Genomic DNA, 57,671 nt, shown 5'->3' with positions numbered 1-57,671 from the left:
GCTCGTCGATGTTTTAAGATCTGAAGAAATCCAAACCTTTATGGAAGAAGAATATGACGGTGCTATAGTACCTGTCTCCGAATAAACGAAACAAGCTGGCGTTTCACAAACGCCAGCTTTTTACGTTTACCCTACATGATCTCTATAACGATATTTGGCCATACTGATCCACGTGCCTATCGCCCAAACGATAATCAATACAACAAGTGAAAGCCACGTCACATTTTCCACGGGTAATTGAGGAATATGCGAATAACTCGAAACATTGACTAACCACTCTGGTATATCAATGAGATCACCGAGATATACAGTAATAAATGAAAACACGACATATACCCACACGATTGATGTCCATTTAGGAACAAATGCGAATAAGAGACTCGCAATGACAAGAACGACCCAGATCGCTGGCACATAAACCATACCCGCTTTCATAAAGATCGAAAAAGAGAGTGGATCAGCCATAACCATCATAGAACTTAACCATAAGCCAATCACCGATAACAATAAAGCCAACGGACCGACTACACATCCTATGCCGACATACACGAAGAATAAGCGTATTCGTGAAACGTTTTTCGTATATAAATGTTCTAGTCTTTCCTTCTTCTCTTCGCTACGAATGTTTAAAAAGGACGTGACTGCCGGTATCGTTGCAATAATTGCCAGTATGACCATCAACTGAGTGATAAATTGTTCGGTAACTGAATAATCTGGATGACTCGCGATGATTTGCTGAATCATGTCATTATTTTTAATAAAACTTTCTAAATCGCCAAAAATGGATCCATAGGAGATACCTAACAAGAACATACCGACTGACCAAGCAATAATCATTGTCCGCATCATTCGTAACGTTAAGCCTAAAGGTGAACAAAGGAAACGCGATGCCGTTCTTCTCCCTTGTTTTGATGGTAGTAATCCAGCTCCCATATCTCGTCTTTGATGCAAATAAAATGCAACGAACACCGTTATAACAAACAATAACACCCCTACAAGCACTGGCCACCACTGATTGTTCACATATACTTCTGTCCTTAATATCAGCCCTAATGGTGACATTAAACTTAACGGCTCACTCGCGACATCACCAATTGCGCGGATGATATATAGCAGTATCAGCCACCCAATCGACATTCCTAATGTGCCCCGGCTCGTTTCACTCAATTGGGCGAAAATCGCAGTACATCCAGTAAAGATTAGCCAGTCACTGCTAATGAAACCCCATATAAAATCGAGCCTTCTACAGGAATTCCTTCAATATTGGCGACAGACAAGCTACCACCAATCAATACACCGACTATAATATTCAATGCACTCACAAGTATCACTGTAGCTGTTAATGGCGCTAAACGACCAACTGGTAATGAGCGTAGCCATTCATTTCTCCCGTCTTCCTCTTCTGCTCTTGTATGTTTACTCACAAATAAAATACTCATGATGGCAAAAACCATTGCTGTAAAAAGGAACATTTCATGAGCCATCATTGCCCCATTTGTATAGTTATCAACACCATACCCTGGTCCAATCATGGCGATCATTGCTGGATTTTTCATCGTTTCTGCGGCAGCTTGTCGCTCAGCATCTGACTGATAAAGCCCAGTAAATGCCGATGCTGTGACTACAGTTACAAAAACAAGCGCAACTGACCACACTAAGAAACGAAAACGATTGAGGCGCCACTGGAAAGCGAGCATTTGCTTATATTGAAAAAACATCAGCCATTCATCCTTTCTATCGTCTTATCTTTGTTGATTCTCATAATGGCGGATAAATAAATCTTCTAATGTGGGTGGAATGCTTTCCAATTTTATAATTTGATAACGACTCAACGCCTCCATCACAGTAGCCATTTGTTTCTGATCGACTTGAAACGTCCATTCTCCTCCATTTTCTTCTGCCTCATATACACCCGTCCAATCATGTAAATCTGCAATCGGATCTCTTGTTTTGATAACTAAGTTGGTTCGCGTTAAATGTCTTAATTCCTCTAAAGTACCTGTCTCAATGATTTCGCCATCTTTAATAATACCAATTCGATCACAAAGTTGTTCGACTTCAGAAAGAATGTGACTCGATAATAAAACCGTCTTCCCTTTTTGCTTTAATTCTTCTACCGCTTCTTGAAATGTTCTCTCCATTAATGGATCAAGACCTGATGTCGGTTCATCAAAAATATATAAATCCGCATCTGAAGCTAAAGCTGCCACTAAAGCGACTTTTTGCCGATTCCCTTTTGAATATGTACCGCATTTTTTCGTCGGGTCTAGTTGGAATCGCTGAATATAATCATCACGTTTCTTTCGATTCATATTTCCATGTAATTGTAGAAAAACATCAATCACTTCTCCCCCAGTTAGATTTTCCCATAATTGAATATCACCAGGGACATAAGCAATACGTTGGTGAATGGCTACCGCTTCTTTCCATACGTCTTTTCCAAAAATCGTCGCTTTACCTGACGAACGCTGTAAAATTCCTAGTAATATCCGAAGAGTGGTTGATTTACCGGCGCCATTAGGTCCGATAAAACCGTACACTTCGCCTTGTTTCACTTCTAAATCGACACCTTGTAATGCCGTAAATGAACCAAATCGTTTCGTTACATTCTCTGTATGAATGACATTCATGGAAGCCCTCCTCATAATAACATTATGTTATGCTAAGCATATGCACCATTATGCGAAAAATCAATACCCAACAAAAGAAACTATGTATATTCGCAATATTTATTTTTCTGCTATAATAGGTTAAAAGGTATTAGCTTACATAAGATTTGAATCTATTCAGGAGGAACAACATGAATCAACTATCAAATGATTCGCAACCATCCTTTTATCATTTTTTTAAACAGATGCCTGATCCTATCTTCATTATAAAAATTCATCACGATGGATCACAAGAAATCGTTGATGTGAATGAACGCGCCACTGAACATACGGGTTATACAAGGGATGAACTGATCCATATCAGTCCTTTCGACATCATAGAAGATGCGTTTCTTCAGAAAATGACGATTGATCATCAATATTTACGCGAACAACAGTCGATGCAATTTGAAGCGGTACATCTGACGAAAGACCACCAACAGATACCCGTACGCGTCAAACTTCAAGTCGTTTCATTTGCAGATGAGGATTATATGATCGCATTGTTTCAGGATATTTCAGATAAACGCCAAACCGAAAACGTTTTAGCCTATACCAATCAACAATTGGAATCCCTGTTTCATTTCAATCCTGATTTAATTTTTATGTTGAATACGGAAGGTTTTTTTACGAATATTAATCCAGCAAACGAAGCTATATTACAATACTCCAAGCAAGAATTGATAACGAAACGGTATATTGACTTGATTCATGACACTGACATATCCCGTGCTAAAGAAAAATTCAAACAAGTGCTCAAAAATGAAATCGTACAATTAGAATTAAAAATTTACAATAAGGCGAATGAAATCATTGAGATGGATGTAACAGCCGTTCCTGTCATTATCGATGAAGAAATCACGGGTGTTATTGGTATTGCACGAGATATCACGGAACAAAAGCAAGTCAAACAACAATTGGAAACTAGCGAACAACGATATCGCTCTCTTTTTGAGAACAATATTGATGCAGTGCTTACTCTCGACCTAGAAGGAAATTTTCTATATTTAAACCAAGCAACGGAAGCACTTATGGGATACAAAGCTGAGGAATTACTTCACACACCATTTCTTCCTCACATCGTTCCAGAAATGCAATCATACACGTATCAACAATATCGAAAAGTACTACGTGGTCACCCGATTCAATATAAGACATGTATGTTTCATAAAAATAAGCAACGAGTGTATTTACATGTTACTGTGATCCCCATTGTTATTAACAGAAAAGTAACGGGGGTACACTGTATCGGAAAAGATATAACCGAAAACCAGCATTTAGAAGATCAATTAAATTATATGGCTTATCATGACTATTTAACAGAATTACCGAATCAACATCATTTTCAATTTCAACTGCAAGCATTAATCGAACAATCAAAGTTAAACGATAACCAATTCGCCTTATTCTTTTTAGATCTCGATCGCTTTAAAAACGTAAATGATTCATTGGGACACGAATATGGTGATCTTTTACTAAAAAAAGTAGCGAATCGACTACAACAACAACTGACTGCTACGGAAACAGTGTTTCGCTTTGGCGGAGATGAATTTATCATTCTTCAAGAAGAGACTAATGATGAGAAAACAAATCTACTCGCTCAGTCATTAATGGATCAATTATCACAACCATATGAGATAAGAGGATTGGACATTGTAACCACTGTAAGCATCGGTATCAGCATGTTTCCACATGACGGAGACTCTAGGCAATCTTTAGTAAAAAAAGCAGATAATGCGATGTATCATGCCAAACGGTCAGGAAAAAATATGTATCAGATGTATCAAGAATCATTAGGTTATCAAATTTATGGAAATATTGAATTAGAAACATTATTACGAAAGGCGCTCGAAAGGAATGAATTTCAGTTATTTTATCAACCAAAAGTTAGTGGAAACACTGAGGAAGTCATCGGTGTCGAAGCCTTGATCCGGTGGAATAATCGCGAACATGGCTTAATCTCACCAGGCGAGTTTATTCGATTAGCTGAAGAAAGTGGTTTAATTATTCCGATTGGCAAATGGGTTCTATATGAAGCCTGCCGCCAATTGAAAGAATGGCATGCCAATGGATATTCGTCTATCACAGTATCCGTCAACCTATCGATGCGGCAATTTCACCAATCAGACCTAGTGACAACGGTCGAACAAATTATTCATGAGACACAAATCGATCCCATGTATGTAGAACTTGAAATTACTGAGACAATGACGATGGATGCTGAAGCCGCACTGTCCATTTTGCGTGATTTGAAACAAATTGGAGTCAAAATTTCGATGGATGACTTTGGTACTGGGTATAGTTCACTTAGCCATCTAAAGAGATTTCCAATCGACTATCTAAAAATCGACCAATCATTTATCCGTGATATTATTATTGATAAAGATAATCAAGATATTGTGGATACGATCATTATGTTAGGACATAACTTAGACATGCAAATTGTTGCTGAAGGTGTCGAAACAAAAGAACATGTCACCTATTTACGTCAACACCATTGTGATATACTACAAGGTTATTATTTTAGCAAACCATTAACGCATGAAGCCTTTTACGAATGGCTAACACAGGAATCAGAATAAAAGGAGCTATCTCTTCTTATGTATCATATACCAAAAGACAGCATCATCACCGTATCTGGAACAGTCGGTGTCGGAAAAACAACGATGACAAAAACGTTAGCAAAAGCGCTCCAGTTTAAAACTTCGCTCGAAGAAGTGGATACGAACCCCTACTTAGAGAAATTTTATCAAGATTTCGAGCGTTGGAGTTTTCACTTGCAAGTTTATTTTTTAGGCCAGCGTTTTAAAAAGCAGCAACAAATCGCAGAAGCTGGCGGTGGCTATGTGCAAGACCGCTCCATTTATGAAGACCATGATATTTTTGCACGAATGCACTACGATAAAGGTACAATGACACCGACCGACTATCACACTTATTATCAGTTGTTTGAGTCGATGGTGATGACACCTTACTTTTATCATCCAGATTTATTAATCTTTTTGGATGGTTCGTTTGATGATATTTTGGCAAGAATTAAACAACGCGGTCGAGACATGGAAGTACATACAGCAACTAGTTACTGGAGAGAAATGTACGAGAGATACCAAGAATGGATTGAGAATTTCGATGCATGTCCAGTATTACGAATTGATATTAATGAATATGATCTTACAGAAGACCCTCAATCGATCGATCAATTTTACAAAAGATAGAGAAAAGATTAGCTAAATGATGAAAGGGAGAACTGATAAATGACTACGATTTGTCTAGTAAGGCATGGGGAAACGGATTGGAATGTCGCTGAACGACTGCAAGGAATGACTGATATACCGTTAAATGATCGAGGCATACGTCAAGCTCAAGCGTGCGCTAATTATCTGAAAGACGCTGCTTGGGATGTAATCGTAACAAGCCCATTGCAACGGGCCCGAAAAACCGCGGATATCATCAATCAATCATTACAAGTGCCATTAACTGAGCTAGATGAATGTAAAGAACGTAGCTTTGGTGATGCTGAGGGGATGACGATAGAGAAGAAAAATCAAAAGTATAAAGATGCACCCATACCTAATCAAGAAGATCGGGCCACATTTCGCAAACGGGTATTATCTGGTATCAGTAAAATCAATCAACGGTACCACGGTCAAAAAGTCCTTCTCGTCGCACACGGTGCAGTAATTGGCACCATTCTGCGTGAATTTACAACGAGTGAAATGAATGCAGGTCATACAAAATTGCTTAATGCTTGTATCAGTAACATCGCTTTTCACAGTAATCAATGGGAAGTAAGAAACTTTAACCAAGTCGACCATCTGTCAGAGTAACTTGATTTTTTCCTTCAGACAACAACCTCGATCACCGCTGTTTGAAGGGAATCGAAGCTGTATGATGCAAACAGGGAATAGCACGCTTCATGTTTGCATCATATACTCATTATTCATGCAAACAGTCGATTTCTTCAGTTCTGTTTGCATGATAAATGCTTACGAAACGAAATTATTCATAAATCCCCATCGTCTGGCTCACTTCTTGAACAAATATGATTCCTTTCCCTGGCTCATCAATGTTTAATTCATTTCTAATCGAACGAACGATATCATCTGTTTTATCTTCTTCAGAAAGAATCATGACTAATTCTTTTTCGGGTTCAATATTCATTGAGAATAACTTACCCGTTTCATGGACACCAGATCCCCTTGCGTTCATGATTGTGCCACCCTTTGAACCAGCTTTCATCGCCGCATCGATGACATCTTCAGCATTTCCTCTGTCCACGATTACACTAATATTTTGATACATGGTTTGATCCTCACCACTTTCTTCATCTGTAGATTTTTCGTCATACTGCACCGTACAGCTCCTTGTTCCTAAGAGGCTTGAAATAGATGTTGTAAAAACAATCCCATGATTCCGTTTATCAAAATGAAATACGTTATTTAAATGATGTAATACACGAGTTGTCCTTCGTTTGTCCGTTATCATAAACACAATTTCTTTGCGTATATCGGATACACCAAGTAAATTGAGAATTCGATTACTCACTGTTCCCCGACCGATAAAGATCGTTCCACCTGAAACACCTTTTTTCTTGGCGGCCTTTATCACTTTACTGCCTAATCCAAATTTAACGACTACACATACAAGGTCATGCTGAGACATATCCTCCATCTATTCCAAACCTCCTTTTTTCGACTTCGCCCGATATAACAACCCTAACAATTGCAACGTAATCAGTGGTGTCAAAGCGACCATCGCGATCATACCAAATCCATCTACGATTATACTAGCACCTTCAGTCGCATCTGCTGCTCCATGCGTGAACGCCAATACAAATGTAGCTGTCATCGGTCCCGAAGCCACACCGCCCGAGTCAAAGCCGATACCGACAAACAATTTTGGTGCGAAAAACGTGAGTCCCACAGCAATTGCATATCCTGGCAATAAATAATGCCATAATTGCAGTTCAGGAATTAAGATCCGAATCATCGATAAAGCAATCGCTATACCGACACCAATGGCTAGTGTAAATAAGACAACTTTACGTTTCACATAACCGCTGGTAACGTCTTCGATTTGATGTGTTAAAACATAGACAGCTGGCTCTGCTAATATCGTAACTACACCTAAACAGAAGCCAACGGTAACCACAAATAGTTTATTTTCCATTGAAGCAATACTCGAACCTAATTGACTGCCTAATTCCATAAAGCCAGCATTGACACCAACGAGAAATAGCACTAAGCCAATAAAGGTAAATACTAAACCAAATAGTATCCTTTGAAAGGTTCTCTTAGATAGCTTAAAGGATATTTTTTGAAAAAGCAAAAAGATGAAAATAATTGGGCATAACGCGAGTAAGACTTCTTGTGATATGGGCAGTAATTCGTGAAGGAACGGGCTCATAACGGCATCACCCGTTGTATGTGCTTGCTTCATACTTCCGGTTAAACCATCTGTTTGAGAGAACATACTCATTAACATCACAGTGATAATGGCTCCCGTCGACGCAATCGCAACGAGACCGAAACTATCCTTTTCTGAAGCCTTACTATCTTTCTTTAATGTTGAAATACCGACAGACAAAGCGAGTATAAACGGAACGGCCATTGCACCAGTAGTCGCACCAGATGCATCAAATGATATAGCAAGATAATCAGGAGGTGTAAATATCGCAATAAGAAAAATGACGCTATATAACATAATCAAGATTTTATATAGTGGTATACTGTAAACAATACGGACTAGACCTAGTGATAAAAGGATTGCAATGCCAATCGCAACCACAATAACGATCGATAATTTAGACAGATCGCCACCTGTCACACTATCCACTTGACCAGCAAGAATATGTAAGTCTGGTTCTGCAATTGTAATAATAAAACCTAAAATCAAACCAGCGATAATCACAATTGATAATCGATTTGATTTTGCTATTGCCTTTCCCATTCGATTCCCAATTGGTGTAATGCCGATATCAACACCATACAGAAAGATACCGAGCCCTAAAACAATACTAGCTGCACCTATTAAAAAGCGGACAATTAAAATGGTATCAAGTGAAGTAAGCGTAAAATTCAAAAAAAGGACAATGATGGTAATCGGAAGGACAGCCATCAATACTTCCAGAAGCTTGGAGAATAAAATATTCAATTTCGTCACATTCCTCTCTTCCGTTGTCTCTAATTATATTCTGTTCAACATGTAGGATTTCCATTAATAGAATGAGGCGAATGATGGAGATATAAACTGTTATTTATCATTATAACATAGCGACTCTTTCTCAATACAGTAAGACGCAAAGGCAGTCTAGCCTAAATACTGTTTCATTTATGATTGACGAATGGATTGGAAATATTTATGATAATTATGTAAGCGCTATTTACAAGTGGAAGGAGGATCAATGATGATTCGTAAAGCCTTTGTTATGAAAGTATATCCTGACAAACATGAAGAATACGAACAAAAGCATCGCGATATCTGGCCTGAATTAGTTACAGCATTACGCCATCATGGTGCAAAGAATTACTCCATTTTTTTAGATCCATCGACAAGTATGTTATTCGCTTATGTTGAAATTGAAAATGAAAAAACATGGGAACAATTGGCTCAGACTGAGGTTAACCAAAAATGGTGGCGTTATATGGAACCACTTATGGAAACGAATTCAGATAACAGTCCCGTGACCGTTAACTTAAACGAAGTCTTTCATATGGATTAGTGATACCGTAGCTGTTATCATGAGGAGTAAGAACAGATTCAATGGAGGACTATTATTGTGAAACAAGGACACGATAAACCATTTAATGACGTTATCGATCATCAGCAAAAAATTACTGGGAGTGTCACGTCAACTGGTGGTCGCTTGCCTCGCGCTATTCGTGTACTAGGCATGGTTTTATTCGGCAGTTTCTCTATCCTGATTATCTTCGGAATGATTTTACAATACTTTTTCTCATAACCATACAAATGAGAGACATGAGAGTTGATAACATTTTAACGATTACTAGGAAATGTTCTATTACAGAGAGAACATTTCCCGGTAATCCGTGTAATAACTGGGAAATCCGTAATGACTGAGGAGGAGATTTCCCAGTAAAATATGAATTACTGGGAAATCTATTGATTATTTCATGTCGATTTCCTTGTAATATCAAAATTACCGGGAAATCGTCACATAACGCAAACTAGTTTTCCCGGAAAAACTTTATGATCTCCATTTTCTATGCAAATAATTACTTCTGCTTCTTCTGTTTGACGCATATCATGCTGTCACATGTCTGGTTCATCTTGACGCTGGCGCAGGAAAAGCACCTCATGGCATTGATATTAAAGCCTTACCTGGTATTAGTGGAAGTTGTTAAATAATTATAAAAGCTGTTGTGCTGATTGAATCAGTACAGCAGCTTTTTTTTGATCAGCGTAAATCCATAAAAAGCCTGTTTTTTTGCACATTCTGCCTATTAGGTGAATATCCTATAATTGTTAGAAAGGAGAGTGTTGAACGTGTATCATCAACAACATCAGCAAGAAATGGTACATCCAGAACAATTTAAACAGATGTGCGAACAATATATGAATTACCACGTACTTGGTGAACTGAATGACGGGACACAGTTTGAAGGGATCATCGTTTCGATCAATCAAACAAATGTAACGATATTAGTAGCAGAAGATGTAGATGAACAACAAATCACGATGAACCGACAATTCGGATATGCACCCGGTAGACGCTATCGTCGTTATCGCAGAAGAACATATCCTTTTAATCTATTTAGAGGATTATTCCTTTATCCATTTTTTTATCCGTCTTACCCTAATTACGGCTACCCGTATTACTACTAGCTATACAAATAAGGTTATATGTCGTTTAAAAAGATTAGCAAATTATTTTTGCTAATCTTTTTTCTCATTGACGGAAAGGATTATGATCCCAGATACATTTGTCGATTTTTCTTTAAAATCATAAAAATATAATCATTAATGATCTTCTGTCATGTCAAAGGTGTTTGCGATTACAGTCTTTTTCATATAAAGGTTGAGCTGTTTCCATGAAAAGTAGAATATGTTATTTTAGAGTAGGCCTTTTTATTTATTCAAAAAATATTGCAATTACATAAAGGAAGGTTTTATATGAAAAAAATACTAGGCAATCTCTCAATGTTTTGGAAGATCATGATCATTGTCCCGATTATTGTCGTTTTTCTTGGTGTGCTTACGTTCATTAGTTATAACAACGCTTCAACTGAACTAAACAATGCAATTAATGAACGCATGGGGCCAAACTAAACCAAACAATTGAAGAAATCGACAAGAAAATGACGCGTCATGAACGAAATCTAGTTACGACAAAAGCACTACTTGAATCTCAAGACGGTCAATACAATCGTCAACAGTATCGTGACTATTTTGAATCGTTACTCCCAAGCAACGAAGAAACTTATGGGTTAGGCGTATGGTACGAACCGTATGCTCACAATGAAGACGATGAATACTTCGGCCCATATGTATATAAAGGTGAGGACTCTCTTCAATACACCGAAGATTATGAAGAGCCGTCTTACGACTATCACTCACAAGGTTATTATACACAAGGAATTGAAGCTGATACGCCTATTTGGACGACACCGTACTATGATGAAACATTGGATCAAACATTTATCACAACGGCCGTTTCTTTTGCGAATCAAGAAGGCACAACACAAGGGGTGCTAACTAGCGATTACGTATTAAATTCCGTACAATCATTAGTCGCTGACATTAAAGTAGAAGACACGGGGTATGCAGCGTTAATTGGAAAGGATGGCACATTTCTATCACATCCCGACCAAGAGAAGATTCTCTCCGCTAGCTTAAGTGATGAAATTAGTAACGAAAATGTCATCTCTCAAATCAACGAAAATAGTAACGGAGATGTAACTTTATCACTAGATGGAACAGAGTATGAAGTCCATTACGAAACATTACCAAAAGTCGGTTGGAAACTAATGATGTTTGCACCAACTGATGAATTGTATGCGTCACTACCCGCTTTGCTTAACAAATTGATTATAACAAGTGTTGCATTAGTTATTCTAATTGTGCTTCTCGTCTTTTTCATTGGACGAACCGTTTCTAAGGACGCTAAGAAATTAAACACCTATTTAGAAGGACTAGCACAAGGCGATTTAACCGACCGAATTGATGTTCAATCGTCTGATGAACTTGGACAGATGGGGCAGTACTATAACCACTCTGTCAACTCCTTACATCAGATGCTACAAAGTATTACAAAGAATTCAGAACATGTTGCATCAACATCTGAACAGCTATCCGCAAGTTCACAGGAAATTAACTCATCGGTTGAAGAAGTCGCAACATCGATTCAAGAAGTAGCGAATAATGCAACATCACAAAATGAAATTGCCAATCAGTTATCAGGGTCTAGTGAAAAAATGCATGAAAATATGAATGATATGGCTGACTCTATGAAAATGATGAATCAAGAGGCATCTCAGTCTACAGACCGAGCAAGTCAAGGAAGTAAAAATGTAAAAGATGTCGTAGAAAAGATGCATGAATTAAATAAACAGATCAAATCATCATCAGACAAAATTTACTCCTTAGACAAAAAATCGGATCAAATCGGTGAAATGTCTAGAATGATTACGGAAATTACAGAACAAACCAACTTATTGGCATTAAATGCTGCGATTGAAGCAGCACGTGCTGGTGAAGCTGGTAAAGGTTTCTCCGTTGTCGCTGAAGAGGTACGTAAATTAGCTGAACAAACCGGACAAACGTCTAGTCAAATTAATGATATGGTTGAAGATGTTCAAAAAGAAGTATCAGAGTCTGTTACAATGATGGAACAAAGCCAGACGATTGCTGATGAAGGTATTCAATCTGTTGAACGTTCTGGTGAATCATTCGATACAATTACATCTTCTATCTATGACTTATCTGAGAAAATTACAAGCATTACTTCAGACATGGAAAAAAGTCTGGCAGATATGAAAGAAATGAAGGAACTTTCGGATAAAGTACAGAATTATTCCCATGACACAAGTGACCATGCGAATAATGTTTCTGCTACAACTGAAGAACAACTATCAATGATGAACGAAGTAGCTAATGCTTCCGAATCATTAGCCGAAATGGCTCAACAACTTCAAGAAGAAATGAGCCAATTCAACATTTAGTTTTAAAAAACGAAGAAGGATTCATGAGTAGTTCAATTTTGGAGTGCAAGATCGCAAATTGCACCCTTAATTGAACTACTTTTATATACGAATAGGATAAGTCGTATTTATATGATAAAATAAGTGAAAGAACGTTAGAATGATTTTGTTAAATTTACGCGAGCACAACTAAAATAAGTATTTTCGATTCATTGCATATATGAATTGTTATGATAGTATAAGATAAAGGATATTGGTGGTGATTAATCCGTATGGGAAAAATCCAATCTGCAAAAGAGCTTATGAAATATATTGAGAAGATGAATAGTGACAACTCTGTATTCCAATTTTCGATGCCTGGCAAAGGAAAGTTTACACTTGTTTTACAAGAAGAAGATGATGAAAAATCTATACAGTTTGAAGTTGATAAAAATCCCGAACTTAAACGAATGCTAAAAGAAAGTCAGGAGCAGTATGATACAGAAAGGAGTATGTCTACTTCAGAATTATTAAATGCTGTGTCTAAAAAGGACTTTATGTAATGTATGACCGAAATGTTATTTGGACCCTGCTGTTAAAGAAAAACTTACTCTGTTTAGAAGTGAAAGATTTACACCAAAAGAGACTCTTGATTTTATCTCTCAGTTTATCATCGAAACTGAAGATCTATTAAAGAATCGGATAATTGGAAAAACATACACTGAAGAAGTCGGCAAATATAAAGGTGTTACTAGGATAGTGATTAAAAGGTTTAGAGTTTATTATAAATGGATAGAAAATGATGTTGTTATTTTAGCTATCCTTTTTCCAGGTGAAGACTAAATAAAATCCTAATCGTTCAGGAATTTTCACCATACTCCTTCATTGACTGATAAATAAACGATTGAGTGTCGTCTGCACTTCTTATATCATCCACCCACACTAACCATTTCCTTAAATATTCTCTACATTGATCAGTTAATTTAAAAATCTCTGGTGCATCCGCTCGTTCCACTAATTTTAAAGATAATTCGTCGTCCACTTTATGTACAAACATAAGCATCACCTCTTCTTTATTCGGTTCATTATATATTCGATATATGAACATCAAACACCTTTTTATAAAACAAATTCTTATGTACATCGAACGTGAAAGCACTTTCTAGTGATAAAACTCATGTTTTCTGCTCTCATTCGTGCTATGATGACTTATAATCGACCTACATACAGAAAAAATGCCTTCATTGAAACTATGAAGACACTTTAGAACGATTCAAGCTTATTTTTTTGCTTTCATTTTATGCTATGTTCATTGGACACATCATAGGACACAGAATATATCCTATGTCCCATTCTTCATTAATTTTACTTTTTCTTTCGTTAAATGGTAGATTCCTTTAAAGAAGTTGCCATTGACCATGGTAAGGATTCCGTCTAGCATAGGCATGTTGACGATACCGCCAGTCATACGAGCAATACCTCTAAATGGCATATTATACACAGACATCATCATTAAATTCGCCTGGCTTCTTTTGCCAATTTTCCTTAAAAACCAGTGTGTAAAGACAATAGAATGATATAATAATTTTCCAAATATCCCTTTTGCATAATGGCATTGTGCAATCATATCATTGTAACCAAGCGGTTGCGTTCGATCCCAATATGGAGACGGTACGGATCTACCAAGTAAGGATTCAAACTCTCTTTGGCTGACATTCTTAATATTGCCTGAATAGTAAGATGGTAGTTTTTCTTTATCATAAGGTATAGGAGCATTGGTACCTTCTATAAAAATCGTGTCATTTAACTTAATATCCGCACTAGAAGCACCAATTAAAATTTCATATTCGGCCGTTTCGATTTCCCATTGATTTGTTTGTACATTGAAATATCGAAATGTTTTATCATCAAATGATATTGTAACCGTTTTGGTTTCTCCAGCATTGATAAATACTTTCGTAAAACCTTTCAATTCTTTTGTTGGTCGAAATATTTGATCAGATTGGCAGCGTACATAGAGCTGTGGAACCTCCATACCTGCCTTCTGTCCAGTATTGGTTAACTGAAAAGTCACAGCGTCTTTTGACACTTCAATATCTGAATACGCAAACGTCGTATAACTGAGACCATAACCAAAAGGAAACCTTACATTTACATTCGCTGTATCATAATACCTGTATCCAATGTACATACCTTCACGATATTCTACCGTTTTCTCTTTGCCTGGGAAATACTTAGCTGATGGTGTATCCTCATAACGAATTGGATACGTCTCTGCTAATTTTCCTGAAGGATTCACATCACCAGACAACACCCTTAAGATGGCTCTTGCCCCTGCTTGTCCACCTAAATATCCATGCAATAGACCTTTTACTTTATCTATCCAAGGCATTTCAACAGCAGAGCCGCAAGAGATGATTCCAATGATATTTTGATTCACTTCAGAAATGGCATCAAGTAATTCTATTTGGTTCTCAGGAATGTTCATGTGTTTTCTATCTAGTCCTTCTGCTTCTGTTACTTCATCCAATCCAATATATAACAGTACAGCATCTGCTTTTTCAGCGAGCGCACAAGCTTTATCAATTTTTTTCTGATTTTTCTTTCCATAACGTTCAAAACCTGGTTCATAGCCAATACTAATGATTCCAGACTCTTCAAAACATTCCATTGTATGGTCAAGGATCGTTGGATTGACAATAGAAGAACCAGCACCTTGGTATCGAGCATCCTTAGCAAAATCACCTATGACAGCTACCTTTTTACCAAACGTTAATGGTAAAATATTGTTCTCATTTTTCAACAAAACAATCGATTCTTCTGCTACTTTTTGCGATACACGATGATGTTTCTCAACATCAAATGGACGAGGGTCCTTCTTTGTTTTCGTCTCAGTGAAATATATCAAATCTAACAACCGGTCAACTGATTGATCCAATATTTCCTCACTTATTTCTCCATTATGAACGGCTTGAATAATTTCTTGATCTGTTTCACCAGCTGTTGTGGGCATTTCTAATTCATTGCCAGCTCGTAAGCCCGCCACTCGATCATTACTACCACCCCAGTCTGTAATCACAGTGCCTGTGTAGTTCCATTCATGACGTAAAATGTCCTGCATTAAATGCATATGTTCATTTGTATATGTACCATTTAATTTATTATAAGATGACATAATAGATTGTGTTTGGCCTTCTTTTACAGCCATTTCAAATGCCGTTAAATAAATTTCTCTCATGGTTCTTTCATCTACAATGGTGTCTATCGTCATTCGTTTTTCTTCTTGATTATTGACAGCAAAGTGTTTCACACAAGCAGACACCCCATATGACTGTATTCCTCGAATATAACTAGCCGCCATTTTCCCTGTAAGATAAGGATCCTCACTAAAGTATTCAAAATTCCGGCCACATAAAGGGTTTCTTTTCATGTTAATCCCTGGTCCTAGCAAGACATTTACGTTTTGGGCAATCGCTTCTTCGCCGAGAAATTCACCGACTTTTTCTCCTAATTCAGCATTCCAACTATTTGCAACGGTAGCGGCTGTTGGGTAACAAGTGGCAGGAACCCCTTGGTTTAAACCAGGTTTGTTCGCTGCTGCTGCTTGTCTGCGAATACCATGTGGACCATCTGCAAGAAAAATACTATCAATGCCAAGACGTTCAATCTCTTGTGTCTGCCAAAAATCCTTCCCAGACATTAATGACGCCTTTTCTTCTAATGTCATTTTTTCGATAATATCGTTATACTTCATGTTCATTCCTCGTTTATTCAATATAAAAAGTATGTTAAACGAATGCTCGTTATTCTATATGTATTCTACTATAGAATATCATTATTTGCTAATACGGCTGATTACACATAAAACAATGTTCATTATAGTTGAAAAAGCAGGAACTCCGGATAGAATCCCTACTTTCATTAACAGCACAACCACGAGATATTCTTTCTAATTGAACCCGACTAATCTTTGAGAAATTTTATAAGCACCAATGGAGATCTGACGACCGATTCTACCAGGTAAATTAATCAGCCTTCCCATAATTCCATATTTTAAGTTTCGGTATAACTGAATATCATTATGTTTAATGTAGTGCATTAAGGCTTTTTTCTTTTGTATGTTTTCTTTTGTACCAGAACGAATTAACAAAATGGATGATACAACAGTTACGATTTCTAAATGACGGAGCAAATAGTGACGAAGATGATCATTTTCGACATACTTATGTTGTGCTTCGTCAATCATCAGTTTATTCACTTTCAATTGCTGGTCAATTCGTTTAATCATCATATGTTCTTGTACCGACTGATCTTCTCTTCCAATAAAATAACGATAAAAGTCAACATTTACATAGTACATATTTTTAACATACGCTAGTGGCGTATATACGTATAAATTATCCACGTAAAACGTATGCTTCGGTAATTCTAAACCACATGATTTTAATAATTGTGTCCGATACATCACAGAATGCATTAAAAGGTATTGCCCTCTGCGGAAATTTTTCGTCTCATCCCAAGTAAAAACTTTTCCTTCAGGAAGGACATTTTGATACTTCATAATCTTTTTATATTTTGCTCCTTCTTTTTCATACACAAAATTACTGATAAGCAAATCCACGTACTTTCCTTTACCATACAGATTTCTGATCGTATCAAGGATTTTTACATACGAACGAATGTCCACCCAATCATCACTGTCTACTACTTTAAAAAACAAGCCAGATGCATTACGAAGACCTGTGTTCACCGCTTCCCCATGTCCGCCATTTTTTTGATGAATCGCCCTTACGATATATGGATACTTTTGGGCATACATATTGGCTATTTCCGCAGTTTGATCACTAGATCCATCATTGACGATTAACACTTCCACCTCATCTCCACCCGGCAAAAGTGATTCAATACAATACCTCATATAATCTTGTGAATTGTAACATGGTATAACGATAGATAATAGTTTCATAGATGTTCACAACCTTTACTCCGCTTGTTTTTCTGGCTCTTGCTTAAAAATGATTTTAAAGATCGGGAAGAATACCCAGAATGAAATGGCACTATTAATAATCATTGTAATCACATCGGCTGTGGTCTCTCCTAAGGATCCCATTTCCCAAGTATTCATTAATAGATTATATATCGGCGCTTTATAAAAACCTTGTGCAGCAGCGGCACCAATTGTAATAATGACATAAGCCACAAAATACCAGAAAGCCGCTCTCCATATATTACTGTTTGACTTAAATGTAATACTTCTTTGGGCAAAGAAGTTGATAATCTGTGCAATAGCAATCGTAATTTGAACAGCTAAAAAGTAAGCAAGTCCACCTCCGCCACCAGAGGAAAGCGGACCTGCCATATAATCAAAGATATAGTAAGGACTGCCATCAAATGTTTCCCCTACTTGCCATATCTGAAAATTCATATGAATTAACGACGTTTGCGCAAAGATACTCTTAAAAATCGGCATTAACGATAATTGTAGCACTGTTACCCCATTACTCAAAAGGAAAAAGACTAAAAATTGCGCAAAATGTGGGTGTTTCTCCTTGTACCTTGCCCAAAAGCCAAGTGGACCTGAAGCTAACTTATCTTGATTTGCTTTCTGATTACTCATTTTACCTCTCCTTTGTCGCATTAGCTACTTTTTGGAACTTGCTTTTGTGACTGACGCATTTTTCTTCTCTCTTTTAAGAAGTGACGCAAACCTTTGAAAAATTGACCGTTTACCATTTGCAAAATGCCATCAAGCATCGACATGTTTATGACGCCACCTGTCATTCTTGCCATGCCTCGAAACGGCATATGATAAACTGACATCATAATAAGATTGGCTGTACTTCGTTTTCCTATTTTCCTTAAAAACCAATGTGAAAACACGATAAGATGATACGCAATTCTAGCTATTGCGCCTTTAGCATATTGACATTGAGCAATCGTATCATTGTAGCCAAGTGGTCGCGTTCGATCCCAATGGGAAACCGGTACACGCCGACCTAGTAACTGTTCAAATTCTTCCTGTCTGACATCGTTGACCTCTCCAGAATAATAGGATGGCAACTGATTTTTTTGATAAGGTTGCGGTGCTTGGGAACCTTCAATATGGATGGTGTTTTTGAGTCGGATATCTTCAACAGATGCACCAATTTGAATCATATATTCCGCCGATTCTACTTCCCATCGATTGGTTATTACATTAAAATAACGGAAGGTTTTATCATCAAAAGCTATCTCAACTTTTTTTGTTTCTCCAGGCTGAAGAAAAACTTTTGAAAAACCTTTTAACTCTTTACTTGGCCGAAAGATTTCTCCGGATGAGCAACTAACATAGAGTTGCGCGACTTCGCTACCAGCTACTTCTCCGTTGTTTGTTATAGTAAAGGTGACACCCTGTTGAGTCACTTGCAAGTCGCTATACTCAAACGTCGTATAACTTAATCCATAACCAAAAGGAAAAAGAGCATCTACATGGGCTGTATCATAATAACGGTAGCCAATATACATGCTTTCTCTATATTCTACACTTGCTTCTTCCCCTGGAAAGTGGTTATAAGCAGGTGTATCTTGATAACGAATCGGATACGTCTCAGCCAATTTACCGGAAGGATTTACTTCACCTGTTAGCACTCGTAAGATCGCTTTTGCTCCCGCTTGTCCGCTTAAATAGCCATGAACTAGTCCTTTGACTTTATCAATCCAAGGCATTTCAACTGCCGAACCACAAGATAAAACAACGACAATATTTGGATTCACTTCATAAAGCGCATGTAACAACTCAATTTGATTCTCAGGTATTTTCATGTCATGCCGGTCAAGACCTTCTGCTTCCGTCGCTTCATCTAATCCCATATACAACAACACAATATCGGCATTTTTCGCTAATTGACAAGCATGCTTGATTTTCCTTTTACTCCGTTTACCGTAACGTTCAAATCCTTGCGCATAACCGATGCTTTGTACATTGACATCTTTCATAAATTCTAGTGTCGTATCTAGTTTTGTTGGATTAACAATCGAAGAACCTGCCCCTTGATATCGTGGATTTTCTGCAAAATCTCCAATTGTCGCTACCTTTACATCCTTCTGTAATGGCAATATATGATCTTCATTTTTCAACAACACGATTGATTCTTCTGCTGCTTGTTGCGCTACTTGATGGTGTTTATCTTGATCAAAGTTATTTTGTGGATTACCTTGTAACGATACTTCAGTCGATTTCATCAATTCTAGTAATCGATCGACACATACATCCAATACTTCTTCTTTTATGGTGCCATTTTTTATTGCTTGCACAATATCCTTATTGGTTTCCCCGGCTGTAGTTGGCATCTCGAGTTCATTGCCAGCAATTAGCCCAGAGATTCGATCATTACTTCCTCCCCAATCAGTAACAACAACTCCGTTATATCCCCATTCATCTCGCAAAATTCTTTGCATTAAATGAAGGTTTTCATTCGTGTATTCACCATTTAATTTATTATATGAGGACATCACCGTCTTGGTTTCGCCTTCTTGAATCGCAATTTCAAAGGCTGTTAAGTAAATTTCGCGCAATGTTCTTTCGTCGACTACTGTATCAATTGTCATCCGGCGCGCTTCTTGATTGTTTGCTGCAAAATGCTTCACACAAGCAGATATGCCGTGGGATTGAATCCCTCTAATATAACTAGCAGCTAGTTTTCCAGCATGATAAGGATCTTCACTGAAATATTCAAAGTTTCTTCCACATAAAGGATCTCGCTTCATATTTATCCCAGGCCCCAATAAAACATTCACATTTTGAGCTACGGCTTCTCTCCCTAAATAGTCACCGATCTTCTCACCTAAATCAGGATTCCAGCTATTGGCAACTGTCGCTGCTGTTGGAAAACATGTAGCAGGAATACTTTCATTTAACCCTAGGTGATCCGCTGCTTCAGCTTGTTTCCTTATACCATGTGGTCCATCAGCAAGAAACATGCTATTAATTCCTAAACGGTCAATATTTTGTGTTTGCCAAAAGTCTTTGCCTGACATTAAAGATGCTTTTTCTTCTAATGTCATCTTGTTGATAATCTCTTTATGTTTCATCGTTGATACCTCTTTTTTGCTTTAGACAGCACCAGAGTGGGCTGTCTAAAGCTAATTTTGATTATTTGCTATTGATTTGCGACCTTTTCAACTGCATCAGCTTGTTTGTTTTTTCGATGTGTCAATTTGTAGAATCCGAGTGATAATAGAGTGAGTAGAATAATATCCCCCAGTCCTAACAACAATAGCCAATTTGGATAAGATTTTTGATTAATTTCTAGCGCATTACTATTAGCAACTGTATATAAAATGTTGTGAGTTGCTTGTCGCATCGCCTGTCTACCCGTATTTGTTTCTGTACTTAATTCTGTCGGTTCGTCACCTAGCGTTGTCAGCATTAGATCATTACCAGCACGAATTGCGCTATCTGGACTCATATGTGGAAATTGATCCCAATCGGTTATTACCATTCCTTCAAATCCCCACTCATCACGAAGAACGGTTGTCAACAATCCATAATGGTCACCAGCCCATAACGTACCCAGTCGATTAAAGGAAGACATAATCGCTGTAGAACCGCCTTCTTTCACAGGTAATTCAAAGGCTTTTAAATAGATTTCGCGAATGGCTTGTTCATTAGACCAAACGGCTACACCATCACGGTTTGTTTCTTGGTCGTTTAATGCATAGTGTTTAATATACGTATAAACACCTTGATCCATGGCACCTTTCACAGTTGCTGCGCCCATTTTTCCAGAGATAAATGGATCTTCAGAATAGTATTCAAAGTTTCTTCCTGAAAATGGTGTACGATGAATGTTCATAGCAGGTGCATAAATACCGCTAACACCGTATACAGTGGCTTCATTCGCTAAGTATTCACCCATCTTCTCCGCAAGATCAACATTCCACGTAGAACCTAATACGACTTCAGTCATATATTGTACGCCATTCACGCCGCTAAGCAGATCATTGATCCCTGCTGGTCCATCTAAATCGGTTGTTGCTGGTTTATTAATCGATTCAACTTCTTGTGTTTCATAACCGCCATAACCGATCAGACGAGCCATTTCATCAACAGATATTTGTTCAAGTAAATCCTGCCATTTGGGATCATCATAATCCAATCCCTTCATATCTGCTAATTCCAATCCGTGATCGGCAAATGTAATATCTTCGTCTTCTGGATTATCTTCGATTGGATTGGTTTCTAATGCTTCAACTAATTCAGGAGATGCCTCCTTATCCTGTGTACGTTGTGTCGGCAAAGTACCTTCCCAATCTGCTCGTGATACATATTGAATGTCACCTTGAGCATCTTCAAATTGATTGGTTGCAACTACTTGATCAGAAGCGCGTTTGTTTCCTTCGTTATAGACAATAGTTTCTCCTACTTCATACTCTCTTGTATCCAGTACGTCATGAGCGTTATTCATTAATTTAATATCATATGTTCCTTCTTCCAACACATAAGCTTCTTCATTCTGATAGTCATAAGAAGCCATATCTTCCGCGGCAATCTCTAATGTAACGGTTTCAGACGAACCAGGTTCTAACATTTCTGTTTTATCAAAGGCACCAAGTTCGACATGCGATTTCTCAATACCACCTTCATCATATGGCGGTGTATAATACACTTGTACGACTTCTTTACCTGCTTCATTACCTGTATTCGTTACTTCCACATCAACGGTAATCGTATCTCCATTTGACTGATAGTTTGTAATTTCTTGCGTAAAATCGGTATAACTGAGACCATAACCAAATGGATATTGCACGGCATTTTCATAAGCTTCTTCATCAACTTCACCTGTTTGATTATCGACATAACGTGTTTCATAATAGCGATAACCTACATAAATGCCTTCTTGATAATTTAAAAACGTATGATACTTTTGACTTTCTTCACCGAACTTGTCGACTGAAGTGTGCTCAGTATTCGAATATTTAAAATCACCTGCGTTATAATAGGCTGGGGATGATGTCGCATCATAAGCATAAGTGTTCACTAATCGCCCTGAAGGATTCACTGTTCCAGCTAATACTTTGCCAACACTATTATTGCCAGTGGATCCTGGGCCACCTATGACCATAGCGGCGTCAATTCCCTCATCTTCTAAAAATTCAAGTTCCATGGCATGACTCGAATTGATCATGACAACAACTTTTTCAAAATCCATTTCTTTAACCATTTCAATCATGGTTTCTTCTGCTTCAGAAATTTCTAAATAATGACGATCCTCTGTTCCTCCATACTCTGACGTTTCAAACGGAAGATCACCACCTTCACCGCCAGCTCGTGATAAAGTAATAAGTGCCACATCTGAAAACTCTTCTGCATTCGTTAACATTTCCTCAGAGAAATCACTGGTTGCTGGTTCACTTAATCGATAGTCCCCACCATCCAAGTTAAACACATCTTCTTCTTCCTCTTCAGGCTTATGTTCTTCATAAAATTCTGTTAATTCATCGTTCACGTTGAAACCGGCATTTTCAAGACCTTGTTGCAGTGTAACGTTTTCACTTTCGTCACCAGAACCTGAACCGCTTCCACCATAAACCATCTTCACCGAAGCTTGACCAAAGACATTAATATTTGTTTCTGTTTCATTTGATTGATTCAGTGGAAGAGCATTATTTTTATTTTCTAATAGAACAATCCCCTCATCTTCAATTTTCTCTGTAATGCCTCGAGCGTCTTCTGTTACTTTCGCTAACTCCTCTTCATCCATATCCACTTTTGTTAAGTATTGGTTAATGACGACATGATAGTTATAAACAGCTCCATTTAATACAATAATTGCGATTAAACCTACACTTAACAAAGCAAATAAAACTCTTCTTCTTCCTTTTCTCTTCGGCGTATGCTTTCTTGCCCATATAAATCCAAAAATAACAATACCTATTGCAAGAATGATGACACCGATAAGTAAGATTTTCACCATTTCTGGAACGCTTACAAAAGACACAGTAATTGCTGTACCAATCATAAGGCTAAGCTAATCAGCCATATTGTCCAAACTTTCTTCTTGCTTCCTCTCGCATTACTCATGTAGTTCCCCCCTGAACAAATGTCATACAGGCGTGACTTGTATCTGTTTTCACGACTGTATATTTAGATTAACGTATTGCGTATCAAATGACTATCAACGAAAAGTTAGGAGGTAGTAACGAACGGTTGAATACATACCGGAATGGTGTTATATATTAGAAAAAAATAGTCGTTTTAAGGTTATGTGATTCCTTTAAAACGACTATTACATGATATCTCTTATGTATTGTTGAAATAAAGCAACTGCTTTGGATTGAATACCACGTTTGCGATAGACTAAATAAACATTTTGAGGTACCGATTCACTGATTCGAATCGTTTTTAACTTTGGATTTTGTACAGATTCTTCCACGAAATCAATCGAAACGCCTACATAATCATTCATTTCACATAAACGATGTGCTGTTAAAATACTACCAAATTCATGGATCACATTTGGTGTAAAACCATAGTCAAAACACTTCTCCATGAATATATGCTCTTGCTCGCTCTCGACTGCTTTAAGAACAATAGACTCTTCTTCTAAATCAGCAATCGACACTTCATCTTTTTTTGCAAGTGGATGGTGATGCGAAACAACTAAGACGACTTCCCCATGCGCAATGATTTCATACTCACAGTTATCAATGTTATAAGGTTCCATTACAATGCCAACATCGACTTCTTCCTCAAAAAGTTGTTGAATTGGATGTTCGTCGGGATACTCTTTTAATTTCATTTGAATATCGGGATACTGTTCAGAAAAACGAAACAAATCTTGTACTGGTAAAACGGAAGTCGTCGAATAGGTTACCAATACATTTAATACTCCCTTACTACCACTGATAATGCTGATTTCTTTTTTTATATCTTCTATTAAGTATCTCAAGTGTCTCGCACGGGCATGCAATAATTCCCCAGCCTCTGTCGCTTCTACTCCGCGCGGTCCTCGATAAAATAATTCAGTTTCCAATTCTAGTTCTAGTTGTTTGATCGTTTTACTAATACCTTGAGGTGTAATATATAATTCTTTAGCTGCAGCAGTAACACTCTTTTTCTCATAAACTTTGATAAAATATTCTAATGCTTCTGTATTCATAAAAGATCCTTTCATGTCATAACGCGCAATGGTAATGTTGTCAGTATAGCACAAATATGCAACCGAGATCACCATACTGTTGTCATAATCTATGTCATTTCAATGATTCGGTTGATATATGACTAGGAGTATGAAAAAATAATCTTGATATAAAAACAATAGATCATCATTTAACGTATAGGTTACCATAAATAGATGATGGCTTGTTAAAAATCAGCATCAAATAATCGTTGATACGTCCTATGAAATTCTAACTAAAGGAGCGCTTACTATGTATGACTACCTCATTGTAGGAGCAGGATTGTTTGGGTCCGTTTTTGCTTATGAAGCAACGAAGAGAGGAAAAAAGTGCCTCGTCATTGACAAACGAAATCACATTGGTGGTAACATCTATACCGAAGAAATGGACGGCATCCAAGTTCACAAATATGGCGCTCATATTTTTCATACAAATAATCAAGACATATGGAACTATGTGAATCAATTCGTTACCTTTAATCGTTACACTAATTCACCTGTCGCTAATTATAAAGGGGAGATATATAATCTACCATTCAACATGAACACATTCTATCAATTATGGGGCGTAACATCCCCTGACGAAGCGAAGCAAAAAATTGAAACACAAAAACAAGCAGCACATATTACCGAACCTAGCAATTTGGAAGAACAGGCGATCTCTTTAGTAGGTTCCGATATTTATGAAAAACTGATCAAAGGATATACCGAAAAACAATGGGGGCGACCTGCAACTGAATTACCACCGTTTATTATTAAACGTTTACCTGTTCGATTCACCTTTGATAACAATTATTTTAATGACCGTTTTCAAGGCATTCCGATTGGTGGTTATACAAAAATAATTGATCAAATGCTTAAAAATGTAGACGTTCAATTGAATACTGATTACTTTGATAAGAAACAAGCATTTAAAAATTTAGCCAAAAAAACAGTGTATACGGGAATGATCGATCAATATTTCGACTATATCTATGGGACACTAGAATACCGGAGCCTTCACTTTGAAACAAAACGTTTAGAGCATACAAGCAATTATCAAGGAAATGCTGTTGTTAATTATACCGATCGCGAGACACCGTACACACGTATTATTGAACATAAACATTTTGAATTCGGTACACAAGATCAAACGGTCATAACTGAGGAATATCCACAGGAATGGAAACCTGGCGATGAACCTTACTATCCAATTAACAATACGAAAAATAATGAACGCTACAAGCAATACAAAGCCTTAGCTGATCAAGAAGAAAATGTCATATTCGGCGGTCGATTAGCAACTTACAAATACTATGATATGCACCAAGTGATTGGCGCCGCACTCGCAACCGTGAGAAAAGAGTTTGATGACAATTAGAAAACCATCATCCTCCTCCGCACTAACACCTATCCCCCACGATTGATCATATAACTGGCAAATTGTTTTAAAAAACTAATGTGGTGCGGGATTTTTTGTAGCGATTCCATGGCTCGGCAATAATGTTCCCACATTTCCTTCTTCGCTCCTTCTATACCTAATATGGATACGAAGGTCGCACTTTGATTCGTTTGATCAATACCAGATGGTTTCCCTATCGCCATCTGGTCCCCTTCAACATCCAGCAAGTCATCTTTAATTTGAAAGGCAACTCCTGTGTGATAGGCATATGTTTGGAGTGCCTCTCGTTCGTCTTGTGATACTCCTGCTAAGATAGCTGGCATCATTAGGCATGCTTCAACACCAATTCCCGTTTTATAAAAGCACATGGTGCGTAATTCTTCGACAGTTAATCTTTTATTCTTTGACTCCAAATCTATCGCTTGTCCTTTACACATCTTTTGCGTCGTTTGCGTCGAATACGTAATTAACTCTAAAATCGTGTCTGCATCAAAGGATGACATCGATGCCTGCTCTTGAACGGCCCTTTGTGTCATAAATAATCCCGTTAATTCAGCTATAGCCGGATTGTACGCTTCATGTAACGTTTGACGCCCACGTCGAATCGGAGCATTATCTTGTGACGGCAAATCATCATAAATGAGTGATGCCGTATGCATATATTCCAATGAACGCAATAATGGGATGATAGTATCTTCATCCAATTGATAGGCTTGTATAGCCATCACCCATGTCATAATTGGTCGTATACGCTTCCCGTCACTTTCTAGACTATAATTGGCTGCATCTGTAATCGGATCGGTCCACAGCATAGCATGTTCATTTGTGTCGATAGATAACATTTGATTGATTGATTGTCGAACCGATTCAATCGTCGATTCGAAAGCTTTTTTGTCTTCTTTTTCAGTCCGTATCGTACGTAGAAAATGATCACGTAGCAGTTTATCAAAGAAATCAACATCATTTGCCTTTTGTACCATATGTTGTATCGTTTGTTGGAACCGTTGATCGCTCAACCCAAACACTCGCATGATTTGATTATATTGTTTTTGACCCAATTTATCCTTTAATCGCTTTAACCCGTTAATGGCTCGATTTAATAAAAGATCACGCGATTTCTTATCCTTATGGTACACTTCGTCAATCAAATACGAAATGACAGCCCAATACAGTTCAAAAGGGTTGATGAGGTCAGGCCGCGATTTATGATACTTCCAGTAGTATGTATAAGGCGTCACCGTACCTGTTGCCATATCATCAGCCATATCAGCTAAGTCATCGGCCAATTGGTTATATATCCCATAAAAAAAGAGTCGCTCATCTCGCCCCGGATCATCTGCGCCATCAATAAAGTAACGTACAATCATTCGTGATGCAGACGATTTAATCATAACGGGAATATATAGCTCTTCATTGGTATATTCAGTATTCGACAAATGTTTATTGCGATCAATCTCTTGTGAATGAAAGAAAACATAGGACTGCTCAAAGAAGTCTTTTACCATTGATGCATCTTGATAATCCTTCATATAAGCAAATGCCTCTCTTAATTCAAGATGTATCGCTTCCATTAACTCGTAATGATTACCATTCCATTCTGCTAATGGTGGCACTTCACCTGTCGTCACACTCGTCCGAATAAACGACGCAAATTGTTCCTTTTCTTGTGCTGATAACACATTAGCATCAAGCAAATCATCAATAAACGGATAACTAAGACCGTAACAATAACCTATTCGTATCGCTCTGGCCAATCGATTTGATCGTTCTTGATAAGGAATGCTTTGGTCCATGCCATCCAATTCTTGCATCACAACACCGGCAATTAATTTGATCAGCTTACGTTGCGCATTTTCCTTGTCCATTTCATCTGGTAACACGCTGGACACCCACTGCAATTTAGCCATCAGCCAAAAAAAGGTTGACTCAATCCCCTCTTTCTGCGCCCAACGATAAACTTCTTTCATATGAAAAGGATTTTGGTGTTCCGTTTGTATCAGATATTTTTTCACTTGATTAACAGCTTGATCAATTTTCACTCGCGTCTTGTTTGATTCAAGTGTTTGTCCAAGATCTCGCATATAAATATACGAAATACTGCGATCAAGATAATCATCAAGCTTCCCTGTCCGTTCCAACCATCTCAAATAAGAATGGTAATCGTTCCGAGGGGCGGATGGTCGCTTCAGTTTCAAAAAGTGTGAGAAGGTACGGGAAAAGTGACCCCGTTTCCAGTCATTAAAATAATCCATGAAACAACTCGTGTAATGTTGATGATTGATTCGCTCCGATAATGCTTGAAAATATTGCTTTGCCTTCATCTCTGCTGTCATATAACTCTTGCTAGTATTGATCATACATGGGTCTGTCATCATTTCATTACTCCTATTTTTTTATCCAATAACTTCATTATAACATTGATACACAGACCATAAGCATCCATATCCACAACAATTACTAGGAAGTCATTTTCTCTAGTTGAATCTCATGATATCGGTTTCGATACCATGTTCTAAACTCGTCAGCAAATCCATACGGTACATCATTGATGGTTTCTGTATGCACCGGTTGTGAACGATTGGTTGTTGTAATGGTAGCGATATCAAGCAGCCGTTGCAACCGATTTTGTTGTACCGCTATTTCAATTACTTTGGAACGTTTCGTGATAAATAAATACGTCGTTAGACCACCTTTTCTTAGTTGAAACTGGTCGTCTTTTATGGAACAAGACGTGTGAATATAATCGAGGCAGCGATTCAGATAGATATAGGCAAACAATAGCAATGATAGCATCCACCATGCCTGTTCAATGCCAAAAATCGGACGTCGAAATATGAACAAACCGATCGTTACTATGATCCAAAACCAACTTGGCGTAAATAGACGAACCCATAATGATTTTTTCGGCAAGCGCTGCATCGTTTCATACACCTGATACTCAGGAAGTAGTTCATGTATCATTTGATACGCTTGGCGAATCGGCAAAAATGGATAAAGAGCATTGACATTTGTCTGTTCATCAGTGCCTGAAGGATTCGAACTACTCACTAATTTGACTTCAGCCAAACCGAACAATCGCTTTAATAAGGGCTGTTTTACTTCAAGAGCTTGTACCTTTTTCTTTTCAATTGAAAACTCACTCTCTTCCAATAGACCTTTACGGATAAAAATATGTGTTGCGTTCGATGCAATCTCGTATCTTCCATATTGAATGACCGTTTTCACCATACCGATAATCACAGCTACAATAACAGCTATCACGATGACAATTGCCGTCATCCATCGACCATTCGAGAGCAAACGAAACATCCCCTCAATCTCGAATCGATCGGAAAAAAGCACTTGTAGATAATCTATTACACCGAACAAAATCGGAACAAACGCCAAAAAGCTTAACGACGTCATACTCGCTTTTAACGTATCTTTTTTATTCGGCCTAAAATGAATAACAGATTGATCTTCTGTTACATTTTGATGATCTGTTTGTACGTTTGCATCATGCGTAGACTCTTTATTTGTTTCCTCTTCACTCACGTTTTCTTCTTCTTGTTGATGAATGTGATGATTCAAATTGGCATCTTTCTCAACCAATTGGCGTAAATCTTCCGCTTGTTTTTCAGTTACAACTTGAAAGACAACCGCATCATCATCTCCATCCATTGCAGTTTCAAACGTTATCGAAGTCATGCCAAATAACTTGTGAAATAACGTTGTGTGGCGAGTAATATTTTGAATGTTAGAAAACGGAATCGTCTCCGTCTTGCGCACAAAAATTCCTTTATGTAAATAAAAGGTATGATCCTCCCACTCATAGGTTTCTTTCAGCCAACTGATAACAATATGAATCGGGCGCCAAATCAGAACAAAAACGAATACATATCTACCATATTCAAACACCCAAAATTCTGAACCTGCTTTCACGAAAAATAATAGAAGTGCAAACACTAGAATATTTTTGACGAATTGATACATTTGATAAAGTATTGTTAGCGGATGATATCTCATGATTGATCGACTTCCTTTATCTTCGCAAATTTTGCAATATCATCCCGCACATCCAAGGCCAATTGTTCGTCTAACGCTGGGATGTTGTGTGATGAGCCCATCGTTTCTACATGAATCGTACGTAGACCGTAATATCGAAGAAACGGTCCTTGGCTCACTGTGACAGATTGAATTTTGCTCATCGGAATGGTCACCCAGTGTTCTTTCCAAATGCCTCTCTTCGTTTGCAAAAACTCCTCATCAACTTGATAGCCCCAACTTCGATACAAATATTTTGGCTGTATCATGCCCCATATCGTAGCAAGGACAGCTAGTACGGTTATCCCCATTAAAATCCATTCGATCCAGTAAACCCATGAGAAGTAAGTATCAAGAAAAAAGAGTACACCCAATATCACGAAAAAGATTAAATTACCTAGTAACTCGGTGACAAACCACAATTTGGGAGCTTTATCAGACAATTTTTGACTTAATAGATCATTCATAAATTGCATCCTTTCTTTTCATTACAACAGATCCTAATCTTTCCTCAAACGGATCTGTACATCAACATTCAATATATACTAAAAAATATGTTGATTCAGTTCTTCTCTTAGTTTTTCTCTCATCTCTTGTGTCAGCACGATACAACTCACCGATCGGCATGTGGCTTTTATTTTTAATTCATATTGGTGATTCACTTCTTTTGAAAAGCCAAAATATTTATGGTTAACGTCGATCGGAATAAACTCAAAGCTTTTCACCTTATCCCAAGGAATAAATGTCGTTCCAGACAGGATACCATCACGTTGAATCGCAAATTGATTGATAAGATTCGTTAAGCCTGTAGATATAACCAAAAAAAGGGAGTATGCTGCCGCGAAAAGGTTATCACCATTGAAGATTATCCATAAAAACAATGCCAAAGCGAACAAAAAAATAAAACTGATAAGGATGATACCTAACTTTTGTTGTCGATATATAGGCGCATTTATTTTTCGATCCATTTGTAATTGTAACCCCTGCCTTTCTTCTTCAGTTACTGGAAGAAGAACTGGTTGTTTCATCTTCACTAATACAAGTATGAATTGAAATAGATAATACCCGAATATACTGAGAAATAACAAGGTAAAACTAATATGTATGATATTACTTCCCATCAAGTCACCTCCTCTCGATTACTGATGATGTAAAATCCATGAATGCCTTGGCTATTCCGCCTTTTTCATTTTTGTTGTCTTACATATACTATGACATAGGGAAAAAAGGGAGGCGATTTTTTGTCTAACAAAAACACCTATGACATGACCCCAAATCTAGCAAAAAAACTATTAAATGATAAAAACGTATATCTAACAAAGGAAGGAAAACAACGAATTCAGGAAATCACACAAACTAAACATTTTTTTAAATCCTAATATTGGACGCAAGGACAGGTCCTCCGTCTCACATAATGGGAACGGAGGTCTCCTTCTCTATCCAAATCCAAAAAACACTATACACTTAGCCAAATATTCAATATAATGATCATATAGATTTATAATATCTTATACAATTATAACATATTTTTCCTAATTCAGCATCGAGATAAGGAATAGAACACCTGTCTACTTGTCTTGCAAAAAGGTGAACAACATGAGAAAACAACGAAAAAAGAAACCCATTTACATTCCCGTCCAATTGAAGTTTTGGCTGAGTCATGGTTTCGCGATCGGCTGGATGTTATTTTCCATTTATTTATCTTTCCCGTGGGTTCAAAGCCTTGCAGAGATTTTCACATTTCCAATCGCATTATTTATAATAGGTGGAATCGCCTATGTTCCTGGTTATTTAAATGCATTCTTAGTCATCACATTGATCTTAGACCGCCAACCCGCATTTAAACAAAAATGGCCAGATATACCTGTCTCTATTTTAATCGCATGTCGTAATGAAGCTGATACGATTGCAAATACGTTACAATATATTAAAAATCAGGATTATCGCTCATTGATCCAGGTCATTCTTATTGACAATGGCTCCACAGATAATACGGCAGAAATTGCTCTTGAAGCTGCCCAAAATCTTGATATGCATATACATGTGATTCACGAAAGTAAGCCTGGGAAGTTTCATGCATTAAATCGTGGCATTCAAGAAGTGACATCAGATTTTCTAATTACATTAGATGCTGATACGTTACTTCACTCCAAAGCCGTGCGTTATCTCGTTGCCCGAATCATCAGTGCACCGACAGATGTATGTGCTGTGGCTGGTTCAGTGCTCGTCCGTAACAGCAGATATAATCTAATGACCAAAATTCAAGAATGGGATTATTTTTTAGGAATCGCATCAATTAAACGATTACAAGGATTATATCAAGGTACACTCGTAGCTCAAGGTGCATTTAGCATTTATAAAACGGAAGCGGTAAAAGACATAGATGGATGGCCTGATGCCATTGGGGAAGATATTGTATTGACGTGGAAATTTCTTAGAAAAGGTTGGAAAGTGTTTTTTGAACCATTAGCCGTCGCTTTTACAGATGTACCGACATCTGTAGGAGATTTTACTAAGCAGCGTTCACGTTGGGCGCGTGGCATGGTCGAAGCACTAAAGCTATCCAAACCTTGGGAACAACCGCAAATTTATACAAAATATTTAACAGGAATTAACTTTATCATGCCTTATATGGATGTTGTATACACATTTTTTTGGCTACCCGGTCTCATCTTATCGTTATTCGGTTACTTTTGGATTGTTGGTCCAATGACATTATTTGTATTACCACTAACTTTTATCAGTTATGGTATCCTCTACCGTTATCAAAAAAGCGTGTTCAAGGAACTTAACCTACGTGTTAGAAAAAATATGAGCGGTTTTATTTTATTTACCTTGTGCTATCAAATGTTAATGGCTCCTGTGTCAGTTTGGGGTTATGTTCAAGAAACCTTCAAATTAAAAAGGAAATGGAAATAGTTTAAAACAATAGAACAGGTTCCTCGACCCAGTATAGGACGAGGAACCTGTTCTATTTTGTTGGTTGAATGGTGCCGTATGGGTGTTCTGGTGGGGCATAGATCGAGTATAATTTTAACGGACGATTCCCTATGTTAATTAAATTGTGCCATTTACCAGCTGGAACCATAATTGCGTTATCTTCAAACACATATTGTTGATAATCTAACCTGTTTTTTCTGTCTCCCATTTGCACAAGTCCTTGCCCCGATTCAATGCGTAAAAATTGATCAGTGTCTGGATGCACCTCTAAACCGATACTATCCCCAACACCTATAGACATTAATGTGACTTGTAAATGTTGCCCCGTCCACAAAGCTGTACGAAATGTTTGATTCTGTTTTGTCGCTTTTTCTATATTGACGATAAACGGACGTCCACCGTGATCCATTGATTGATGCTGCCAATGAGGTTGTTGATAGGGTTGCGGATATCCCCAAGGATGTTGCATCTGCCTTTGCCAAAATGGTTGGTCATATGAATGATACATAGCATTTTCCCCTCTCTAAGAAACTCATTCCATCTTATGCAAACACCCATATAAATGTACGAAGGAGAGACCATTATCTTATTTTTCTAGCCTGAGATTATTATTTCTAGCGTCACAATTATTTTTCTCGTTTGAGCCTACATGAGTAAGACAGGTTTTATAGTCCTGCCTTCCTCTGTGTCTTTTACCGCTTGTTGAATGTCTTCAAATTTGTAGGTCTTGATGAATGTATCAAATGGGAATTTTCCTGCTTGATACAGGCGAATGAGTTTTGGCACGGTAAGTTTAGGAATACTTGCACCTTCTACCAGCCTGATACCGTTCGATTGGGTGGTACTAAATCATCATGGACACGAATATCCGTTTCACCTGTCGCCCCTACTACCACCAAATGGCCAAGCACACCTAGCGAATGCAACGCCTGTTTAAAAACTGGTGGTGCTCCTGTCGTATCAACACCATAGTTCACGCCGCCATCGGTAATATCTCTGATTGTTTCCACAACGTTCGCTTCATTTCCATTGATGATATCTGTAGCCCCTAATTCTTGTGCCAATTCCAACCGATTTTCCTGTAAGTCGACCGCAATAATATGCGAAGCTCCCGTTAATTTCGCAGCCATCACAGCGCTTAATCCGACTGTGCCACATCCAAAAATAGTGATAGATGAGTCCACTTCCGGTTGCAAATATTCAAGCACCGCACCGCTTCCAGTTTGTATTCCACAGCCTAATGGGCCGACAATATTCAGATCAATGTCTGAATCAACTTTTACCACATTACGTTCGTGTGCAACGGCATATGTACTAAACGATGATTGTCCAAAAAACGTTCCTAACTCCTGACCATCTTTACTCAGACGTTTTGTTCCATCATTTAAGTTCCCGCCGAAATTCAATTCAAACATATTGACACAGGCGTAAGGTGCACCCCTTCTGCAACTTTCACACTTCCCACATGAGCTAAAAGACAACCCAACATGATCGCCTGGCTCAACTTCTGTTACATTTTCTCCTACTTTCTCTACAACACCAGAACCTTCATGTCCTAATACAGCTGGCAAGTGACCCGGTACATGCTGATCTCGAACAATTAAATCCGTATGACATATGCCAGATGCGACGACTTTAACTAATACTTCATTAGCTTTTGGCTCTTGTAAATCCACTTCTTCAATTTCAAAAGCATCACCTTCACTATACGTTACCGCTGCTTTTATTTTCATAACATCCTCCTTCACTTTACACATAGTTTCTCAAGTTTAGTATGTACTCGGCTCTACTGTTTATTCTTAGGTACAAAAAAACCAGTCGCTTCCTATACGACTGGTTGTGATGCACTATTCAGTTACATGGTTATAACAATCTTTCCTTTGGCATGATGACTTTCACTTACTTCATGTGCTTGCTTGATTCCTTCTTCGGTTAATGGGAATTGGTGGCCGATAGTAACTCTTAATTGACCTTGTTCCATCAAGTCAGCCAACTTCTTCAGATTTTCACCTTTTGGAATTAACCAGATAAAATCAGATGTAATATTTTTTTCTTTCGATTTCTCTTCATCTGGTTTACTAGCAATCGAAGCTAGTGTACCGCCACTTTTCAGCACGGAGAAACTTCTTTCAAGAACCTCGCCGCCAAGTGCATCCAGTACAAAATCATAGTCTGTGAGTTCTTTATCAAAATCTTGCTTTGTATAATCGATCACTTCATCAGCACCAAGTGAATATAAAAATTCAATATTCTTCGTACTACCGGTTGTCGCAACAAAAGCTCCTGCGTGTTTGGCAAGTTGAATCGCAAACATGCCAACACCACCAGCCCCTGCATGGATCAGTACCTTGTCACCTTCTTTAACACGACCGAATTCAAACAAACATTGGTACGCTGTTAAACCAGTCAGAGGCACAACAGCTGCTTCTTCATATCCGATATTGTCTGGAATCTTTGCTAACAAATGTTCATCAACTGCTGTGTATTCAGCATACGTTCCTCTATTCGTTGTATCAGGACGGGCGAAAACTTTATCGCCAACTTGGAAATCTTGCACATCTTCGCCTACTTCGTCGATAACGCCTGCCGCATCCCATCCTAAGATAATTGGGAAATCAAACGTAAGCATTTCTTTCAAATAACCCTCGCGCAATTTCCAGTCAATGGGATTAATTGAAGTGGCATGTAGTTTAACGACAACCTGTTTGTCACCAGGTACAGGCTTGTCCATTTCCTTTTCTTTTAATTGATCTTTCCCACCATATTGGTTAATCACAATAGCCTTCATAATTATCACCCCACTAAATGTTAACATGCACACCACATACACGTTAGCATCTTGCTTAGGGAAGTTAATCATTCATAGAAAAAAATGGAACAAGGTCTTATCCCTCGTCCCATTATCTCCGTTCATAATAAAAATAATCGTAGTCGACGAAACCGCCGCTTTCAGTCGTAGCATAATTAAATAATCCGATCCGATACCCCATAAAATGATCCAAGGTATACTTCATCGATAACGTTTCACCAATAGCGTGCCAATTGAAACCATCTTCTGAATAAAAAAAAGTGGCTTCATCGATCTGATTTTCAAAATTATAGACAATCTTTACATAAATTTGATTCTTTCGATAAGGAAGGGATTCCACCACTTTTTCCTGACCGTTCCCGTCGTTTACCGTCATGGTTACATGATAATGATGATTGTCATCTACTTTCAATCCCACCGTTCCAAAAGCATTCTGCAAAGCCACCAAGCCCGCATAGTCGCCTGGTTTCATATTGGATACATCCATGACAGTCGACGCACGACAACCTGGCCCTTCGGTGCGCTGAGTCAGCGTATTGCGAGCAGTGAGAACGCTACTCGTCACATGCCCTGTCTTCAAACGTAAATGTCCAGGTCGATCCGTCACAGACCAGAAGCGATGATCAGGATTATGATTCCATTGCCACTGTAATGCTAATGAATGTTCTTTATAATCAAAATCATCACTCGCAACAAGCGGTTGAGTGGCTTTATGTGTACCATTCACTTCAAATTCACGTTTGACTTCTATCACCGGCCATTGATGTTGCCATTCGACCGGTAAAATATAAGGAATTCTTCCAACTGCACCATGATCTTGAAACAACATGGCGTACCAATCACCGTCAGGGGTATCGAAAATCGCACCTTGTGCAATCCCTTGATTATGATCACCCAAATCATCATCAAAAATGATTTTTCGTTCATATTCACCTAATAGATGATTGGAACGGTAACAAATTTGTCGTCTACGTTTGTTTCCATCCGTTGGCCATTCAATAAACAATAAATAATATCGTCCATTGATGATATAAGCATGACAGCCTTCACAACGCAAACCCATATTTTCTTTTTTCGTTTCGAGTAATAACTGATTCACACCACCAGGCTTCACTGCAGTCACATCTTCGGTAAGCTCTGTTATATGTATATCGCCACAACCATAAATGACAAATACACGATCTTGATCAAACAGTAAACCTGGGTCATGATAAATTCCGTCAATGACTGACCGTTGCCATGGTCCATTTTCGATATCTTGCGTCTGATAAATATAAAATTGATTCATGTCATTGCTAGAAAAACAAACATAAAACGTTTCGTTATGATAACGCAAACTTGCCGCCCATGATCCCTGTCCATAGATTCCTTGTCCATCTAATAGATTATGAGCATTGTTATCTTCCAACGTATCAAAAACATAGCTTACGATTTCCCAATTAACCAAATTGTCTGATTTCATAATTGGGCACCCTGGCATAGTGTGCATACTAGTGCTTACCATATAATAGACGGTCCCTACTCGAATGACATCCACATCCGGCACATCCGACCAAAGAATAGGATTGGTTAAAACTGTATTCGCTTGTGTCATGTACATTTCCTCCATAAAGTATGTATGCCCTTACATTATGTCAAAAAAGGATAAGGTAATCAAATGTTTTGTAGATTTTATCTTTCAGGCTAGATAAATTTGCTTCAAGCCAGAAATATTTTACTGAGGCTAGAATTTCACGAATGAGACTAGAAATATTAATCTCAGACCAGATATCCACAACTGAAGCTAGATAAATTCGTACCCTTCTTGAGTGCTTCAAGTCATAACTATTGGCTTTATAGGGTAAAATAGATAACAAAGGAGTGATCAAATGACGTTATCGATTCCTGAGGTGACATTGCATGATGGTGTTCATATGCCCATGATCGGATTAGGATCTGTGAAATTAAAAGGGATGGAAGGTGTTACTGCCATCAGTAGTGCGATTGACAATGGCTATCGTTTGATAGATACGGCTTATAATTACGAAAATGAAGGAACTGTTGGCACTGCCATCCGTCGTAGTTCTGTTTCAAGAAAAGATCTGTTTATTACCTCCAAATTACCTGGGCGTTACCATAACTATGATGACGCCGTATTAGCCATACAAGAATCACTGTTCAGGGCAAATTTAGATTATTACGATTTATATTTAATTCACTGGCCAAATCCGATTCAAGATCAATACCTAGAAGCATGGCAAGCCTTAATCGACGCCAAAAAATGGGGACTGATTCGATCCATTGGGGTCAGTAACTTTTTACCAGAACATCTTGAACGATTAATCAACGAAACGAGCGTAACACCGAGTGTGAATCAAATCGAACTTCATCCTTTTTTCAATCAACAAGAGCAACGAAAGTGGCATGAATCGCATCTCATTGTGACAGAATCATGGAGCCCGCTCTATCGTACTGGAGAAATACTTCAGAATGACATACTTCAACCGATAGCTAACAAATATAATAAAAGTGTCGCTCAAATCATTTTGCGCTGGCACTATCAATTGGGTACAGTTTCCATTCCCCGATCTTCCTCACCCATAAGACAACGGGAGAATTTGATGATTTTTGATTTTTCCTTAGACAGTGAAGATATGGAAGTAATCAATCACATGTCAATACAAGACGGTCGCATCAATGATCAAGACCCTGCCGTTTACGAGGAATTCTAACTAAGTCACACTCAGCTATCTACTTGTTAGCTGAGTTTTGGCTTGTCTGAATGTCATGAGTCGCTACGTTTTTTCTGGCATCACATAAACGTTTCTAGCCTGACATTCTTTTTTCTCGTCTCACATCACAAAAAAGGAGAGCTACAATCACTTAGCTCTCCTTTAACACTGTTTATAAATTATCAACTGCAGCGCGTTCGATACTGAGTCCTTTCTTGTATCGCGCCATAAACTGTTCAAATCCTTGCACATCTTCTGGATCAGGATTGATTGTTTTCACTGATTGATTGCCAAAGACATTCTCATTTAAGTATGCTTCTAAGGTTTGACCTTGTTTTTGATGTTTTAAGTAGGCGCCGAGTAAAGCAATGCCCCATGCACCGCCTTCTCCTGCAGTTTCCATAACAGAAACAGGGGTATCAAAGGCCCCAGCAAGCAGACTCTGTGCTACACCTTCTGTCTTGAAGATACCACCATGGCCTAATACTTCATCCAACTTTACGTTTTCCTCTTTTAATAGGATATCCATACCGATTTTCATAGCACCAAATGCTGTAAATAAATGCGTTCGCATAAAATTAGCTAAAGTAAACTGACTTTCGGATGAACGAGCAAATAACGGGCGTCCTTCTTCGAAATGGGTCATGTGCTCACCAGATAGGTAACCATATGATAGCAAGCCGCCGCCATCAGCATCTCCTTTCAGTGCTTGATGAAATAACGTGCTGAATAACGTGTCTGCGTCAACGTCTGCACCGATCGCCTTAGAAAATTCTCCAAACAAACCGACCCATGCATTTAAATCAGATGTACAGTTATTCGAATGCGCCATGGCAACTAAATTTCCCGTTGGCGTCGTGACTAGATCAATTTCGGGATATACTTTCGATAAATCCTTTTCAAGTACAACCATGGCAAACGCAGATGTACCAGCTGAAACATTCCCTGTTCGTTTCGCTACACTGTTTGTCGCAACCATACCAGTGCCAGCATCGCCTTCTGGTGGACAGAGCGGTATACCTGATTGTAATTCGCCGCTCACATCAAGTAACTTCGCCCCTTCTGCCGTAAGCGTTCCAGCATCTTCACCTGCCACTAATACTTCAGGTAAGATGTCTTCGAGCTTCCATGCGAAATTTCGTGAAGCGACTTGTTCATTAAATTGATTGATCATATTCTGATTAAAGCTTTTTGTCTCTAAATCAATTGGGAATACACCTGAGGCTTCGCCGACTCCTAGCACCTTTTCCCCAGTTAGTTGCCAATGGATATAACCAGCTAACGTTGTTTGAAAATCAATTTCTGATACATGATCTTCTTTGTTTAAAATCGCTTGGTATAAATGAGCAATACTCCAACGTTGCGGAATATTATAGTTAAACAATTCTGTTAGTGCTTTCGATGCTTCTTCTGTAATATTGTTACGCCAAGTACGGAATGGCACAAGAAGTTCTTCATCTTTATTAAACGCCATGTAACCGTGCATCATCCCGCTAAATCCGATCGCACCAATCGTTTGTAGTTTTACATCGTACTGTTTTTTTACGTCTGCTACTAAATTTTGATAACTATCTTGCAACCCGCTCCAAATGTCATCTAAACTATATGTCCAAATATTATCCACATAACTATTTTCCCAATCATGACTTCCGGACGCGATCGGTTCATGATTTGCACCAATCAATACCGACTTGATTCTCGTAGAGCCTAGTTCAATCCCCAGTACTGTCTCACCATTTTCAATCATTTGTTTCACATCATGACTCATACCATTTCCCCCTACTCTCATCATTTAATCACCATCACACGAGTTGATAGTAGCGCTTTCATAGATTTTGAAAAAACAAAGCTTGCTATGATTATAAACTTGTATGTACGACTAGTTACGTATACATCTATTAGTAATATTAACGAATATATCTATATATTATCATTCGTCCATTCCCTCGTCAAATAAAATTGTACGTACGTGTTAATGAGCAAAAAAAGAAGAGCCTCAAAGACTCTTCATTGGGAGAGATAAATCGCACACATATTAGTGGTTATGCATTTAATAGAATGAAGCGCCAACGATAATTAACAAAATAAATAGAACAACAATTAACACAAAGCTATTATTGTATCCCCCACAACTCATTAAGAGTCACCACCTTTTCACAATGTCTAATACATATTATGAAAAGATTCACTTTTTGACTGGGCGTTCATTGATTCATTCCCTAACCGCCTCTACATCCCTTATACTTAGAATTCGGATACAAAATATGGTATATTACTTATAAAGGAGTGGATACTTTGAACACGTCAAACCGTTTCTTCCAATTTATTGGTGGAAAAAATATTTTTTACATATTAACTTTCTTTATTTTAGTTGGCATCACCATTTTTATTTATACGAAAATCTCATTTGTCTTTTATCCATTACAGGTGATCATTACGACCATTGCACCTCCTGTTATACTAGCCTTTATCGCTTATTACTTACTAAACCCTATTGTCAATTTATTAGAACGTTTCCGCATTCACCGGCTATGGGGAATTATTTTATTAATTCTCGGTATTAGCGGTGGATTAACAGGTGTCATTTTAATATCAGCGCCTGCAATTGAGTCACAAGTGAACGATTTAATAAAAACCTTTCCTCATTATGTGCAACAATTGGGGCATGAAATGACAAATTGGATCCAGCATTCCTTTTTAGCGCCATATTATGATGATGGATATAACTGGGTCATGGACAGGCTAAGTGAGTTACCTGAACTGATTGGAAGTTCGATTTCAGACGGTTACCAAGGAATACAAAACATTGCTAGCACCATTACGAGTACAGTTGTATCCATTATTACGTTTCCGTTTGTTTTGTTTTTCCTACTCAAGGATGGGGAAAAATTTCGTAAAATAACAATTAAAGTGTTTCCACCAAGGTTCCGTGACGATATCAAAGAAGTCTTGGCAAAAATGGATACACAAGTGGGTTCATACATACAAGGACAAATCATTGTAGCCACAGTCATCGGTATCCTTCTATTTATAGGATATTTGATCATCGGTCTTGATTATGCATTCACATTAGCGATTGTCGCTGCGGTTACTAGCGTAGTTCCTTATATCGGCCCAACGATTGCCATTATTCCAGCTGCGATTATCGCCATCGTCAACTCGCCATTTATGTTATTAAAACTGGCTATTGTTTGGATCGCTGTACAGTTTTTAGAAGGAAATTTCGTATCACCGAATATCATGGGCAAAACAATGCACATTCACCCATTAACCATTATTCTCGTCTTGCTCATCGCGGGTAACTTATTTGGTGTTATTGGTGTGATTCTCGGAATTCCAGGTTATGCGATTGTACGAGTTCTTGGTGATTATTTATTCCAGAAATTTAAGCAACGATATAACAAATACTTCGGCGAAGAAAGTGGAGCCTATGAAATGGACGAATAACATAAGTGCGAACTGCTCCATTTTCTTTCTTTTTTATTGTATGATAAAGAACAGAAACTGAAAGCGATAACGAAAAAGGGAGTCGAGAGAAATGAGTCGATATACAAATTGGGCAGGCAATTATACGTATCAAGCATCAAACTGGTACGAACCTGATACCATTCAACAAGTACAAGAGATTGTAGCGAATTGCCATAAGATCCGTGTGGTTGGATCACGTCATTCGTTTAACGGAATAGCCGATTCTACAGAAAACATTCTGTCGCTCGAACGTCTGAATCAAGTCATTCGCTTTGACCATCAACAGCAAACAATTACTGTTGAAGGTGGCATGAAGTATAGTGATCTAAGTACATATGTCGATCAAAAAGGCTTTGCGATTGAAAATTTAGCATCACTTCCACATATATCCGTGGCCGGTGCTTGTGCCACAGCAACTCATGGATCTGGTGATAACAATCGCAATTTATCTTCAAGTGTACGAGCGATGGAAGTCGTCAATGCTAGCGGTGAAATGATCCATTTTTCACGTGACAAACATCTAGAAGAAATGCATGCTGCTTCCGTTGGACTAGGTGCATTCGGTGTCATTACAAAAGTGACGCTTGATTTAATTCCTGCATTTCAAATGAAGCAAGATGTTTATGATGATTTACCTTTGGCACAATTAGAACAACATTTAGATGACATTTTTTCAAGTGCTTATAGTGTCAGTTTATTTACTGATTGGAAAAGCGAAACGTTTAATCAAGTGTGGTTAAAAGATGTTTGTACCGATGATAAAACAATGACTCTGCCTGATGATTTCTTTGGGGCTAAACGAGCTAGAGACAGTCGCCACCCGATTCCTGGACAAGGAACAGAAAACTGCACGGAACAGTTAGGTGTTCCAGGGCCATGGTATGAGCGATTGCCACATTTTCGCATCGATTTTACACCTAGTAGCGGTGAGGAATTACAAAGTGAATATATAGTTCCACGTAAATACGCTTACGATGCGTTGGCTGCGATCAATACCATTCGCGAGCTGATTGCACCACATTTGCACATTTCAGAAATACGTTCGATTGCCAAGGACGAACTATGGATGAGTCCATGTTACCAACAAGATTCCATTGGCCTTCATTTCACATGGAAGAAAGATTGGGAAGCTGTTCAGCAAGTATTACCAAAAGTCGAGGAAGTGCTTCAACCTTTCCATGCTCGTCCGCATTGGGGAAAACTTTTTACGATGAACCCAAGTCATGTACAATCATTGTTTGTTAGATTACCAGACTTCAAGAGATTCCTACTAACCTATGATCCAAGTGGAAAGTTTCGTAATTCGTTTATAGATACCTATATTTTCGGAAAGTAACAAATATGGGACAAGATCCAGTCTTGTCCCTATATTAATACGTAAATAACATGGCGATGATGACATGATCGGTAATGAAAAGAGATGGTGAAAAATGATACATATTTATCTGGTTTGACGTGAGGGATTCTAGCTTCACGTTTTTTTATCTGGCGTGACGCGAACAATTCTGGCTTCACGTTTCTTTATCTAGCGTGATGCAAATAATTCTGGCTTCACACTCTTTTTTCTAGCGTCATTCAAAATACGGTTTGATTTCTCCTGTCGTAGCATTCACGCCATATGAGGTATCCAGTTTTCCATATAGGCGAAATTGCCTATGTTCTGGTTGATACACGTAGTATGGTTCTAACGTCAAATATGGTTTGATTTGCTGAAAGGTTGTTTGATGACTGATGTTCACTTCGCCTTGGTGATGAAAATCTTCGATCATTTCCTGCATAACATGGTTATCGAATTCATTTACTAAATGTTGACCATCACTGTCAAAAATGAGAGAGACTTTTCGCGGAAAGAGCTGTAGACCACTACTCGACTTCAAAATTTTCGCAATCAGATAACCTTGTGTTCGTTGTACTGCGCTAAGTATCCAGCCACCCGATTCATTAGGAAATGTCTGACTAAAGTATCTTTGTGACAACTGGACGATACGATCGATTTCATCTAATGAAATTGGTGTCAAATCAGGATGTGGATCTTGCCTAAAAGCTTGATCAAGCGTTACTTCTTCAGTCAACTCAACCTTTTGGAATTCAAAAGTGGTTGTCGATGATTCACGCCAAGTTAGAACTTGATTTACCGGTGTCTGTCCATATGAATAAGGTAAGTATTCTTGCGTCGATTCATTATCATTTCCAATAAATATTTCTTCAATGCCATAAACGGGGGTAATGGTTTCAGCTTCATAGTCAGGATAATCAATGAATTGCCACTGTTTTTCAGCAATTTTATCAACTTTATGTAATGTTAGAGCAAATGACTCTTCATAAACATCACCGTCAGATGGGAACGGTTCAATCACCGAATAGAAAACAATCCTCCCCTCTTGATCCAGTCTCACATCTATAGAACCTCCTGGATATATAGCAGTTCCATTCCAGCAAGCCGTAAATAAAAATTGACGATCTTCTTGTTTTGTTAGTTTAAATTGTTTTTCATAAGACAAACCTGTTTCTGTTTCAATCCAAGAGATAATTTGGTTAAGGTCGTTACTTTTGAATGTTGGTCCACTCGAATATGTGAGCCCATTAACAAATATCGCCGAATACACTTGTTTCGTGTGTATGTCTATGTCGATTGAGGCCGTTCCATCTGGGTTACTCCCATCCTCTTCTACCGATGCATGTTCAGGGAGCCATTCGATTGTCAGTGAATATACCGTTTCATTAAAAATATTCACTTTTCGGCTCAAATGGTAGTCTTTAAATGTATAATTTTTTAAATCAAATTTCTTTTCAATAAGGTCGAGATATGGTTTCAATCGTGCATCCATTTCTTACCACCTTTTTCTAAGTTTTCTCAGCCATCTGACTAGACTTCGAAATCTTTCCTAATATAAAACGCAAAATAAAATAGAATACAAGGAAGTTCAATAAAATGCCAAACATACCTACATTCACTCCTCTTCCTCTGTTAAAAAACAAGTTCGGAATAACAAAATGAGCATCAACTACGCTGTAAATCGTTATGAACGGAAACGGAAAACCATAAGAATATACGAAACGGTCAGAACCAAAATGATCAGGAGTGAAATCTGGAATTAATGTCGCTAAAAGGATCACCATCACGAGCGAAAGAAAAAGGATTTGTTTATTGAAAACACCTTTCCCCCATTCTTTTTTTCGATAGAGAAAAAACATAATCACTAAGGAACCAATAAATGCTGTCCATCCTATATAACGTTCGGCATTTTCGCCAAATATGGGATAGTACATCAGGAAACTTATAAAATTTAACAGTACTGCCATCAGAACAAATATAACGACAAATCGCAATGACTCTAATGCAACTCGCACTCTGTTTTCCCCCTTATTTAGAATAAATCATGTAAAAGCGTACTTTTGCGTTCATAGTAATTGAATACTTACATCTATAATAACATAATATTCCAGTCATTAATAAATACATTGCAACTTCCCACTTATGGAGCAAATCCATAAAAAATCAAAACAAACATATATAAAAATACTAAAGAAGCTACTAGTAATAACAGAAACCAAACCGTGTACATTCCTATTCTAATCCATTTTTGTTCAAACGTGATCGTAGCCATTTTGAATAGGGAGTATGAAAAAAGAAGAAATGTAGGGACGATATACAAAAACGCGAAAACAACTACCCAATTATTTAAAACCTTAAATCCCCCGTCTACGGGAGCTTCATACAATCGATATGTGGATGAAATATAAAATATACCGGACAGAAATACAATCGATTGCAACATAAAGTAAGTAAAAATTGTAAATCGAACAGCCTTTTTTTCTCTTTTTAACGCAAAATACATGAAAACTAAAAATACTAACACTACGATAACTCTAAACATTCGTTCACTCTCCACTTATTCATACGACATATAATCTATAGGTGCATACTTTCATTATAACAGATATTTTTCCTAAACAATTAAAATTAAAGAAAAATATGTAAGTCCAATTGTGTTTTACTGGTATTTAAAGTAAAATAAAAGCCATTGAGGGGGGATAAATTTATGAAAGGATTTAAAAAACATTTTATAGACATTCCCACTTTTGAAACGGGGCGACTCTGTTTAAGAAAATTGACTCTTGCTGACTTAGATGACGTCTTCAATTTCTGTTCGAATCCAAAAGTAGCAGAACCTATGACTTGGGAAACCAATAAAACGAAAGAAGTGACGCATGAATTCCTAAAAAGCGTTGTTAACGGTTATGAAAAAGGCGAATCAGCCGAATGGGCCATCGTTTGGAAGACAAATCAGCGAGTCATTGGCGTCGTGGCCATAATCAATTGGAGTAATACACACAAAAGTATTGAAGTTGGATATTTCCTATCAGAGTCTTACTGGGCACAAGGAATTGTCACGGAAGCATTAATCAAAGTAATTCAGTATGGCTTCTCAGAGCTAAAAGCAAATCGAATCGAGGGTAGATGTGACATACATAACGTAGGTTCTCAAAAAGTATTGAAAAAAGTAGGCATGACTTATGAAGGGACACTGCGTAAAAACGAATTTATAAAAGGTGAGTTTAGAGATACTCAAATCTATTCCATACTTGCCGATGAATTTAATTGGAATGAACAGATATGATTAAGCGATACTTTTTAGCAGTTGCGCTTCCTTTCGTCTAGCTTCTCTAGAATGGTAGGTATTTCCCCTAAATCTTCCACTACTGAATCAGCTACAACATTTCCCCAATAATCATCTTTCTTCCATATCGTTTTCATACCTACGTTCTGTGCTGCTTGTATATCTTTTTCTGGATGATCACCGACAAACATACTTTCTGAAGGCAAAACACCAAGATTGTTCAGGGCGTTTTTAAATATTTGAGGTTCAGGTTTCTTCATCCCTTCCCATTCAGAAATAAGAATTGTGTCAAAGTAATTTTCAATACCGAGTGCTATCATATTGTCCTGTTGGAATTGCCCCTTACCATTTGTGATCATTCCTAGCTTCCTATGGTTTTGCTTCAACTTTTCTAACATATCTATAAGGTTGGGAAAAGGTACACAGCAATGTTTGAATTCCTCCGTATAATCTTGAAGCAACTCTGTCCAAGCCAACGCTGTAATTTGAAACTCATCAACTAATTTTGGATACACTTTATCCTTCGATACATAACCATGATGATCAAGTTCAATAAACCTTGATACGTATTGAACTTTTGAAACATGAGGAAACCATTGACAGAATCGCTCATATTGATTTTGAATAAAATACTTCACAGACGCTTCTCGATTTAGCAATGTTCCATCCAAATCAAACACAGCCGCTTTGATCATATTCATCATCTCTTTCACTAAGATTGTTTTTTATCGATAAGTATCCCAACAATTAATCCCAATAGAATATTTGTGACAAGAATTGGGTCAATGGGGTTATGGGCACTCATGAAAATAAATGTTAAAACACCTGCAATAATGGCAAATAAGAACGCATTGTATGACATTATGAAATTCTCCTTTATGAATCGACTATTTACGATATTTTCTAAGCTGTATTGCTTGAGTTAACGTGACAATTAAAAATCCTAGCAAAAAAATGCTTCATTCTCAATTCATAATGTTTGTCACTAATGGTGCTGAATCACCCTTTCGTAAAAATGCTACTGAATACCAAAACAGTTACATCTACGAATAGTTTATGCGTTCTCATCATTTCTTTGACTTGTAAACAGATTATCTCCCGCCCACCAGAAAAAAGCATATAAACAAGAAACAGCCAATATATCAATCCATTTCTGAATATCAGCATCGCGTAAAATAGCAAAATGCCATAGTGTTTGTGAGAAAAACATGATTAAAAAATGCCGATAATATGGTTTCACCTTCTTAATCGTAAACTTCATTATTCACCAATCCTACCTCACCTTGTATAATTACAATCCCTCACTCACGATCATCATTCAACAATGATATTAGATGAATGGCTTTCCTATTTTCTTTACGTTTAATACAGACCGAACATACTCAGTTTGCCATAAAATGGTAAACTTTTTATTTGATAGAATTTCCTTAAACAAATTTTTTTGTTAAAATCATACAGAAAGGAGCTTTTTTTATGGGGGAGAAAACGAAAAAGATCATAAGAGTTATTTTCAGCATCAGTTTTATTTTTTATGTATTCATATTGCTTAGGCTATTATTTTTAAGCAGAGTTAGTGGCATTGGGACCACAGATCTTTCATTATTAGAAAGTATACGGATAAATTCTAATTTCATTCCATTTAAAACAATAAATACATACCTTCAAGCAATTTTTGATAACAGTATGAATATGGGTATACCTATAAAAAACTTATTCGGTAACTTGTTTATGTTTTTACCAATGGGGATATACTTGCCATTTTTCTTTAAATCCGTTCATCAATGGCGGAAATTTACTCTTTTGATGATCGTCATTTTATTGTTCGTAGAAATACTACAATTGTTCACAGGAAGAGGAAGTTTTGACATTGATGATTTCATACTTAATATGGTCGGTGCTTATATAGGTTTTGGCATTTGGAAAGTAAAATTTGTCAGAAGCACACTAAATTAATATTTATGTATCCTTCAACGAAAGATCTCATTTTTGTTGAAGGATACGCTTATACCTCAATATCATACTCCATTCTTTTAGCCGTTTCTTTTGCAACTGATCTTCCGTGTAGTCGAGAAATGATATGGAAAGACATATTGATACCTGCTGAAATACCACCAGAAGTAATAATTGATCCTTCGTCAACAAACTTTACATCACGCTGTACTGATACTAAAGGAAATTCCTTTTCTAGTCTTTCGATATCCATCCAATGTGTGGTCGCCCTTTTACCATCTAAAAGCCCTGCTTTCGCAAGGAGAAGAGCTCCTGTACAAACAGAAGTCATCAATTCTACCTCTAATTTCTGTTTATTTATCCACTGAATTACTTTTGGATTATTAATCTCTATTTTTTCAGCACCGTAGCCACCTGGCAAAATAACGATATCTAATTCAGGATGATTCGCAAAACTATAGTCTGGCGTTACATTAAGACCATTTCTGGTTGAAATCGTTTTTCCCTCTTGTGAAATAGTTGTAACTGCAAATGGTTTAATATCTGAATCAGGAAAAGTTGCAATAGAGAAAACCTCAAATGGTCCAGCAAAATCTAGTACTTCTACTTCATTAAAGATGAAAATCCCCACTGTACGCGTTACCACCCTAATCTCTCCAATACTTATATAATACTACTCGTTTGTTACTCTATCATAAAAAACAACAAAGGACCTAAAATTACTGGTAAACTCACCATAAAGATTATCTAATCAATGTTACTTCTTATTCTTCCTTGTAAGTCTGTTAAACTAAATATTCTCTGCTACTTTCCTTTCAAAAAATGAAGTTAATTCAGGAAAATGAATAACATATTTTTGTTGCCCTGTTACATCTATAATTGTATTATATATTTTATCTCCATCATACTGTATACGAATCTCAGTTTCCTGCTTTAAATCTATAACAATACCTGTTTTTAGTTCAGAAGGGACTTGTTTAATTTCAATAATTCTTTCTTCTGGAACAGCATTATATAAATCTAAAAACTTATTAATCTCATCCTGTGTGAACGTAATATCTTCTTCATTGTAATAACCATCTGCCATTATCATCATAGTCATTCTTAGTTGTGCAATCTCATCAGATTCCAAATTATTATAAATTTTTGATGACCCCTCTACGTTTGAACACCCTATTAATGCCAATATAATGAAAAAAGCTAAAACAGTGAACATTTTTTTCACAAACATATAATCACCTCCCTTAAATTGTTCAATATATCCGCTATTTTGCCGGATAATATTGTGTATATTTTACATATACATGTTATGATTTACAATAAGATAAATAACTGTAAATAAAAAGTAAGAAGGAGGTTCAATAAATTGGTGCAATATTCTTATAAACTTCGACTAACTTCACCTACAAAGCCAATAGATTTATTTAAAGGAGAAAGTAAAATTGGTATTTTACAAGGTTCATATAAAAATATCTGGACTAAAATGTTTGATTATTTCATTTTAAAAAATTCCACTTTCATTAGATTCGAAATAAAGGATAGTAATCATAACCACAGATTAACTTCTTCCAGTGTAACAAAATTAGGCAATAAGAAAGTCAAAATTATATACACACCTTCAAAAAATGAAAAAACAGAATTAGTCATCAAAGATAGTAAAATGTTTGATATAGGTGACGAAGCTACTTTTGAATATAACGAGAATACTTTTGTTATAAAAAAGCCATCTCTTAAACCTGCTAAACTTTTATTAAACAATCATCTTATAGCAGAATGGAAAGATTATCATTTGAATCGTACGGTTACCCTAGATATTTTCAACTACGATTACATACAGGATGAATATTTAATACTGGGCATATTTCATTGTTACTTTTATACAATAGATAGATAATAAAGAAACATTTCCGGCATTCACGCATGGATAAGTTGACGTGTATTGGCGTCGAAAGACATAGGAAGGGTTTAGTTATTATGGAGATTTCTTTAATTAGACATGGTAAATCTAAATTTACAGATAATCACCCTATAACAGGTGAAGAGTTTAAGAATTGGGTAAAAAGTTATGATGACATTGGAGTATTTAAAGAACACCTTTATCCTCAAGAGACACTTAACAAGATACAATCAGTAAATATAGTCATATCGAGTGACTTAAAAAGGTCAATTGAGTCAGCTAAACTTTTACATCAAAATATTAACATCACCTCTATGCCATTATTTCGAGAAACGGAACTGCCCATTCCTTTAATAAAAGGTATTAAGTTAAATCCTAATGTTTGGTTATTTACTTTAAGATGTTTGTGGTTTTTGGGGTATTCGAGGGATTGTGAGTCTATATTTAATGCTAAGCTTAGAGCACAAAAAGCAGCTCAAGTATTAATTGAACAAGCTCAAGAACATAAATCTATTGCTTTAGTTGGACATGGAGTTTTCAATATGTTCATAAGGAAGGAATTACTAAAAAAAGGGTGGATTGGTAAAAGAAAAACAAGTAGTAAACACTGGAGCTGCATGACGTATTACTTTAATAAAACCAATATTGTTAAAAACAAACATGATATTTGAACAACTGTAATCTTTGTAAACCAAATATATGTAGGTGATATTTATGTTTCTTAAAGAGATAACGTTAATTAAAGGAAATAGCGACCATAATAAGTTTCCATTTTCTATTCCCTCTATTAAAGCGTTAGAACAACTGCAAATTAAAAGTGATGTTACTTTTTTTGTAGGTGAAAATGGATCGGGCAAATCCACTTTACTCGAAGCAATAGCTTATAAATGTGATTTTAATACGGCAGGAGGTGGGAGAAATAATAATTATGAACTTCATGCAGCAGAATCTGCTCTCGGATCACACCTAAGACTATCATGGATGCCTAAAGTTACAAATGGTTTCTTCTTAAGAGCTGAATCTTTTTATGATTTTGCTACACACATTGATAAAATTGGAGGAGGAGCAGCATATGGTGAGCGTTCGTTACACCATCAATCACATGGCGAATCGTTTTTTTCTTTGTTTTTAAATAGATTTCGTGGAGAAGCTATTTATTTATTAGATGAACCAGAAGCAGCTCTATCGCCTCAAAATCAGCTAGCTTTTCTGAAAATTATCAATGACTTGGTGAAGAAAGATGGCGCACAATTGATTATCGCAACCCATTCTCCCATTCTATTAGGTTATCCAGGGGCTTCTATAATAAGTTTTGACGATGGTTTGAAAGAAGTCATTTACGAAGAAACACAACATTATCAAATTTCTAAGCTTTTTTTAAACGATAGAGATGCTATGTTAGAAAGGTTATTCGATGAAGATTAATAATTATCATTATCTTTATTCAATAATCCTGTCTCATAAGTAAAAAGTCTTATTAACTTCATTGTTACATCAATGTTCATTTGTATTTGTGAGTTATTTGCAAACCACAGTTCCCTACTTTCATCAATGAACAATTATTATCTTTTTACGACTTTTCAGCTTCGATTGATCGGAGCATTTACCCTAGCAACTTCATAGAACCCTTTAGCAATGATATCAAAAAGTATTCCTGACTAAGATTATAGTGTCTAATCAATTTCCATTTTGGTAAAATAAGTTAAAGTGAATTTTTCATTAACAGATAGGAATGTCTAAACAAGGTAGCAGGATTTTCTTTGTGAAATTTTTGCACTTCTGAAAAAGGAGAATAATATGAAAACTACAAATTACTCAAAAATAGCTGAAAAGTACGATAAAAACCAGTTTCGCGTTAAGGAAATAAAATTGGACTATGATTTAAAAGATCATTTAGAGAGCAATAAGCAGCCTGAATATAGCGTATTAGATTTATCTTGTGGAACAGGTCTTTACCTTGAAAAACAAGTTCATTATTTTAATGAAGTTAATATAAGATGGAATGGGCTTGACTTGTCAGATCAAATGTTAAAAAAGGCTAGTGAAAAAGTGCCAAACGTAGAATTTATTAATGCTAATGTTGAGGATATGCCGTATCATTCAGATGCATTTGATTTTATTTCTAATAATTATGCATTTCATCATTATAGCAATAAGGAGCAAGCATTAAATGAGGTATATCGTGTATTAAGAAAAGGTGGTATTTATAAATTACATAACATATCCATCCACGATATGTCTAAATGGTGGGTTTATCACTACTTTCCAACAGCTTATTATGAAGATTTAAAAAGGTTTTGGAATAAAGATGTTATTTTTAACGAGCTTACAGTAAGAGGGTTAGAAGTAAACCTAAAAATCGAGTACAAAATGGAGAAAATAAAAGTAAATGATTATTTGGATTATGCTGTAAACAGAGAGATTTCTGTACTGACTTTAATTCCAGATAATGATTATGAAGAGGGGTTAGAAAGAATGAAATATGATATAAAAACTAATACAGACAAAACAATAGTCAATGACTTTGCAGAAATGTTTTGTATCGCTAAAAAATTATAGAATTCTCATAAAACAGGTGCATTACCAAATGCTTTTTTTAGTAACGTATTTATAATTGGGGGGAGTTACTATGTATTTACTTATATCAATTATTCTAAGTTCCATTTTAGGTTACGTATTAATGATGATGGGGCCACTTGTAGGTGGTATTGTTGCTTTTGGAATTGTAGTAGGTTGCATTTTTAGAGGGTTGTATTTACTAAATGATATTCATAAAAGAATTTCAAATATATCACCAGAAGAGGATAGAACCCAAATCACCAAAAGATAAACAAATTATTGTTTACGATTGGAAAATAATCTCGATTCCAAAGACCTACTCACAATCAAAACCATTTCTTTCGCTGGTCTTATCTATATTTTGCGTTCGCTTAATTCGTTTAATGGTATTTGGAAGATTTAAGGTTCTCCAAGTTTCAAGACCTCCATAGTGTTAATGTAAAATAGCAGTTAAGTGCAACCTCTAACAAAATCAGATATATCGCACCAAATCATATATAGTTTTTAATTGTACTATATTAGCCGTTTCGTAATCCACGCCAACTCCAATCCCAAATCCTTTTATCCTCATTCTCATTGCTAATTCAATATCAACTTTTGAATCTCCAATAATAAAAGATTCTAATATTTTTATATCTGGGTATTTCTCTATTGCTTGTTGTATCATCCCGTTTCGGGGCTTTATACATTTACACCCCTCATTTTTTCCATGAGGGCAATAAAAAACATCAAGAACATCAATGTTATGGTTTTCCAGTTCTCTAATCATTTGATTATTTATATTATGGTATTGCTCAAATGTGATGTATCCTTCGTTAATTATGTATTGATTGGTAATAATAATAACTTTATATCCCTTAGTCATTACTTCCTGGAGCGTATTGATGGCACCATCCATAAAAACAGGATGCATTATTGAAGTCCATTCATGGTCTGGATAATCCTTGATGATGGTGCCATCTCTATCAAAAAATGCAACCTTCATAATTTCTCCCCTATCTATGTATGACTTTTCATGCCCATAAGACCAACGTGTTTAACAATCTCTATCCCTTAAATAAGGCTCTTATTGAAACCGATACTTTTAGCTTCATATCCCATACTTGTATAGAAGTGATGTGCAGCTTCTCTCTCTTTACGATTTCCACTGTTTATAGATACTGTGATGGCGCCTTGATTTTTTGCCCAGCATTCCACTTCTTTTATCAGTTTCTTACCTATCCCCTTTCTTCGATAATCTATGTCTACAACAAAAGCTACAATTTGAACATATGAACCATCATATTCATAAAACAAACCCGTACATAAACCTGCCATTCCAACAATTTTTCCATCCATTTCCGCCACTAGTGTATGATAGTTTAGGTTGGCAGTAATAGTTTTCAACCTAATTTTAAACTTATCGATTGATGTTGGATAACCAAGTTGTTCCATTAATAATACCAGGTCAGGGACATCATTTATCGAAGCTTCTCTAATATCCATCACTATCCCCCCAATGTCATAATGACTCATTATTTCTCTAAGCAAATATACATTCTATGGACAAACGCTAGTTATTGAACGACACTTGAACATCATTAACAAACACTGCATTTCCAGTAATTTGAACATCAAGTGATTGACTATTTTTAGAAACTTGGGCAACAACCCGACCATCTTTTCCAATTTCATGGCCTTGCTCCACTATAAGCTTTAAAGGTTCTGTAAAATTATCTTTTATGTATTTTGCATAAAAAGCCCCCATTATCCCTGATGCTGTACCCGTTACGGCATCTTCAATTGTTCGTGAGTATGGTGAGGAGAAATGTCGAGCGTGCATATCAGCTTTAGAATCATAAGATTCCAGACAAAAAGGATGAACGGATGATTTTGGTATTTCATTTAAAAGTTTAGGAAACTGCTTGTTTTGCGGTTCCATTTTTTGAAAAACATCAAGATTTTTTATCGGTATTAGTAGAGTCCAAGTACCTGTACTTCCATATAGTATTGGTAAATCTACGCGTAGGTCTGATTTATTTAGTCCTATCGAGTTCGCTAAATCTTTTTTTGAACCTTTAAATTCCTTGAATTGGGGAGATGCCTGCTTCATTGTTATGAATAGTTCACCGTCATCTGATGTGTTAATTTTAATCGGAAGAGTGCCAGCGTTCGTTTCAATTGTTAAATCTTTTTTATCGCCCAATAACCCTTTACTTTTTAAAGCATAAACAGTTGCCATTGTTGCATGACCACATAAATTCATTTCATGACCTGGTGTAAAAAATCGTATTCTATGGTCAGCTACACTCGATTTAACTCGAAAAGCAGTCTCATTAAAGCCAACTTTGAAAGCAACTTCTTGCATTTCTGCATCTGTTAATTCATCACCATTAAAAACTACTCCCGCAGGATTTCCCTTATTTGGTTCTTTACTAAACGCATCATAATGATACACCGTTATCGACTTCAAATACCCATCCTCCCTAAATAGGACATTTAGTACTATTTGTAGATTCCTAATAAGTGTAAGTAGGTTCCATTCATTTTTCAACATCTTCTGGCCCCTCAAAAATCGTAACCATCAAAATAAAAGGTGTAAGAATTTTGTAACTTTGCTTGTAAGTGCGAGGGATAGTTGTTTTACCACCACCAGAAAGAGTAGCAATTGCAATAAAATCGGATACTTTTCTTTCTTCATAAAAACCTCCAGTTCAAATGACTAGAACAGCATCTTATACTAATATGCCACATTAGTTAAAGACATTTATTTAGTTTATTTTACCATAAAGGTATTAATTTTCCTATAATGCACCTTATGTAGTAGTTTACGTTGTAAGATATATTAACAAGGTGTCAACTATAATTAAGATTGCACAACTAGTTTGGAAAATTAAAGATTTATAGTATGATTATGGTATAATAAGTTAAAAAAAGTTATTCAACTAACGCGAAGGTTAGCATAAAAGGAGAGTTTTGTTTGATAAGTAATATAGGTTTACCAGGTTTAATTTTACTTTTGATTATTTTTACTCTAATTGTTGGAGGCATTTGGTTATTAGTTCGTCTGCTCTCAAAAAGATAACTATCATTTGAAGAGATGTACTTAAACAAATGGGGGCTAGAGTTGAACAAGGCAATCAATGATTGTCTAATATTTTTCAAAACAAATGGAATATTATGTTATTATTGAATTAGAGATTTTGAGCTAACGAAGCAGAAATATTTAAGAAAACCTCTGTTTTAAATGTAATTTATATATTTAATTATGTAAAATATATGTTACTATTTTTATGAGGAGGGATTACACCACTTGAAAAATAAAGTTAAGATATCTCGTGTTCAAGTTGATTTAACTCAGCAACAATTAGCTGAAAAGATTGGTGTCACTCGACAAACAATTAGTTTAATTGAAAAAGGAAATTATAATCCAACCTTAAAGTTATGTCTGGAAATTTGCTATGCAGTACATAAAAGTTTGGATGAAGTATTTTGGATAGAAAGGGAGAGTGATGAACAATGAAAAAAATTAAAGATGAACGTTTAATCTTGGTAAATTTAAAAAATATCCGTATAACGTATATTATTCAAACAGTTGGTATCATTGGCATATTGGGATATGACTTAGTTACAAAAGGATTAGATGGAATGAGAGAAAATCCTTTATGGATTGTATTCATGTTATCAATTGTCGTTTCTGCTTATCTATCAATGAATGTTAGTGTTGACTATGAAAACAATGAAAAATCACCAAAAAAAGGATTCTTTCTATCGTTGTTTATAGTGTCCTTGATTTCAATTGTTATTGGTATCGTAACGTCAATAGGTGAGGAGTTCACTTTTATTAACGGGTTAATGATAGGCGGTATATTGTTTGTTTGTGGCCTTATTCCAGTCATATACATTTATTATATACGAACTAAACAGCAAGATGATAATTCTGATGATTAAAGATAATGAAATTTACTAACGGGTGGCGTTAGTTGAATAAAGATTCACATTTTCTGATAAAGAAACTTGCTCTTGTTAATTGCTAAACCGGCATAAATATCCAAATACATTTTAAAAATTTTTATATTGATACATGTTCATTAAACATTATAGTTAATTAACTTTTATAAGGAATCAGGGAGATGATGCTTATACATCTCAACCGCATTTGTATTTGCTTAGTATCCCATAAAGTGAGATACACTTAGTTTTGGTGGGATACTTACTAGCATATGAATATGATCTTTGCATGCATCAGCCTCGTGTATTTCAACTCCCTTCCTTTCACAAAGTTCTCTTACTATTTCTCCGATGCTTTTTTTATATTTTCCATAGATAATTTGTCTTCTATATTTGTGGGCGCAAAAACAATGTGTAACTTACATCTCCATTGTGT

General features: G+C 36.7%; 56 protein-coding genes and 2 pseudogenes (1 of these 58 running past the window's edge). 25 read left to right on the top strand and 33 right to left on the bottom strand.

Annotated features, from left to right (window positions below; all coding sequences use genetic code 11):
• Window positions 1-85 carry the end of a MetQ/NlpA family ABC transporter substrate-binding protein gene (locus tag J416_RS12250; protein ID WP_003472642.1) on the top strand. 800 nt of this gene lie to the left of the window's left edge, so only the last 85 of its 885 coding nucleotides appear in the window; its start codon lies off the left edge, out of view; its stop codon occupies window positions 83-85.
• A 41-nt stretch (window positions 86-126) separates the two neighbouring features.
• Here J416_RS12250 and J416_RS15835 read toward each other — a convergent pair whose 3' ends face one another.
• From J416_RS15835 to J416_RS12240, 3 genes are all read right to left on the bottom strand, one after another.
• A complete protein-coding gene (locus tag J416_RS15835; protein ID WP_156809592.1) occupies window positions 127-1,137 on the bottom strand; it encodes an ABC transporter permease in 1,011 nt (336 codons plus the stop codon).
• A 62-nt stretch (window positions 1,138-1,199) separates the two neighbouring features.
• Window positions 1,200-1,718 (bottom strand): hypothetical protein, encoded by a 519-nt coding sequence (locus J416_RS15830; RefSeq protein WP_156809591.1) that lies wholly within the window; start codon window positions 1,716-1,718, stop codon window positions 1,200-1,202.
• 24 nt (window positions 1,719-1,742) lie between these two features.
• Complete coding sequence (locus tag J416_RS12240; RefSeq protein WP_003472640.1) at window positions 1,743-2,630, bottom strand: ABC transporter ATP-binding protein; 888 nt, start codon at window positions 2,628-2,630, stop codon at window positions 1,743-1,745.
• 170 nt (window positions 2,631-2,800) lie between these two features.
• Between J416_RS12240 and J416_RS12235 the strand changes: the two genes are divergently transcribed.
• The 3 genes from J416_RS12235 to J416_RS12225 are packed head-to-tail and all read left to right on the top strand — an operon-like array spanning window position 2,801 to window position 6,475.
• The gene (locus J416_RS12235) at window positions 2,801-5,230 is read left to right on the top strand and encodes a sensor domain-containing protein (RefSeq protein WP_003472636.1); all 2,430 of its coding nucleotides are present in this window, start codon (window positions 2,801-2,803) and stop codon (window positions 5,228-5,230) included.
• A gap of 18 nt (window positions 5,231-5,248) precedes the next feature.
• Entirely contained in the window at window positions 5,249-5,863 is a 615-nt protein-coding gene (locus J416_RS12230) for a deoxynucleoside kinase (protein ID WP_003472633.1), read from the top strand.
• Between the two features lie 39 nt (window positions 5,864-5,902).
• Window positions 5,903-6,475: a histidine phosphatase family protein gene (locus tag J416_RS12225; protein ID WP_003472631.1), complete on the top strand. Its 573-nt coding sequence runs from the start codon at window positions 5,903-5,905 to the stop codon at window positions 6,473-6,475.
• Window positions 6,476-6,647: 172 nt separating this feature from the next.
• Here J416_RS12225 and J416_RS12220 read toward each other — a convergent pair whose 3' ends face one another.
• Window positions 6,648-7,319 carry a P-II family nitrogen regulator gene (locus J416_RS12220; RefSeq protein WP_003472630.1) on the bottom strand — a complete coding sequence of 224 codons (672 nt, stop codon included), beginning with the start codon at window positions 7,317-7,319 and terminating at the stop codon, window positions 6,648-6,650.
• Window positions 7,320-8,810, bottom strand: coding sequence for a DUF1538 domain-containing protein (locus J416_RS12215; RefSeq protein ID WP_003472628.1), 1,491 nt, complete (start codon window positions 8,808-8,810; stop codon window positions 7,320-7,322).
• A 244-nt stretch (window positions 8,811-9,054) separates the two neighbouring features.
• On the opposite strand from J416_RS12215, the gene rhaM reads away from it, so the two are divergent.
• The 7 genes from rhaM (at window position 9,055) to J416_RS12185 (ending at window position 13,630) form a co-directional block, all read left to right on the top strand.
• Window positions 9,055-9,369, top strand: a complete 315-nt coding sequence (rhaM, locus tag J416_RS12210) for an L-rhamnose mutarotase (protein WP_003472626.1) — start codon at window positions 9,055-9,057, stop codon at window positions 9,367-9,369.
• A 57-nt stretch (window positions 9,370-9,426) separates the two neighbouring features.
• Window positions 9,427-9,609: a hypothetical protein gene (locus tag J416_RS12205; protein WP_003472623.1), complete on the top strand. Its 183-nt coding sequence runs from the start codon at window positions 9,427-9,429 to the stop codon at window positions 9,607-9,609.
• Window positions 9,610-10,154: 545 nt separating this feature from the next.
• Entirely contained in the window at window positions 10,155-10,493 is a 339-nt protein-coding gene (locus J416_RS12200; protein ID WP_003472620.1) for a hypothetical protein, read from the top strand.
• A gap of 288 nt (window positions 10,494-10,781) precedes the next feature.
• On the top strand, window positions 10,782-10,937 hold the full coding sequence (locus J416_RS15825) for a hypothetical protein (protein ID WP_156809590.1): 156 nt from the start codon (window positions 10,782-10,784) through the stop codon (window positions 10,935-10,937).
• 29 nt (window positions 10,938-10,966) lie between these two features.
• Complete coding sequence (locus J416_RS12195; protein WP_003472617.1) at window positions 10,967-12,829, top strand: methyl-accepting chemotaxis protein; 1,863 nt, start codon at window positions 10,967-10,969, stop codon at window positions 12,827-12,829.
• A gap of 251 nt (window positions 12,830-13,080) precedes the next feature.
• Window positions 13,081-13,350 carry a hypothetical protein gene (locus tag J416_RS12190; RefSeq protein ID WP_003472614.1) on the top strand — a complete coding sequence of 90 codons (270 nt, stop codon included), beginning with the start codon at window positions 13,081-13,083 and terminating at the stop codon, window positions 13,348-13,350.
• Between the two features lie 19 nt (window positions 13,351-13,369).
• Window positions 13,370-13,630 carry a type II toxin-antitoxin system RelE/ParE family toxin gene (locus J416_RS12185; protein WP_003472611.1) on the top strand — a complete coding sequence of 87 codons (261 nt, stop codon included), beginning with the start codon at window positions 13,370-13,372 and terminating at the stop codon, window positions 13,628-13,630.
• A 16-nt stretch (window positions 13,631-13,646) separates the two neighbouring features.
• Here the strand turns inward: J416_RS12185 and J416_RS12180 are convergent, their stop codons facing one another.
• From J416_RS12180 to J416_RS12150, 7 genes are all read right to left on the bottom strand, one after another.
• Window positions 13,647-13,844, bottom strand: coding sequence for a hypothetical protein (locus tag J416_RS12180; protein ID WP_156809589.1), 198 nt, complete (start codon window positions 13,842-13,844; stop codon window positions 13,647-13,649).
• 285 nt (window positions 13,845-14,129) lie between these two features.
• Window positions 14,130-16,541, bottom strand: coding sequence for a beta-glucosidase family protein (locus J416_RS12175; RefSeq protein WP_003472606.1), 2,412 nt, complete (start codon window positions 16,539-16,541; stop codon window positions 14,130-14,132).
• A 195-nt stretch (window positions 16,542-16,736) separates the two neighbouring features.
• Window positions 16,737-17,753 carry a glycosyltransferase family 2 protein gene (locus J416_RS12170; protein ID WP_003472603.1) on the bottom strand — a complete coding sequence of 339 codons (1,017 nt, stop codon included), beginning with the start codon at window positions 17,751-17,753 and terminating at the stop codon, window positions 16,737-16,739.
• 15 nt (window positions 17,754-17,768) lie between these two features.
• Window positions 17,769-18,404, bottom strand: a complete 636-nt coding sequence (locus tag J416_RS12165; RefSeq protein WP_003472601.1) for a hypothetical protein — start codon at window positions 18,402-18,404, stop codon at window positions 17,769-17,771.
• 20 nt (window positions 18,405-18,424) lie between these two features.
• Window positions 18,425-20,857 (bottom strand): glycoside hydrolase family 3 C-terminal domain-containing protein, encoded by a 2,433-nt coding sequence (locus J416_RS12160; RefSeq protein ID WP_003472599.1) that lies wholly within the window; start codon window positions 20,855-20,857, stop codon window positions 18,425-18,427.
• Between the two features lie 68 nt (window positions 20,858-20,925).
• Window positions 20,926-23,787 (bottom strand): beta-glucosidase, encoded by a 2,862-nt coding sequence (locus tag J416_RS12155; RefSeq protein ID WP_003472596.1) that lies wholly within the window; start codon window positions 23,785-23,787, stop codon window positions 20,926-20,928.
• A 267-nt stretch (window positions 23,788-24,054) separates the two neighbouring features.
• Window positions 24,055-24,927, bottom strand: a complete 873-nt coding sequence (locus J416_RS12150; RefSeq protein WP_003472593.1) for a LysR family transcriptional regulator — start codon at window positions 24,925-24,927, stop codon at window positions 24,055-24,057.
• A 271-nt stretch (window positions 24,928-25,198) separates the two neighbouring features.
• Here J416_RS12150 and glf point away from each other — a divergent pair, with 271 nt between their 5' ends.
• Window positions 25,199-26,305 (top strand): UDP-galactopyranose mutase, encoded by a 1,107-nt coding sequence (glf, locus tag J416_RS12145; RefSeq protein WP_003472590.1) that lies wholly within the window; start codon window positions 25,199-25,201, stop codon window positions 26,303-26,305.
• Window positions 26,306-26,334: 29 nt separating this feature from the next.
• Here the strand turns inward: glf and J416_RS12140 are convergent, their stop codons facing one another.
• The 4 genes from J416_RS12140 to J416_RS12125 all read right to left on the bottom strand — a co-directional run bounded on the left by J416_RS12140 (window position 26,335) and on the right by J416_RS12125 (window position 31,470).
• Window positions 26,335-28,698, bottom strand: a complete 2,364-nt coding sequence (locus tag J416_RS12140) for a polyprenyl synthetase family protein (protein ID WP_003472588.1) — start codon at window positions 28,696-28,698, stop codon at window positions 26,335-26,337.
• A gap of 85 nt (window positions 28,699-28,783) precedes the next feature.
• The gene (locus J416_RS12135) at window positions 28,784-30,331 is read right to left on the bottom strand and encodes a PH domain-containing protein (RefSeq protein WP_003472585.1); all 1,548 of its coding nucleotides are present in this window, start codon (window positions 30,329-30,331) and stop codon (window positions 28,784-28,786) included.
• On the bottom strand, window positions 30,328-30,816 hold the full coding sequence (locus tag J416_RS12130) for a PH domain-containing protein (RefSeq protein ID WP_003472583.1): 489 nt from the start codon (window positions 30,814-30,816) through the stop codon (window positions 30,328-30,330). Before J416_RS12130 ends, J416_RS12135 begins: the two co-directional genes overlap by 4 nt.
• Before the next feature lie 78 nt (window positions 30,817-30,894).
• Window positions 30,895-31,470 (bottom strand): hypothetical protein, encoded by a 576-nt coding sequence (locus J416_RS12125; protein WP_003472581.1) that lies wholly within the window; start codon window positions 31,468-31,470, stop codon window positions 30,895-30,897.
• A gap of 475 nt (window positions 31,471-31,945) precedes the next feature.
• Here J416_RS12125 and J416_RS12120 point away from each other — a divergent pair, with 475 nt between their 5' ends.
• Window positions 31,946-33,268 carry a glycosyltransferase family 2 protein gene (locus J416_RS12120; RefSeq protein ID WP_003472579.1) on the top strand — a complete coding sequence of 441 codons (1,323 nt, stop codon included), beginning with the start codon at window positions 31,946-31,948 and terminating at the stop codon, window positions 33,266-33,268.
• A 52-nt stretch (window positions 33,269-33,320) separates the two neighbouring features.
• Here the strand turns inward: J416_RS12120 and J416_RS12115 are convergent, their stop codons facing one another.
• The 4 genes and pseudogenes from J416_RS12115 to J416_RS12100 all read right to left on the bottom strand — a co-directional run bounded on the left by J416_RS12115 (window position 33,321) and on the right by J416_RS12100 (window position 37,692).
• A complete protein-coding gene (locus J416_RS12115) occupies window positions 33,321-33,797 on the bottom strand; it encodes a cupin domain-containing protein (RefSeq protein ID WP_003472577.1) in 477 nt (158 codons plus the stop codon).
• A gap of 137 nt (window positions 33,798-33,934) precedes the next feature.
• Window positions 33,935-35,022 (bottom strand): annotated as a pseudogene (locus tag J416_RS12110) (NAD(P)-dependent alcohol dehydrogenase).
• Between the two features lie 122 nt (window positions 35,023-35,144).
• Window positions 35,145-36,077 (bottom strand): NADP-dependent oxidoreductase, encoded by a 933-nt coding sequence (locus tag J416_RS12105; RefSeq protein WP_003472568.1) that lies wholly within the window; start codon window positions 36,075-36,077, stop codon window positions 35,145-35,147.
• A gap of 112 nt (window positions 36,078-36,189) precedes the next feature.
• Window positions 36,190-37,692 (bottom strand): glycoside hydrolase family 43 protein, encoded by a 1,503-nt coding sequence (locus tag J416_RS12100; protein WP_003472565.1) that lies wholly within the window; start codon window positions 37,690-37,692, stop codon window positions 36,190-36,192.
• 274 nt (window positions 37,693-37,966) lie between these two features.
• Here J416_RS12100 and J416_RS12095 point away from each other — a divergent pair, with 274 nt between their 5' ends.
• Entirely contained in the window at window positions 37,967-38,809 is an 843-nt protein-coding gene (locus J416_RS12095; protein WP_003472562.1) for an aldo/keto reductase, read from the top strand.
• Between the two features lie 172 nt (window positions 38,810-38,981).
• Here J416_RS12095 and J416_RS12090 read toward each other — a convergent pair whose 3' ends face one another.
• Together J416_RS12090 and J416_RS15500 are read right to left on the bottom strand one after the other, a co-directional pair.
• On the bottom strand, window positions 38,982-40,577 hold the full coding sequence (locus J416_RS12090; protein WP_003472560.1) for a xylulokinase: 1,596 nt from the start codon (window positions 40,575-40,577) through the stop codon (window positions 38,982-38,984).
• Between the two features lie 282 nt (window positions 40,578-40,859).
• Window positions 40,860-40,946 carry a YjcZ family sporulation protein gene (locus J416_RS15500; protein ID WP_083875594.1) on the bottom strand — a complete coding sequence of 29 codons (87 nt, stop codon included), beginning with the start codon at window positions 40,944-40,946 and terminating at the stop codon, window positions 40,860-40,862.
• Window positions 40,947-41,104: 158 nt separating this feature from the next.
• Between J416_RS15500 and J416_RS12085 the strand changes: the two genes are divergently transcribed.
• Both J416_RS12085 and J416_RS12080 read left to right on the top strand, forming a co-directional pair.
• Window positions 41,105-42,256 carry an AI-2E family transporter gene (locus J416_RS12085; protein WP_003472557.1) on the top strand — a complete coding sequence of 384 codons (1,152 nt, stop codon included), beginning with the start codon at window positions 41,105-41,107 and terminating at the stop codon, window positions 42,254-42,256.
• 91 nt (window positions 42,257-42,347) lie between these two features.
• A complete protein-coding gene (locus tag J416_RS12080; protein WP_003472554.1) occupies window positions 42,348-43,613 on the top strand; it encodes an FAD-binding protein in 1,266 nt (421 codons plus the stop codon).
• Between the two features lie 235 nt (window positions 43,614-43,848).
• Here J416_RS12080 and J416_RS12075 read toward each other — a convergent pair whose 3' ends face one another.
• Both J416_RS12075 and J416_RS12070 read right to left on the bottom strand, forming a co-directional pair.
• Entirely contained in the window at window positions 43,849-45,105 is a 1,257-nt protein-coding gene (locus J416_RS12075) for a hypothetical protein (protein ID WP_003472551.1), read from the bottom strand.
• 16 nt (window positions 45,106-45,121) lie between these two features.
• Window positions 45,122-45,628: a hypothetical protein gene (locus J416_RS12070; RefSeq protein ID WP_003472548.1), complete on the bottom strand. Its 507-nt coding sequence runs from the start codon at window positions 45,626-45,628 to the stop codon at window positions 45,122-45,124.
• A 692-nt stretch (window positions 45,629-46,320) separates the two neighbouring features.
• On the opposite strand from J416_RS12070, the gene J416_RS12060 reads away from it, so the two are divergent.
• Window positions 46,321-46,899: a GNAT family N-acetyltransferase gene (locus J416_RS12060; RefSeq protein ID WP_003472533.1), complete on the top strand. Its 579-nt coding sequence runs from the start codon at window positions 46,321-46,323 to the stop codon at window positions 46,897-46,899.
• Between the two features lie 14 nt (window positions 46,900-46,913).
• Here the strand turns inward: J416_RS12060 and J416_RS12055 are convergent, their stop codons facing one another.
• The 3 genes from J416_RS12055 to J416_RS12050 form a co-directional block, all read right to left on the bottom strand.
• The gene (locus J416_RS12055) at window positions 46,914-47,594 is read right to left on the bottom strand and encodes an HAD family hydrolase (protein ID WP_003472532.1); all 681 of its coding nucleotides are present in this window, start codon (window positions 47,592-47,594) and stop codon (window positions 46,914-46,916) included.
• A gap of 17 nt (window positions 47,595-47,611) precedes the next feature.
• Complete coding sequence (locus tag J416_RS15820; RefSeq protein ID WP_156809588.1) at window positions 47,612-47,761, bottom strand: hypothetical protein; 150 nt, start codon at window positions 47,759-47,761, stop codon at window positions 47,612-47,614.
• 192 nt (window positions 47,762-47,953) lie between these two features.
• A complete protein-coding gene (locus tag J416_RS12050; RefSeq protein WP_003472530.1) occupies window positions 47,954-48,160 on the bottom strand; it encodes a hypothetical protein in 207 nt (68 codons plus the stop codon).
• Between the two features lie 212 nt (window positions 48,161-48,372).
• On the opposite strand from J416_RS12050, the gene J416_RS12045 reads away from it, so the two are divergent.
• The gene (locus J416_RS12045) at window positions 48,373-48,852 is read left to right on the top strand and encodes a VanZ family protein (protein ID WP_003472528.1); all 480 of its coding nucleotides are present in this window, start codon (window positions 48,373-48,375) and stop codon (window positions 48,850-48,852) included.
• Between the two features lie 49 nt (window positions 48,853-48,901).
• Here the strand turns inward: J416_RS12045 and J416_RS12040 are convergent, their stop codons facing one another.
• Entirely contained in the window at window positions 48,902-49,495 is a 594-nt protein-coding gene (locus J416_RS12040) for a DJ-1/PfpI family protein (RefSeq protein ID WP_003472526.1), read from the bottom strand.
• 144 nt (window positions 49,496-49,639) lie between these two features.
• The gene (locus J416_RS12035; RefSeq protein ID WP_003472524.1) at window positions 49,640-50,080 is read right to left on the bottom strand and encodes a hypothetical protein; all 441 of its coding nucleotides are present in this window, start codon (window positions 50,078-50,080) and stop codon (window positions 49,640-49,642) included.
• Window positions 50,081-50,218: 138 nt separating this feature from the next.
• Here J416_RS12035 and J416_RS12030 point away from each other — a divergent pair, with 138 nt between their 5' ends.
• From J416_RS12030 to J416_RS12010, 5 genes are all read left to right on the top strand, one after another.
• Window positions 50,219-50,743, top strand: a complete 525-nt coding sequence (locus tag J416_RS12030; RefSeq protein ID WP_420805446.1) for a tubby C-terminal domain-like protein — start codon at window positions 50,219-50,221, stop codon at window positions 50,741-50,743.
• A gap of 80 nt (window positions 50,744-50,823) precedes the next feature.
• A complete protein-coding gene (locus J416_RS12025) occupies window positions 50,824-51,417 on the top strand; it encodes a histidine phosphatase family protein (RefSeq protein ID WP_003472521.1) in 594 nt (197 codons plus the stop codon).
• A 43-nt stretch (window positions 51,418-51,460) separates the two neighbouring features.
• Complete coding sequence (locus tag J416_RS12020; RefSeq protein ID WP_003472520.1) at window positions 51,461-52,171, top strand: AAA family ATPase; 711 nt, start codon at window positions 51,461-51,463, stop codon at window positions 52,169-52,171.
• A gap of 372 nt (window positions 52,172-52,543) precedes the next feature.
• On the top strand, window positions 52,544-53,305 hold the full coding sequence (locus tag J416_RS12015; protein ID WP_003472519.1) for a class I SAM-dependent methyltransferase: 762 nt from the start codon (window positions 52,544-52,546) through the stop codon (window positions 53,303-53,305).
• Between the two features lie 70 nt (window positions 53,306-53,375).
• A complete protein-coding gene (locus tag J416_RS12010; RefSeq protein ID WP_003472518.1) occupies window positions 53,376-53,576 on the top strand; it encodes a hypothetical protein in 201 nt (66 codons plus the stop codon).
• A 201-nt stretch (window positions 53,577-53,777) separates the two neighbouring features.
• On the opposite strand, the gene J416_RS12005 is transcribed toward J416_RS12010, so the two are convergent.
• From J416_RS12005 to J416_RS11995, 3 genes are all read right to left on the bottom strand, one after another.
• Window positions 53,778-54,290, bottom strand: coding sequence for a D-glycero-alpha-D-manno-heptose-1,7-bisphosphate 7-phosphatase (locus J416_RS12005; protein WP_003472517.1), 513 nt, complete (start codon window positions 54,288-54,290; stop codon window positions 53,778-53,780).
• Between the two features lie 68 nt (window positions 54,291-54,358).
• Entirely contained in the window at window positions 54,359-54,790 is a 432-nt protein-coding gene (locus tag J416_RS12000; RefSeq protein WP_003472516.1) for a GNAT family N-acetyltransferase, read from the bottom strand.
• A 67-nt stretch (window positions 54,791-54,857) separates the two neighbouring features.
• A complete protein-coding gene (locus J416_RS11995) occupies window positions 54,858-55,757 on the bottom strand; it encodes a PhzF family phenazine biosynthesis isomerase (RefSeq protein WP_003472514.1) in 900 nt (299 codons plus the stop codon).
• Between the two features lie 840 nt (window positions 55,758-56,597).
• Between J416_RS11995 and J416_RS11990 the strand changes: the two genes are divergently transcribed.
• The gene (locus J416_RS11990; protein ID WP_003472512.1) at window positions 56,598-56,807 is read left to right on the top strand and encodes a helix-turn-helix transcriptional regulator; all 210 of its coding nucleotides are present in this window, start codon (window positions 56,598-56,600) and stop codon (window positions 56,805-56,807) included.
• On the top strand, window positions 56,804-57,235 hold the full coding sequence (locus J416_RS11985) for a hypothetical protein (RefSeq protein ID WP_003472511.1): 432 nt from the start codon (window positions 56,804-56,806) through the stop codon (window positions 57,233-57,235). Before J416_RS11990 ends, J416_RS11985 begins: the two co-directional genes overlap by 4 nt.
• Before the next feature lie 221 nt (window positions 57,236-57,456).
• Here the strand turns inward: J416_RS11985 and tnpA are convergent.
• A pseudogene (gene tnpA / locus J416_RS15495) lies at window positions 57,457-57,671 on the bottom strand (IS200/IS605 family transposase); the annotation flags it as partial.

This window comes from Gracilibacillus halophilus YIM-C55.5, from assembly GCF_000359605.1.
Lineage (GTDB): Bacteria > Bacillota > Bacilli > Bacillales > Amphibacillaceae > Gracilibacillus > Gracilibacillus halophilus.
This window is presented reverse-complemented; position numbering and strand designations above follow the sequence as displayed.

What these genes read in the sequence shown, in the direction of transcription:
- J416_RS12055 (WP_003472532.1), bottom strand. Translation starts at nt 47,594, where the DNA reads ATGATCAAAGCGGCTGTGTTTGATTTGGATGGAACATTGCTAAATCGA.
- J416_RS12230 (WP_003472633.1), top strand. Translation starts at nt 5,249, where the DNA reads ATGTATCATATACCAAAAGACAGCATCATCACCGTATCTGGAACAGTC.
- J416_RS12120 (WP_003472579.1), top strand. Translation starts at nt 31,946, where the DNA reads ATGAGAAAACAACGAAAAAAGAAACCCATTTACATTCCCGTCCAATTG.
- J416_RS12080 (WP_003472554.1), top strand. Translation starts at nt 42,348, where the DNA reads ATGAGTCGATATACAAATTGGGCAGGCAATTATACGTATCAAGCATCA.
- J416_RS15500 (WP_083875594.1), bottom strand. Translation starts at nt 40,946, where the DNA reads ATGAGTTGTGGGGGATACAATAATAGCTTTGTGTTAATTGTTGTTCTA.
- J416_RS12075 (WP_003472551.1), bottom strand. Translation starts at nt 45,105, where the DNA reads ATGGATGCACGATTGAAACCATATCTCGACCTTATTGAAAAGAAATTT.
- J416_RS12225 (WP_003472631.1), top strand. Translation starts at nt 5,903, where the DNA reads ATGACTACGATTTGTCTAGTAAGGCATGGGGAAACGGATTGGAATGTC.
- J416_RS12140 (WP_003472588.1), bottom strand. Translation starts at nt 28,698, where the DNA reads ATGACAGACCCATGTATGATCAATACTAGCAAGAGTTATATGACAGCA.
- rhaM (WP_003472626.1), top strand. Translation starts at nt 9,055, where the DNA reads ATGATTCGTAAAGCCTTTGTTATGAAAGTATATCCTGACAAACATGAA.
- J416_RS12105 (WP_003472568.1), bottom strand. Translation starts at nt 36,077, where the DNA reads ATGAAGGCTATTGTGATTAACCAATATGGTGGGAAAGATCAATTAAAA.
- J416_RS12195 (WP_003472617.1), top strand. Translation starts at nt 10,967, where the DNA reads ATGACGCGTCATGAACGAAATCTAGTTACGACAAAAGCACTACTTGAA.
- J416_RS12130 (WP_003472583.1), bottom strand. Translation starts at nt 30,816, where the DNA reads ATGAATGATCTATTAAGTCAAAAATTGTCTGATAAAGCTCCCAAATTG.
- J416_RS12220 (WP_003472630.1), bottom strand. Translation starts at nt 7,319, where the DNA reads ATGGAGGATATGTCTCAGCATGACCTTGTATGTGTAGTCGTTAAATTT.
- J416_RS12160 (WP_003472599.1), bottom strand. Translation starts at nt 20,857, where the DNA reads ATGAAACATAAAGAGATTATCAACAAGATGACATTAGAAGAAAAAGCA.
- J416_RS12125 (WP_003472581.1), bottom strand. Translation starts at nt 31,470, where the DNA reads ATGGGAAGTAATATCATACATATTAGTTTTACCTTGTTATTTCTCAGT.
- J416_RS12090 (WP_003472560.1), bottom strand. Translation starts at nt 40,577, where the DNA reads ATGAGTCATGATGTGAAACAAATGATTGAAAATGGTGAGACAGTACTG.
- J416_RS12175 (WP_003472606.1), bottom strand. Translation starts at nt 16,541, where the DNA reads ATGAAGTATAACGATATTATCGAAAAAATGACATTAGAAGAAAAGGCG.
- J416_RS12135 (WP_003472585.1), bottom strand. Translation starts at nt 30,331, where the DNA reads ATGAGATATCATCCGCTAACAATACTTTATCAAATGTATCAATTCGTC.
- J416_RS12150 (WP_003472593.1), bottom strand. Translation starts at nt 24,927, where the DNA reads ATGAATACAGAAGCATTAGAATATTTTATCAAAGTTTATGAGAAAAAG.
- J416_RS15825 (WP_156809590.1), top strand. Translation starts at nt 10,782, where the DNA reads ATGAAAAAAATACTAGGCAATCTCTCAATGTTTTGGAAGATCATGATC.
- J416_RS12235 (WP_003472636.1), top strand. Translation starts at nt 2,801, where the DNA reads ATGAATCAACTATCAAATGATTCGCAACCATCCTTTTATCATTTTTTT.
- J416_RS12025 (WP_003472521.1), top strand. Translation starts at nt 50,824, where the DNA reads ATGGAGATTTCTTTAATTAGACATGGTAAATCTAAATTTACAGATAAT.
- J416_RS12190 (WP_003472614.1), top strand. Translation starts at nt 13,081, where the DNA reads ATGGGAAAAATCCAATCTGCAAAAGAGCTTATGAAATATATTGAGAAG.
- J416_RS12060 (WP_003472533.1), top strand. Translation starts at nt 46,321, where the DNA reads ATGAAAGGATTTAAAAAACATTTTATAGACATTCCCACTTTTGAAACG.
- glf (WP_003472590.1), top strand. Translation starts at nt 25,199, where the DNA reads ATGTATGACTACCTCATTGTAGGAGCAGGATTGTTTGGGTCCGTTTTT.
- J416_RS12005 (WP_003472517.1), bottom strand. Translation starts at nt 54,290, where the DNA reads ATGAAGGTTGCATTTTTTGATAGAGATGGCACCATCATCAAGGATTAT.
- J416_RS12100 (WP_003472565.1), bottom strand. Translation starts at nt 37,692, where the DNA reads ATGACACAAGCGAATACAGTTTTAACCAATCCTATTCTTTGGTCGGAT.
- J416_RS15835 (WP_156809592.1), bottom strand. Translation starts at nt 1,137, where the DNA reads ATGTCGATTGGGTGGCTGATACTGCTATATATCATCCGCGCAATTGGT.
- J416_RS12170 (WP_003472603.1), bottom strand. Translation starts at nt 17,753, where the DNA reads ATGAAACTATTATCTATCGTTATACCATGTTACAATTCACAAGATTAT.
- J416_RS12015 (WP_003472519.1), top strand. Translation starts at nt 52,544, where the DNA reads ATGAAAACTACAAATTACTCAAAAATAGCTGAAAAGTACGATAAAAAC.
- J416_RS15830 (WP_156809591.1), bottom strand. Translation starts at nt 1,718, where the DNA reads ATGTTTTTTCAATATAAGCAAATGCTCGCTTTCCAGTGGCGCCTCAAT.
- J416_RS15820 (WP_156809588.1), bottom strand. Translation starts at nt 47,761, where the DNA reads ATGTCATACAATGCGTTCTTATTTGCCATTATTGCAGGTGTTTTAACA.
- J416_RS12180 (WP_156809589.1), bottom strand. Translation starts at nt 13,844, where the DNA reads ATGTTTGTACATAAAGTGGACGACGAATTATCTTTAAAATTAGTGGAA.
- J416_RS12020 (WP_003472520.1), top strand. Translation starts at nt 51,461, where the DNA reads ATGTTTCTTAAAGAGATAACGTTAATTAAAGGAAATAGCGACCATAAT.
- J416_RS12155 (WP_003472596.1), bottom strand. Translation starts at nt 23,787, where the DNA reads ATGATTGGTACAGCAATTACTGTGTCTTTTGTAAGCGTTCCAGAAATG.
- J416_RS12050 (WP_003472530.1), bottom strand. Translation starts at nt 48,160, where the DNA reads ATGAAGTTTACGATTAAGAAGGTGAAACCATATTATCGGCATTTTTTA.
- J416_RS12095 (WP_003472562.1), top strand. Translation starts at nt 37,967, where the DNA reads ATGACGTTATCGATTCCTGAGGTGACATTGCATGATGGTGTTCATATG.
- J416_RS12165 (WP_003472601.1), bottom strand. Translation starts at nt 18,404, where the DNA reads ATGAGTAATCAGAAAGCAAATCAAGATAAGTTAGCTTCAGGTCCACTT.
- J416_RS12035 (WP_003472524.1), bottom strand. Translation starts at nt 50,080, where the DNA reads ATGTTTGTGAAAAAAATGTTCACTGTTTTAGCTTTTTTCATTATATTG.
- J416_RS12010 (WP_003472518.1), top strand. Translation starts at nt 53,376, where the DNA reads ATGTATTTACTTATATCAATTATTCTAAGTTCCATTTTAGGTTACGTA.
- J416_RS12115 (WP_003472577.1), bottom strand. Translation starts at nt 33,797, where the DNA reads ATGTATCATTCATATGACCAACCATTTTGGCAAAGGCAGATGCAACAT.
- J416_RS12000 (WP_003472516.1), bottom strand. Translation starts at nt 54,790, where the DNA reads ATGGATATTAGAGAAGCTTCGATAAATGATGTCCCTGACCTGGTATTA.
- J416_RS12045 (WP_003472528.1), top strand. Translation starts at nt 48,373, where the DNA reads ATGGGGGAGAAAACGAAAAAGATCATAAGAGTTATTTTCAGCATCAGT.
- J416_RS11985 (WP_003472511.1), top strand. Translation starts at nt 56,804, where the DNA reads ATGAAAAAAATTAAAGATGAACGTTTAATCTTGGTAAATTTAAAAAAT.
- J416_RS12240 (WP_003472640.1), bottom strand. Translation starts at nt 2,630, where the DNA reads ATGAATGTCATTCATACAGAGAATGTAACGAAACGATTTGGTTCATTT.